Raw genomic sequence first — 57,671 nt, 5'->3', positions numbered from 1 at the left:
CGAAAGAGATCCCTTTTTCTCCCGCAAAAGGATTGCGACGTACACGTTTACTTCCATCAGACTTCTCCGTCTCTTCAGTACAACGAATAATAGTGAAATCTGCCGCTTGAAGCACATCAAATAAATTATAGAAATAAGTAATCGGAATGATTAATCCTAGGAGAATTAATAGTGGAACATTAATGTTCATCCCTATAGATGAAAAATATAATAAAGCCGAAATGTCCAGAATCAACACAAATATGAATGAGATACCCTTTCGGAACATCCCCAAATAAATATGTCCGAGCCCAGGTAAAAGTGCTGCTAACAATCCTGCAGTAAATTTGTATTTACGAGAGAATAATCTTCTTGACCGTTTATTCGTTAGTTGATACTGTTCCTTAGTTGTGGATGATTGCTGTTGTATAGAATTCATCTTAAGTATTCCACCTTTATTCAGGAGCTGCGGCTATGCATATATAGATCGTACCGCAATATGATGTCAGAGTAACTGGTAAATATCTACGTTCCCATTATTCCAACGATATCATTGTGACCCCTTTTAATCTACGGAGCTTCGAAGCTAGCCCAATTGAATCAAGGCTATTCTTACTCATGACATGTATGGATAGTTCGAGAAAATCCTGTTGAGAACCCAGTTCTCCGTAAGTATCCTTAGTATATTCATTCACTGTCACTTTTTTAATCGTAAAGTTCTCCTCTATGAGCAACTCGGATACGATATCAAGAAATCCTACAGAATCTTCGGCATGGATTGTCAACAGATGTAGTTTATTTCCTTTCATATATCTCAGCTCTATCTTATTAAAGACAACTAAGGTCATTAGAATTAAGAATGTTGTAGCAATCGCTGCGGTATAGAATCCTGCTCCAACACATAGTCCAACTGCAGCCACTACCCACACGGAAGCAGCTGTCGTTAACCCAGTTATTGATTTCCCCGTAAATAGAATCGTCCCAGCACCTAGGAAACCGATACCTGTAATGACGGATGCTGCCAGACGGGCCGGATCAATCCGGATATTCGCTTCATTCACAAAATCTGCGAAACCATAAATAGAAAGCATCATGATTAACGTTGATCCCAAGCATACGAGAATATGTGTCCGAAGTCCTGCTGCGCGATTAGACCTTTCACGCTCCAATCCGATGGCCCCGCCGAGGGTCATCGACAGCAATAAGCGAAGTAAAATTTGAACATCATCAATCATCCATGGATTAACCAATTCGTAACCCCCTTTCAAAGTAGTTATGATATTAGCTTATGTTGTGAATGTCTATGAAATGTAGTGAGCTCTATACCAGGGGCTACTTCATAAGTATCAAAGGGAATAAAGCCATACTTCAGATAGAGCGTATACGCAGGAATATTACGTGTACCTGTTGATACAATGAACAATGGGATTTCTGCATGAAGATCTAATACGTTTTGAATTAGTTTGCTTGCAATACCTTTACGAAAATGCGCTGGATAAACCATCATTCGAGTAATCGTCATCGTTCCAGTAGACTCACTACTTATCGCTAACGCACCCAACAGTTCGCCATCTTCATCCAATTCACCAAAGAATATCTCCCCACAATCACTCAGAGTTTCAATCGTATCCAACAGCGGGGGAATTTCACGAAATCCAATTCTTTCGGCTTCAAGCCGATAAGCAACCTGCTGTAGACGCCATATCTGATGAACCGTATCTTCATAATCCATTGAAAGTCTCATGATCATATTATATCCCCCTGCCCCTCTCACCTGATAGTCCACCATATATCTTCAAGACAAAAGGGCTTGTCAACGTTGACAAGCCCTTTTACGCAGTTGGTTCCTTAGCGACTCAGAACCTCCACAAGCAATTTATTAACCAAAGCTGGGTTAGCTTTTCCTTTGCTTTCTTTCATAACTTGACCCACTAGGAATCCAATTGCCTTCTGCTTACCAGCATTATAATCTTCGATGGATTGTGGATTGGCTGATACGACTTGCTCAACGATACTAAGGATAGCTCCTTCATCGCTAATTTGCACGAGCCCTTGTTCCTCTACGATCTGCTGTGGTAGCTTGCCACTTTCCAACATCTCTTTAAATACGGTTTTGGCAATTTTATTACTAATCGTTCCTTTCTCAATCAGGCCGATCATCTCACCAAGTCCTTGCCCAGTTAGTTTAACCTCGGACAATTCTAAGTTACTGCTATTTAGATACCCTAATAGATCACCCATGATCCAGTTCGATACAGACTTGGCATCTTCAGTATACTTCAAGCTTTCCTCGAAGAAATCTGCTAAAGGTTTCGATGCCGTAATCACTGCAGCATCATAGCTCGGCAGACCATACTCCGTCGAATATCGTTCTTTACGTGCGTCCGGCAATTCTGGAATAGTTTCACGTATACGTTGCTTCCATTCACCATCAATATGCAGCGTCACTAGATCCGGATCTGGGAAATAGCGATAATCATGTGCTTGTTCTTTACCGCGCATGCTGATTGTCTTCCCTTGTCCTTCATCCCAACGTCTTGTTTCCTGCACGACCACGCCACCATCGTCTAGAATTTCAGCTTGACGAAACTCTTCATATTCCATACCCTTCTGTACACCACGGAAAGAGTTCATGTTCTTCAGCTCTGCCCTTGTGCCGAATTCCTTCTGTCCATAAGGACGAAGACTAATATTGGCATCACAACGCAATGAGCCCTCTTCCATTTTGACATCAGACACTTCGCAATATTGCATAATCGCTCTGATTTTCTCAAGATATATACGAGCTTCTTCAGGTGAAGAAAGTTCAGGTTCAGAAACAATCTCGACAAGTGGTGTTCCTACACGATTAAAGTCGACCAATGAAGCATAACCACCGTCGATATGAGTCAGTTTACCTGCATCTTCTTCTAAGTGAAGACGCGTTATACCAATTCGCTTGGTCTCCCCGTTCACTTCAATATCAATCCAGCCATGCTCACCAATTGGTTGGTCATACTGAGATATTTGATAAGCTTTAGGTGAATCGGGATAAAAGTAATTCTTCCGATCGAATTTACTTCTATCAGCAATTGTGCAATTGAGTGCCATCGCTGCTTTCATAGCATAGTCCACCGCTTGGCGATTCAACACCGGTAATACACCAGGATGACCAAGACAGATAGGACAAGTATGTGTGTTCGGTGGTGCTCCGAATTCGGTAGAGCAGCCACAGAAAATTTTGGAATTCGTATGCAACTCTACGTGGACTTCCAGTCCGATCACTGTTTCGTATTTGGATGTAGACACGTCTTATTCCCTCCTTCTCTATCTGATTCGTTAAATACTAGGACGCTTTGTATGGTGATCTGTATGCTGTTCGAAAGCGTGAGCCACACGCAAAACTGTAGACTCATCAAACGCTTTTCCTATAATTTGCAACCCAACAGGTAAACCATCAGCGAAACCACAAGGAATGCTCACAGCAGGTACACCCGCGAGGCTTACTGGTATTGTTAAAATATCATTCAGGTACATCGTCAGTGGATTATCTACCTGTGCCCCTAACTTAAAGGCTGTCGTTGGCGCAGTTGGCCCAATAATAATGTCATACTTCTCAAATACCTGATCGAAATCTCGCTTAATCAATGTACGAACTTTCTGTGCTTTTAAATAATACGCATCATAATAACCAGAACTTAACGCATACGTACCAAGCATAATACGTCGTTTAACTTCAGGTCCAAATCCTTGGCTACGAGACTCATGATACAGATCGAGAAGGTCCGCAGGGTTCTCCGCACGAACACCATAACGAACGCCATCAAAACGCGCCAGGTTGGAGGATGCCTCAGAAGATGCCAATAAATAATAAGTAGCTACAGCATATTCTGTATGTGGTAAAGAAACTTCATCCCATGTCGCACCTAATCCCTCAAGTACCTTCAACGCTTCCATAACTTTCTCTTTAACGACAGGGTCAACACCCTCACCTACATATTCCTTCGGTACAGCAATACGAAGCCCCTTAATATCTCCTGTTAGAGCATTTAGATAATCGGGAATCTCAACATTAGCTGATGTTGAATCCATGGAATCATAACCCGCAATAGCCTGTAACACATACGCAGAATCCTCTACGTTCTTTGTGATAGGACCAATCTGATCCAATGAGGATGCAAAAGCTACTAATCCAAAGCGTGATACTAAACCGTAAGTCGGTTTCAACCCGACCACACCACAGTAAGAGGCTGGTTGACGAATAGATCCGCCAGTATCTGAGCCAAGCGTGAAAAAGGCTTCCCCAGCTGCCACAGATGCTGCCGATCCACCACTAGAACCACCTGGAACATGTTCCAAATTCCATGGATTCCGGACAGGATGGAAGCTAGAGTTCTCATTCGATCCGCCCATAGCAAATTCATCCATATTCAATTTACCAAGGATAACAGAATCCGCCTGACGTAATTTCTTAGTTACCGTAGCATCATATACAGGATTAAAGTTACTAAGGAATTGACTGGCGCAAGTCGTACGTAGACCTTCGGTTACAATATTGTCCTTAACGCCTACAGGCAATCCGAACAATAACCCCCGCTCTCCACCTGCCTTCAGTTGGTCATCCAGTCTCCGCGCTGTCGCTCTAGCCTGCTCTTCATCAAGTGTAAGAAAGGCTCCTACACGAGTGTCACGCTCATGAATCGTCTTAAATGCCTGATCCACCAGATCCGTAGGAGTTAATTCCCCGGAACTCATCTTGTTATGTATTTCAGACAATGTATAATCAAATAGGCTCAACTATGACTCCTCCTTTCAATATTAAAACACTTATTCCAGAATTGCCGGAACTTTAAATTGCCCATCCTCAACTTCTGGGGCATTTGCGAATACTTTCTCAATGGATAGGCTTTCTCGTTCTTCATCTTCACGCATAACGTTGCTAAGATGGAGCACATGTGTCGTTGGCTCAACACCCTCCGTATCCAATCCATCCAATTTCTCTGCATATTGTAAAATGGCATTCAACTGCTCGGTAAATACCAATTCTTCCTCTGAGCTCAGATTAAGTCTAGCTAGCTTCGCAACATGTTGAACATCTTCGGTTGTTATATTCATGTGATTTATGTTCCTCCTATTCTTTCTCAAGTCGTTCAGGATTAATGCCTTAAACTGCATTATAATCATAATCTTTATAATTATAGGATAGAACCTTTCACAATTCAATCACAAGCAGCCATCACCCTTATTCTTCTCATCTTTACCAAATAGAAACGGCTATGCCGTCCTTTTTCAAAGACGGCATCTGTTTCAGTGGGAATATAAGGATTAGAGTATCAAGAATCAATTTCATAATTACGCAACTCAATTTAGCTGCATCGGCGATTATGAAATTGATTCATGTGAAACTTATACGTTCTTATATTAACAAAAAAAGTCGGCATAGGCCGACTCCTCTATATCCAGGCGCGAAGATTAACCTGTTTTATAAATTCTGCCTGGGATAATACTTCTGCCGAGATCATCTCGCCTTCCTCAACCATCTCAGGACTACCATTCATCACATGGTGAAAAAGTTCTTCATTATATGTCGCCAGTGCATAGTCGATTAGCGCTTCTTGCGTTGTACGCTCTACTTCCTGTTGCATGAGACTCTCTTCAAGCTCAACGTCATCATCTGGCACGAAAAAATTACGATTAACTTTCGGTACACGGATGACATAATCAAATGCATTATCTGGGTTACGGTCATAAGCTATAATGTAACCATATTCCCCGATTGGAAGATTCTGCTCAAAGGCGTCCTCGACGATTACAATTTTTTCCCCTATATGCAGCATCGTCTACCTCCTAGATGTCGATAAGATAATCTTTAGTCTACTAAAAAAAGATAGTGATGTCTACGGTAAGCTACTAGGGGATATTCAAAAAGTCATCTTTTGATCACGAAGGTTATCGAGGGGATGTTCAAAAGATTACTAATTCGGAAGTACTCGTCTTTTAAGTAAATGGGATGAACTAAGTAGAGTTAGAATAATGATAGCTACAGCAACCAAGCAACACACAACTACTGAAGAAACCGGAAGGCCATTTCCAATCAGTGCTTCTGCAGCAAGAGAGGTTAAACGAGCTGGACTCCAAGTAAACCAAGTAGGCAGCATTCCATATAAGAGAGAAAGAATCCCTAGAATTGCTAATGTGACAAAGGCCGCTCCTGCTCCGCGCATAACGGTACTAAATAGAAGTGTCAGCGTAATTCCTAACATAAGCCACAGACCATACAAACCAAATGATGCTAAAGCATTTGTCCAAGATAATGCTCCGATCATTAGATACGTATAATAGGACGCTGCTATGTACCCAAAACCAAAGGCGATCACCAGCTGCGTGCATTGAGCAAACCATTTGGCAGCAATGATAGCAACTGATGAGATTGGTCTCACCATAATTAACTCCGCCGTACCCCCGTAGCGTTCTCCAGATACACTATTCATACATGAAAGCACAAGGACCAGTACGCCCATTGTACTATATTGACTTAACACTTGAACCATAACCTCTGCTGATGAAGGGATCACGTACAACGAGAACATCTCTGGCGGTACCCCTCCCGACATCTTCAATATTTCCGGCATATATAGACTAACGATCGGCTGCATGATTCCTAATATTGCAAAGACAATGGGGATCCAGATCAATTTGAAACTCCGAGACATTTCCAGCATTTCTTTTTGATAAAATATCCATGTTCCCTTCATTGCTCACTCACCACTTTCACGAACATATCTTCTAAGGAAGAGCTTCCGGCTTCTAACTTCATTAGGGGAATTCGTTTCTCAGCAGCATCTCTTATTAGCTCATCTCTTGCTGATCCAAGTTCATGAACCGTTAATTCCGCAATGTCGGTTTTAATATCTGCTTGTATCACATAAGTTTTACTCTTTAATGAATTAAGCCACGTTAATGCGGCTTGTTCCCTCTCCACTTGTACAATCACGAGAGGCTGGCGATACTTTTCCCTTAAAGAGGTAAGTGATCCCTGCTCAGCTAGGCGTCCCTTCGCCATCACAAGAATATCATCGCAGATTTCCTCTGCATCGTGTAAAACATGTGTAGAGAAAAGAACCGTAGTCTCTTCTCTTATCTCACGTAGCAGATTAATCACTTCTCTACGGCCGATTGGATCGAGGGCTGAGACTGGTTCGTCTAGTATTAACAGCTTCGGCTCATGAACAAGGGCTTGTGCTAGACCAAGACGTTGTTTCATCCCCCCCGAATACCCAGATATCCGACGTTTAGCTGCCTCTTGTAAGCCTACCTTCGCAAGGACAATTTCTGTTCGTTCACCAATTTCCTTCTGTGCTATTCCACTAAGTCCAGCTGCAAAACGAATATATTCTCGGCCTGACATCCAGCCATAAAACGTAGGATTTTGAGGCAAATAACCAAGCCACTTCCGATAATCTGAAGCACTATGATGTTCACCATCACCAAAGATAATCTTACCTGATGAGGATTCTAGAAGCCCTGCAAGCATACGTAACGTCGTTGTTTTACCTGCACCATTAGGACCTAACAGAGCAACACACTTCCCTTGCTCAAGTTGAAATGTTAATCCTTTAACGGCACTTGCCTTACCGAAGTTTTTGGTCAGTTCAGTCACTTGTAGTAAACTCATCACACATCTTTCCTTCCAATAACGAAGTAGAGAACGCTTCCTACCATATTTACCAATAAAATAATCAATACCCACATCCACTTGGAGCCACGTACCTCATGAGCTTTAGATAGCGATATCAGAGCAATGACAGCAAGAACGAGCTGTAGAATCAATAACGGTAAAATTAAGGGTAAGTATGCTGTAATTCCCTCCATATGAAACATCCTTTCATCTTTTAGAATTTCTTACGCTTACGATTATCGGGAAACCGAACGAAAAAGAGATAAATCACTAGGGGTGTGGGTGTACTAGTCAACCCCCATAATCCCCATAACCAACGCCACTTTCCCCATTTACCTGCATCTAGAAACATCCATGTGCTTTGAGCTAGAAGAATCGGTACCAGCGTTACGATGATCCATATGGGAATTTCCTTAAGTTCACTCATTATTTCACTCATCCGATCTCCTCTTTTCTTCGATGAATGATAAAATATATCATCAGAACGAAAGCCGTAACGAAACTGATCCCCTGAATAACCCAAATCATCCAAGGTGCCGAATAAGCCAATAACATTCCGCTACCAACGACGAATAATGAGACTAACCAGAATATGAGCAATTCAATCATCATAGACAACCTACGCTTTTTCCAACGTTCATGAATGTGTACTTTCAATTGGTCCTTGGATGGTATCGAGGGTTGATCAAGCACATGGTCCATTCTGTCTAAACTTTGTCGTAATTTCATTAGCATTATTTCTTCTGTTCCTTCTTGATCCTTCCGATCCATAGTTAACTCATCTCCTTTCTTAGTTGACCCACGGCACTTGCAACTCTTGATTTAGCCGTACCTGAAGGAATAGAGAGCATTTCTCCCATTTCCTCGTATGTATATCCATAATAGTGCTTAAGCAACACAGCCACTCTATGCTCTGTAGACAACTTGGCTAAGGATTCTAGTACATCATTCCACTCCTCGTTCCTACTCTCAAACTGCCAGCGGATCTGACGAATGCCTTGTTCCTTAATAAGCCAAGTCTTCTCCCTCTTCTTGCGGCGCATTTGATCCATATAAATACGAGTCCCTATCGTCATGAGCCAAGAAGAGAATGAGGAGGTGCCGTCGTATAGACTTATCTTCTCAATACAACGAAGCATTGTATCTTGGGCTAGGTCCTCAGCCATACTAGGGTCCATCGTGATTTTGACTAAATATTTATATAGAAAAGCGTAATGTTCATGTACCAAATCCGCTAGAACGTCAGCATCTCCTCGCTGCGCAAGCTTCACTCTATTCCGTTCCTCTGCCTTCATCTTCAACCCCTCTTCCATCAGCGACATCTATAATACGAATAGGTTGATCATTTCGTTCATTTATCTTTCAAAGAAATACTAAAAAAGCTCAACACCACTTAAAAAGTCCAGACACATTGTTGTAGGATGCCGCTACGATAACGGAATTGTCCTGGAGAAGCGTAGCGGTCGCCTACAAGCTTTCCGTAGGAAAGCTACTTCGGAAGCATATGCTTTGCCATCGGATTTCTACCGCTATCAGCGGTACACAATCAAGAAATCCGATGGCAACAGCGATTGGAAGGACAATCCGACATCGTAGCGGTCATCCTACTCCACTATTTTTCAAGCAATGATTCTAGTATTGAGCACAAAATTTACAACAAAATAAAACACGCAAACCGGGATTGATCCTCAGCTTGCGTGCTTCCTCATTGTGGTTCTAATATTCTACTAATGATATTGTAACTATTTTGTCATCTATTGTACAGGTATTTATTAGAGGTTGTTCAAAAAGTCATCTTTTGATCACGATGGTTAACAAGAAGCGTCTTCGACATCGAATATTGAATTCAGCCGGTCCTTCCGGTGCTCACGTAGGTACTGCCTACGCTCCGCTCCTCACTCCCTACCTTCATCCAATCTTCTGAGGCGTTTCGTAGAAACGCAGCATCGTAAGCATACACTTTAGTGCTGAAAAGCTAACTTTTTGAACTCGAACTATTAATTACACATACGGGTTATTCGCACGCTCATATCCGATCGTTGTTCGTTGTCCATGACCAGGATATACTTTCACTTCATCATTTAGTGTGAACAATGTATTGTGTATCGAATCTAACAGGTCCCGCTCTCTTCCGCCATGAAGATCGGTACGTCCAACCCCAAGTCGAAATAATACATCTCCTGAAAACAGATCATTTCCACAAAGGAAACTAACACTTCCTGGGGAATGTCCTGGTGTATGATACACTCTGAATTGGTGTCCGATGAGATCCAATTTCTGGCCTCCCACCAAATCGAATTCAGCAGGATCAGTTGATAGTGGTGTAGTAACCTGTGGCCAATTCGTAGAGCCATTCAACTTGGGATTAGTTAGCCAATCGCTTTCCAAATCATGCAAATAGACAGGGCATCCTTTAAGTTTGCGGATCTGATCCACTCCACCCATATGATCGAAATGTGCGTGGGTTAGAAGAATAGCCTCAATCTCCAAATGTTCAATCTTCTTAATCAGGGCTCCAGGATTCATACCCGGATCAACAATAATAGCTTTACCCTCTTCTTCATTAATTAACAAATAAGCATTCGTCTGTAGGGGGCCTAGGGAGTAACTTTCAATTTTCAACATAGGATCTTATATTCCCGATATCAATTCGCGCAGTTCTGTAAGAATAGCTGTACGGATATCGACTCCTTCTCCATAAGCTTCGGTCATTTGTGAGCGTACAATAGCCATGTTCTCAGCATAATCTGACGCTTCACGATCTGGATTCTCTTGTTTAAAGGCAACCATATACTTCTGAACATGCTTCGGACGCGGACCCCATTGGCCAAGAACATGCCCTCCTGTATCTACAAAGATGACCACAGGAACTGATCTTCCACCCATCGTTAGGAATTGATCCATAACATCAAGGTTCTCTTCAAGAATCAATACTTCCGTAGGAATGCCTGCAGTATCTAGCGCATGGAATACGACAGGTACATTACGTACCGCATCACCACACCAATCTGCAGCAAGAATAAGAACTCGTAAGTCGTCGCGATGATTCAAACTCCCGAAAAATTCACGATCTTCTTGCTTATCCCACGTGAATTCCTCATAGTTGGATTGAAATTTTTCTTTATTCTTTTGCATACCGTCCATAAACTGTTGGGGAGAAATCCCTGTTCTTAATTTGTTCGCTAAATTAGTTGTCATGATTTGATTCCTCTCTTATTGGATTTGACCCATTTCACTAGGAAGTACACAATTAATAAAGCAAGTGCTACTAAGAGAATTGGAGTAATATTAGGTAATTAAGGATCCTATCTTTCATTTCTATTCTAACATAGGAAAGGTCATACCTTCTACTTACGCCCAATTAGAACAACCTCTGTGTCTTCCGTCTAACTTCAAGCATACGTTGTGATGAGAGGAGTGAGGTTGTTGCCCCCTAATCACACGTCGAAGAACGATATGCCCTTTCCAACGCCACGAGGAATACGGAGAGCTTGTAGTAAAGAGCTATACCGTACCATCAAAAGGATGAAGACACATATTCCAGACCCGTTACTTAAAGAAGGGGAAGAATTATATTACCGCAAAGTCATCGGAAATCTGATCTGGATTCACGAAAATCACAGCAATCGAAAGTTGCTCTACCAATGGTGGGAGCGCGAAGTAGCCGAAGAGTTAGCTTCATTATGGCAGGTCGAACAAGATAAGCTTTGTCATGCTTTTCGCGATGCCTTTGGAGGTTAAAGTTCGCTAGCTTAATCAGAAGGCAGGAGATCTCCGCAAACCTTTTCTAAATACGGTGATATATGAAGGAAATCTCGAAATTCCGTATACTCCTTCCACAGCTGAGCACGATCTCCGCTTTCCCCCTTTACCGCACGAATCAGAATATTCTTAGGTGTATGCTCCATATCAATAAACTCTAACAATTGCGTTCGATACCCCATTAAATCCAACAATTTCGCACGCACTGCATCTGTTGCCAGTGCAGAGAAGCGTTCCTTCAATATCCCATGCGACAAAAGAGGACCTAACACAGGATTCTTCACTTGTGAGAATAGTTCATGCTGACAGCAAGGTACGGATAGAATAACAGATGCATCCCAGCGAATGGCCTTTTCTAGCGCCGCATCTGTTGCCGTATCACAAGCATGAAGGGTCACTACCATATCCACTTTATCTAATTCGTTGTAGTCCACAATATCCCCAACGAGAAACTTCAAATTGCTGTACTCAAGCTTGTTAGCTAGATTATTACAATGTTCTATGACATCCGATTTTAAATCGAGTCCAACCACATTCAACGCTCTCTTTTCCTGAATAGCTAAATAATGATACAAGGCAAATGTTAAATATGATTTCCCACAACCGAAATCTAAAATCGTTAGCGGACGCCCTTCAGGCAAATTGGGAAGTACGTCCTCAACCATCTCTAGAAAGCGATTGATTTGTTTGAACTTATCGTATTTACGCGCTAACACCTTACCATGATCATTCATAATCCCAAGTTCTACAAGAAACGGAATAGGCTGTCCTTCCTCAAGTACGTACTGCTTTTTACGATTATGAGATAAATCAACTTCACTTTTGGTTGGTGACTTCGTTAAGATCGATACTTTATATTTCTTGCTGATTAAGATCTGGTAGTCAGCATCAGGGGTATAAATGCTTCCTTGACGAAAGGTCTGCTCGAGTAGTCCCTCCATAACCTGTGCCGCTTCTTCTGCAAGTACATTCTTGTGGACAACCTTATTGCTTTCATAATAAGAAAACTGATAATAAAGTTCTTTCTTTAGTTCTACTGGCTTAATCTGAACTTTCGTATATGGAATGCCCTCTTTCTTACGCAGTTGGCTCAAGGTTGCCATAATAATAGTCGAGTTATTCATAAGTTGGTGTATTAGTTTGTGTAATGATTCCAAGAGGGTACATCTCACTTTCATTGAGTTATCTTTTTACGTTACCATACCATATTGTCCTGGCTCATCCAAATGTCTTTCTTTGTTTTATTTCAGTAAGCCCTTCAACAACCTCACTCCGTGGCAGTCTCCCTTGCTCCAGTCTTTCATCGTCCTTGCCCTTAAGACGTTCATAGAATAAGAGTCCCTCCTGTGGATCTAACCCACCTTGTTCCAAGAGGCGAAATAACCCATTCTCGGCTGCGGCATAATTACCCACTTTCTCTTGGTACGCGTACAATAAAAGTTCGATTTTTAGCGGAAGCCGGTAGCCCTCAACCGCTGTAAGAGTATTCTGAATCCGATGAGGAAGATCGATTAACTCGTTGTTTGCGCCATGATGGTCTGCGACCAAAAAAAGATGTAATGCTTTCATATACCTAGTCAAACCTTCATCTATTTGCCCTTGCTCCGAGTAGATCTTTCCCTCCTCAAATAGAAGGTAAGCCACACCTTGCAGCTTATCCGATTCAACAGCGTCCCCAAAGGTACACATATTTGTAATTTCTTCCGTTGGTAATGAATTTAGCAAGCGTGAGTTCATGAAGAACCGCGTACTAAGTAGCTCATCAATTTCCCACAGAGCCTCTGTAAACTTCCTTTCTTTTTTTAAATCGAATACTTTGGCGATCATTTGGGTCATTTCATCAATCATTCTAAGAATATAATCATTACGGAACATATCGCCCCTCCTTATAAACCTTCGTATTTCCCATGACTTTTTGAACAACTCCTATAATAACCTAGTTATAGTTCACCTTATTTAAAAAAGTTATGATATGCTTAGCCAACTGATCAGGTGCTTCCATCATACTCATATGTCCCGCTCCTACAATCGTTGCTAGGGTTGCATTAGGCTGGTCTATCGTAAATGTCCGTTCAGGAGGTATAATACCATCCTTTTCTCCTGCGATAAGTAATACTGGAAGGATTGATTCAGAAAGAACATCCCTTCGATCTGGTCGTTGACGCATAGCCATAGCGACTCCAATTGCTCCGTGTGGAGGGGTTCTGTAACCGATCTCTCTAGCATCATTTAACCATTCTGGGTGCGTATTCACATGATCCGGAGCAAAAAGCGATGGGATCATATTATCGACTAGAGAAGTAATCCCTTCTGTTTGAATGGTACTTACTGCATATAATCGCTTCTCCTTAGCCTCTTCACTGTCAGGATATGCTGTAGAGTGAATGAGTCCAAAGCCGTTCAGACGAGACTCATAACGTTCAGCAAACGAAAGTGTAATATATCCTCCTAGCGAGTGACCCAAGAGTACCACTTTGGGTAGTTCCAATTTATCCATCAAAGCAACAACATCATCCGCCATTTGCTCAATCGTATACGCCCCCATTGGAGCATCTGAACGTCCATGACCTCGCAGATCCGGTACAATACAGCGATAATAATCTGATAACAACGGTATCACTTTATCCCAATATTCCGAACTTCCACAAAATCCATGGAGTAGTACTAGAGGTTCTCCCTGACCCTGCTCCCTATAACAAATTGTATTTCCATTACATAATGCCTTCTCCATAACTAACCCTTCTTTCTGTATATTTCCTTAATCGCTATTAAACCAAGAACTCATTCTTAAACAGATATAACTTTTTGAGAAATGGTGATGAGTAGGTATACATGATACAATACAGGAAGCATATTCTTATTAAGAGAGGATGGTTCTATCATATGGATTTATCAAAAAAAACACCAGAAAACATCGGATTTATGATTGAAGAGATTAAAACAAAGTTACGAATGGCAAGTGGAGCAGCAATGCAAGCTTCCGGGTTCTCAGTAGAACAATACGAGGATATTCATGATGTTTACGACCTAGTCATGAGAAAGAATAACCTAAGTATCTCGGAAGTTGAAGCTCTTGTATCTGAACTCGGACGGTTACGCCGTCAATTGTAATGATACGCATATTATTAAATATTCTCCTATCTCTGTCCACTTATGAAGTGGATCAGGGATTAGGAGAATATGGCCTTTATGGTATATCCACCAGAATGAATTCTGATTACCCTTCACTACCATTTCCTTTAATATGCAAATCACAGGATTTATGAATTCTTGCTGCATCCCCTGGTTCTAAATGAAAGGTTCTGTTGCTGATGGATTAAACTCAGAATGGCTTACACCCGTCCCAGCACTTATCACCTGAACAGCACCCGCTTCAATTAAATGGATATTCCCTATGAATCCACCCTTTTTCCGAATTATGGCGTTCTGCTGAAGTTACTATTTTAATCATTACCTACACCTCCGTTTTTTGCATTAGTTGATCCTCTAATGTTTAGATAACTATTACATACCCGCCACCATGATACTTCAATCATCCCTATGATCATCCAATGCGTCTCTTCCTATAAATATATTCATTTTACTGTCTAAGTATAGGTTCGTTATTTTATGAATCATGTTTCATCTTTCCTTCTTTAGTTTAAATACTAACTAAGCGAGACAGTAACACCATAACATTAAATACGAGGAGTGAATTAAGATGAATCAAGAAGAAAAAGACTGTCCAGTTCAAAGCAGTAGCACGTTCTTAAAAGGAGTATTAATTGGTGGATTAATTGGTGCGGCAGCAGCATTATTATTTGCCCCTAAGCCAGGTAACGAACTACGTGAAGACTTAACTGACAAACTATCTCTTGTAACAGACAAAACAAAGGAGGTTGCCTCCGTTGTGGGTGATAAGGCGTCCGAGTTCGCTAAGAATGTCTCTACTAAGTCTACTGATGTAACTAAAAGTGTTGTTGAAGGTACGCAAAGCATTGTAGAAACTGTACGAAGTTCAGCCGCCGATGTATCAGAAGATGAAGCGGCTATATAATCCTTCTTATTGAACATCCTTTCGAGCTCAGGCATGAAGTTAAACATCTTTAATTACGATTGGACCAAAAAGGACACGCCCCTTATTCCTCTTAAAAGAATATGGTCGTGTCCTGACGAAGGTGAATTTAATTGCGATCGTATATCGTTGCTTCATTCGTCCACCCTCATAGTGATGAGTGAGACATAATTTCTTTTAGCCTCTCCGTTGCTTTCTTCTGAATTCTCGATACACTCATTTGCGAAACCCCTAATTTCTGAGCAATAGAGCGTTGTGATTCACCGTCCTGAAATGCAAGTAACAATACATCTCGTTCCTGCTCCTTAAGATGACTAAGGGCTTGTTGTAGATCCATTTTTTTCTCAAGTAAATCGTAATCATTTACGTCAGAACTTAATATTTCACCTAAGGTTACCCCAGTCTCTTCCTGTGAGAGTGGGGCATCCAATGAAACATAATGATAGCATTCTCTCCCTGCTAACACTTCAATGGTCTCCTCATCTGTGAGTTCCAAATATTCAGCAATTTCTCGAACATTAGGGGATCTTTCGAACTGTACAGTTAATTCATCAATAGCCTGCTGAACCAGTACACCCTTTTCCTTAATTCTTCGTGGCACTTGGATATACCATGATTTATCTCGTAAATAGTTCTTCATATGTCCAATCATACTCTTCATAGCATACGGCTCAAATGGAATTCCCAAACTAATGTCATATTGTCTAAATAGGCGAATCAAAGCCATCTGCCCTACTTGGAATAAATCTTCATATAAGTCAGGACGATTAAGAGAGATTTTACCTGAAGCCATCTTCACCATCGGTTTATATTTCTTGATAAGCACGGTCGCTATTTCATTATCTTGTGTCTGTTGATATTCCCAGATCAGACTTATTGCTTCGTTCATGGACTCGGGGGGAGTCACATTCTCACTCATACAGCTTCCTCACTTCTCAAAATACGTTTAGTAAGGATAACCTGGGTACCCTTCCCCTCACGGTTTTCTACACTGACATCATCCATAAGCGCCTGCATTAGATAAAAACCAAGACCCCCAATTTGAACGTCATCAAGTTCTTTATCATGCAACGTCTTACCTTCAGTTTGTGCGGCTATATTCTCAAATTTCTCCCCATCATCCTTGACAATAATAGATAAAATATCGCCATTTATTTCAAAGGTTACTTCTACAATCCCGCCTTCCTGTCCATAGGCATGCAGAACAGAATTATTACAAGCTTCGGACACAGCTACCTTCATGTCTTCAATTTCCTCATAGGAAAATCCTATCTTTGAGGCAATTCCATACAAATTCAATCTTACAATATCCACATACTCAGCAGTAGCTGGTAACGTTATTACCACTTTCTGAACTTCACCATTCATTTGTATTTCGATCCTTTCCAATTAGGAATTCTCTTTTTAATTCAAAGATTTGGTTCAATGATTTGGTTCAATGATTTGGTTCAAAAAATTTAGAACTCATACTATATCTTACCTTTAGAATAGACGATTTGGTAGTTTATCTTCTGCTTGAATATAAACTACGCCATAATGGGCTCGTATGAGAGCTCAGCCAAGTCTGATCCATCTGAGCCTGTAAATAGCTTCTTTCAATTTCTTGCTTTTCCTCTAGGTTCTCTGCCTTCAGTTGATAGTAACGAAATAACAAAGTTACTTAGATCGTTTAACAAGTCATTTCATTCTCGTCTGACCATTCGTCATAGTTATTTACATACTCACTTACTATATACTAAAACTGAGATTGATTTTAGAGGAAACCTTTTTGTCTATGATGAATGAAGCACCATCATACTTAGATTGACAATCCGTCTTTGTAGTTATGTATCTGCTGCTTCGCTGATTCCCCATTTAAACACAGATAAGGAGTGGGTAGTATTCCCACTCCTTATCTGTGTTTAAAGTGCATATACATTATCAATAACAACGTCTATGTTGTCTAATTTACCTTCAACGAAATTTCCGCCATACTTCGGCTGCAACATCAACATACTTCACCCAACTTGGATCTTTGGAATCCTTAGTCCCATTTACTGATGCATTAGATTGAATTGTCTGTTGTTCTGCGGTATTGAGTGGTATATCCGATGGTTTAGAAGACTTTGTCTTGGGCTTTTTAATTTTATCCATCACCGTACTGGATAGTTGCTTCGCTGCAAATGTAACCTCACTTAATACTTCACCGAGATTGTGAACAGATTCCATCACCGGATCAATTTGCTTCATCTTCAACTGTAAGTCTGTTGTAATATCATTAGCCTGTCTGACCGTTTGTTTTACTTCATAACCCAATTCTTCAATGGTCTTCTGAACTTCTTGTAGAGTCTGAGTTGTTTTCTCCAATGAGTTTGTAGCTGCCTTTAATGTTTTGATAAGAAATACAACAAGTACAGCAAATGCAACAGCTATAATCAGTACACTCATTTCGATCATAGGGATATATCTCCTTCTGTATTTATATTGTTTGATACTGGTAATTACCCAAACCGCAAATAGGCGAAACAGGATGCGACGAGCACAACAATCGCAGTAACAATTCTCTTAATCCTTATGAAGCAAATAAGCAAAATATCCTACGCTAAACAAATAATGAAGAAAGATAAGAGCCATGCTGCCAGTTTTAAATTCAATGTGATCCACTTCTACAAGATCAGGGATATGTTCTTTTAGAGAAATAGAGATTGGTTATTTATTTCCCCGCTTGTTAATTCAATTTGAGGTTCATAATTCCTCCTTCTCATCCATAAATTTATTTTTAGTAAAGGCCTTGAACACCTTCCCCCTTGTGGGGATAATGGAAAACGATTAGAATGAATACACAAGCCCAAAGGGAGGATATTACATGAGCGATAATACCGAAGTAAAAAAAGTCAGTCTGGCTGATGCCATTCGAAAAAAACTTGAACAGAAGAAACAGCAAGCTTCCTCAGGCCAACAAGGAGTCTTTCAGGCGGGTTCTGCCAAAACATTAAAAAATCAGAACAATAAAAAGGCACCTAACCAACGTCGTCGTACGGGTGGCTCATAACTCTCCCGCTATAAATAGACATAATGTGGAATTAGATGACTCCTTAACTCATAAGGAGTCATCTTTTTTCAATAGCAATACATACACAATCGAGTTAAGTTATATTTGGACGTCTCCCCAAGCTTTAAGAGGTCTTCTCAGGAAGGTGAGCCGGAATTATGATTTGTACTGTCGACCCCATACCTGGCCTACTTCCAATCGTGACTCCATACTGTGAACCAAAGTGAAGCTGAATCCGGCTATTCACATTGCGGATACCATAACCCGTGTTCAATCCCTCAACAGGATCAAATATTTCTTTTATTAATTTCGGTGACATCCCAATCCCATCATCAATAATTTTAAATATAATATTATTGCCTTCCTTCTTCCCCACAATCCGAATATGAATCGCATCCCCAAACCATGCATGCTCAAATGCATTCTCTATAAATGGCTGTAATATTAATTTAATGGTTATATATTTAATAATCTCAGGATCAATATCATAGTAGATGGACACCGAGTCCCCAAACTTGGTGGTCTGTATGTCAACGTAAGCCTGCGCTTGTTCTAATTCACTACGAACAGGAATGACGGTCCGTCCCTCATTCAGTGAAAGCCGATAAAACTTAGCCAGATCTAGAACCATACGCTGTAACTTGTCAATCTGACCGAATTTAGCTAACCTGCTAATCGAGGAAAGTGTATTATACAGGAAATGCGGATTGATCTGCGCTTGGAGTGACTCCAACTCGGCCTCCCTTTTCTCAATTTGTGTCACATACACTTGTTCGATTAACTGATCAATATTATGGCCCATTTCATTAAGGGCAAGAGCAATTTGCGAGAATTCATCTTTGCCCTTATAACCCATACGCTTATGTAAATCACCTTCTCGAAACGCGTTGAGCACCGATACAATTTTGGTCACTCTAATAGAGAAGTAGCGTGAGACAAACATCCCTGCAATAGTAAACACAATCAAGCACAGGAAGCAAATCAGCATAATGAACAAACGTACTTTCGCCGAATCCCTCTCCATGATGGTCATGGGAACGTATGCTACCAACTCCCATGACGGTCCCCTCATCGTTTCCTTAATACTCATATACCCCTTGTCCTCAATCGTCTCATATGAGAAGTCACTCGATAGTGTACCTGACTGATACATCACTTTCCCATTCTCATCCTTAATGGCCAAGACGCTCCCCTCGCCAATCTTGCGATAATCAAGCGATTGGAAAAGTTCCTCGATGCTGACACTGAGTCTCATAAAGCCAATTTCTTTCAAACTCAAAGGAGTTACGCTATCTACTAGTCGGCGAAGTAGTGAAATGCGATTGAAGTCATTATCGCGCTCCACCTGTTCCCATAACATCGTTCCCCCATACTCCTCCTTCGGAAAATTGCGATACCACGACTTGTCCTTGATCCGCTTTAAATGATATAAATTATAGTTGCGTTCTAGCTTATCTGGAGTTTCTTTGTTAAATGAACCCATATACACTTCCGGAAGACTATCGTTAGCCAAAAATAAGTACATCGCTATATTGACACCTGTTGCATCGATCGCAATATCAAACTTTGGCATAATGATCTTCGTCGTCCGTTCATAGCTTTCCCAGCCCTCATCATAGTTGCGAAGCTGCGTAATTAAAGAATAATCCTGGTACAACAACGATGATACTCTTTCTACATCCCCCATCTTGTATTCGATATTGTCCCTGATTTGTAATAAAGTTCCCTGGATATTGCTACTAGTCTGCTTTCGAATAGAATCCTGATACAGAGTATGTGAGAAAAAGCCAATGGCGATAACGGGTATAATAACAAATACAAGATAAGTAAGCATTAATTTGTATCCGAAAGGAATATACTTCGGCTTCTTCTGCTGAATTGGTATTCGCATCTCATGTCCTCCGTAGTTATTCTCTTTTGCGGAAATCCATTGGGGTCATACCAAAAGCTTCTTTAAATTGTTTGCTGAAATAAGGAATATATCGATATCCTACCTTATTAGCAACTTCATATATTTTCACAGTCGGAACTTTAAGCATCTCACGAGCCCGTTCCATTCTCATACCCGTCAGTATTTCACTAAAGCTTTTACCAACCTCTTCTTTAAATAAATGTCCTAGATAATTAGGAGAAAATAAAAATTGCTGAGCAATAACTTTTAAAGTAATGTTCTCGTGCATTCGTTCCGTTAAAACACTCATAATTTCACGAATTAACTTGCTATTCTTTGAATTTTCCCTGTGCCGCATCTTCTCAGAAATTTCAAACACTTTACGAACAAGCCATGAACGGATATTGTCCATAACCTCAAATTTCAACACGATATCAAGACTATGGAGCTCCAGCCCCAACATTTCGAATAAATCCTCATCCAAGGTATGTAAATATTGATCCAGCTTAAATATAATATACGTTGCCAGATTATACATGGTAAATCTAGAGCGGAACGTTGATACGGTTTGAAATAAATTCTCAATCTCATCATGAATACCTACTAGATCATAGTCAGACATCGCTTTAAACAATGCATCCAAACGAATATCTAGTGTTCTAGCATCACTTAACTCTGGTGCCCGGCTGACGTCCTCATAGTTAATTAAATTACCTTTCCCAAAAAAAATTGTACCATCCAAGGCTTCAAGAGCCTGCTTATATGAATTCGGGAGCTGTGAAACATCATCAACTGATTCTCCAAGCCCAATCGTCACAGAAAAGGATAATTTAGAGGTCACTTCTTCAAATAATTGATGGAGACTATCATTTATCGCTTGGCCTTGCATCACAACTGCTGCACGTTGTCTCGATAGCCTGAAGCAATGTCCACCTTCTTGACCAAGAATCACTTCACTTATTTCTTGCAACAGCATTTCAAGCTTCTGCCCTGTGACAGATTGTGCCGCGCCCAACGGCAGCTCTTCCAGACCACCCATTTCCAACACAGCTACACGAAGCGGTCCCGTAAGCTTATCCAAACCATAGGATACGGCGATCTTTGCCATACCATCAGGTCGTTCCCAAGTCATCTCCCCTTGAAGCAAACGAACCAAAAGATCATTCTTCGCCATCGGCTTCATTTGAATATATTGTTCTTCCTCTTCCTTGCGTCTCTCCTCTGTTTCAAGGTCCTGCACAATTTGTTGTAGCGATGAAATGAGCTCATCATCGTCCATAGGCTTCAGTACGTAACTGCATGCCTTCATAGACAACGCTTGTTTAACATAATGGAAGTCCTGATAACCGCTTACAAATACAACTCGCATATCCGGTTTTTTATCAATAGCGATCCTTGCAAGCTCCAACCCAGACATATTAGGCATATTCACATCGGTAACAAGGATATCGACAGACTGCTTCTCCATGAGTTCACAAGCTGCAAATCCATTGTTTACAGCTCCCACTACTACCAGTCCCAATTCAGACCAAGGAATAAACTGCTTCATTCCTTCTAAATCAAGATGCTCGTCATCAGCCAATAACACTTTATACATGATTTCATATCCCCCTAAAAGGCTTATCACGTTCTAAAACTAAGTATACCTGCTCTGGTATTATTTAGAACGACAAGTTTCCAAACTTTTTATATCTAAAGAGGGGACCCAGAACAAGGGCCCCCTCTTTAGAAAAAATCTACTTATTACTGACCTTTAATTTTAGCTTGATTCTCATGCCATCTTGTTCCATAGTAATTAAGTACTTTTTGGAATCCAACATTCATTGAATCATCATGTGCTTTATCAAGTATAGCTAACGCTTCTTCGTCTGTCTTCGCATACAACGTCTGTGCTCTTACTTTCAGCCAGATATCTTTGGCACTTTGGAAAGCTATACCTTCTTCACTTTCTGGAAGTGGGAATAAGTTGATGTATTCTGTTGCATCTCCTTGCGTTTTCCACGTAATTTCAAACTGCCAGTAAGTTGACCAGTTACGTTCATTTTCTTCTAATGTAGCTTCGAATTTACCTTTAATATCATCAACAAACACTGTATTACCTACCCACATTAATGGGTCCATTTTAGTCTGGTATTCAGCTAAATCATTCTTTTCCGTTCTATACTTGTCTGTGAATTTCGGAGTTATACCATCAGCTTCCACTCCATCCCAGAATCCACCTTCAAGTCCCCACATTTGTAAAGACATTCCTTCATTTCCTGTCCACCAATCCAAGAAAGCGAATACTGCTTCTGGATCTTTAGCGCTTTTCGTAATAACGGCTGCGTTCCATCCAAGTTTATTATACGTACCTGGATAAATCTTGTTCTTATCTAGACCAGCCTTGTGGATTGGCCAAACCATAAAGTAACCTGCTTCAGGATCTTCATTCGTCAGTACAGAATGCGCTTCCATCGCAAAAGTAGTCGGGTTACTAGAAGCATATACTGCCACGCTTCCGTTGTTAAGTTTCTCTTGAACTTGATCACGCGTTTGCGTCATCGCATCTTGCGTCATCAACTTCTCACGGAACAACTTCGCCGCATAAACAACGGACTCTCTGAAACTTTCATCTTTATAAATAGATACCATCTTATCACCATCTGGTACTGCAAAATATCTTGTGAAGCTAAAGTTATCTTCTTTGAAAGCCGAGTAAATCTGATCGATACCTTGTCCTTCTTTTGCTAAGTCACTCTCAAATGGAATGATCTTCGGATATTTCTCTTTAACTAATTTTAAATATGCATACAGATCATCTGTCGTTTCTAATTTCGGTGAACCTAACTCATTGTAAATCTTCTTATTTACAACCCAACCGGCATTTCCGTTTGGACGGTTCGTGTACCAGTTAGGGAATTGATAAATCTTTCCATCCGGTGAACGTAGCATGTCAAGCGCCATCGGATCTAGCCATTTCTTCAAATTGGGATATTTGTCGATGTAGTCATCAAATGGTACGAGCATACCCGCTTCACGCAAACGTTCCACATCGGATCCACGCTCACCCCAAATGATATCTGGAAGTTCGCCGGAAGCAATCATCGTGTTCAGCTTCTGAACGGCATTCCCTCCGTTTGGAATTTCTGTAATAGTAACCTTCTTTTCATTTTGAACCCAAGCCGTTACTTCGTCATTTCCCCACTTAGGCATTGTGTACCAGTCATAGTTACCGTACAACGTAATTTCTAGTGGTTCTGTTCCTAATTCATACACCTTAGCTTGAGGTTCCTCCACTTTGGTCTCTGGCTGGTTGCTCGCTTTGTTCGTTTCCTTAGGTGCTTGAGCATTTCCACCATTACCGGAACATCCGATAATTAAAGACAAGACCATTGCGACTGACAAGACGCTACCAAACAACTTTCCTCTTTTCATCATCCTCTTCATATCCCCTTTCAATGTTATTATTTATGTTTAAAGCGCATGGCTCCAAACGATAATTCAATCAATTCTCATCGTAGCCGTACTTATGACTGCTACTCCTTCAGAGAACCGACAAGCACCCCTTTAACGAAATACTTTTGTACGAAAGGGTATACCATAACAATTGGCAGCGTAGCTACCATCATTGTCGCCATAGATAAAGACTTACTCGTAATCGTCCTAGCCTTCTGCATATGTGCTAGTGCTGCCGCATCCATACCGGACGTCTGTTCAGATACGATATTAGACGCTAAGATCTGCTTCAAGATCGTTTGAATCGGCATTAATTCATCTTTAGAAATGTAGATACTGGCTAGGAACCATTCATTCCAATGCGACACGGCTGTAAATAGCGCCAATGTAGCAATGACGGGACCCGACAACGGTAATACGATTCGAAATAATGTTCCCCAGTTCCCGCATCCATCCATCTTTGCGGATTCTTCAAGTCCAGATGGTAATCCCTGAAAGAAGGTACGAAATATAATCATGTTCCATACACCGATAAGCGAAGGAATAATGAATATCCAGAATGAGTTCATCAATCCAAGATTACGCATCAACAGGAACGATGGAATAAGACCGCCTGAGAAATACATTGTGATGATACATAGAATCATATAATATTTACGGCCTACCAATTCTTTCTTTGACATGCCATAAGAGAAAATAGCTGTTGCTAATATAGCCGTTAAAGTACCAACTACTGTACGTAAAACAGATATGAAAAAACCTTGCATTAAACGTTCATCCTTAAAGACGATGGCATAGTTCTCCAACGTAAACTCTCTTGGCCAGAGTGTGATACCACCTTGTGCGGTATCTAACCCCTGATTGAATGAAACCACCAGCGAATTCAGGAATGGATAAAGTGTTGAAATCGCCAACAAAGTGAGAAATGTATATATGAAGATAACCATCAGACGATCGCCTATACTGTCACGCATCCACATGCACCCCTTTTACTTGTGTCATATTTACCATAAGCTGTTGCCAGATCTCTTAGCTACAAAGTTAGCGATCGTGAGAAGACCTACACTAATAATAGCTTTGAACAAGCCGACGGCAGTAGCATAGGAATACCGGTAATTGTTGATCCCGATACGTATGACATAAGTATCAATGACATCTGATACATCTCTAAGAGCCGGATTGGATGCTAGAACGAGAATGTCTTCAAACCCAGCACTCAACAGGTTCCCAATGGCTAGAATCATGAAGATTGAAACAACAGGCACAATGGATGGAAGCGTTATCAAATATATTTGTTTAAAACGACTTGCTCCGTCTATTGAAGCTGCTTCATATGTACTAGGGTCAATCCCCGCAATGGCTGCCAGATAAACGATAGAACCAAATCCTATTTCTTTCCATACGTTTGTTGTAATTAGAATCGTTTTGAAATATTCTGGCATCGATAGAAAGTTAATTGGTTCTTTAATTAGATTAAGCTTTTCTAGTAGTATATTGATACTACCGTTATCCGTAGCAAGCATGGATCCTACCAGTCCGCCCAAGATAACCCAGGACATAAAGTGTGGCAAGTAAGTAATCGTCTGCACAATTCGTTTGAATTTCGCTTTCCGAACTTCGTTAAGCATTAAAGCTAGAATGATCGGTGCAGGAAATCCAATACAGAACTTAAGTAAACTAATCACTATCGTGTTCTTCATAACCAACACAAAATCTGGTGAATTAAAGAAGTAGATAAAATGTTTGAACCCTACAAAAGGACTACTAGAGAAGCTGCTGCCTATTTTATAATCCTGAAACGCAATCATAACTCCGTACATGGGAACATAACTGAAGAGTATAATCAGAGCAAGAGCTGGAAGAACCATCAATTGTAAGTCAATCTGTCTAAAAAATGTACTAACTATATTTCTCTTTCTGGGTGGCCGTAAAGGTGGGTTCGATTCCACCACTTTATTTACGGAAATCTGTGCCATGTCATATCCTCCTCCGTGTTTTCCGACTACAGTAATCTTACAAAAGTACACTTTCTTTTACTATCTGACAGATCAACTAAATATGATACTAATCAACAACACTGATCGGCGCCCTTAGTTAAAGATTTCATATAGTGAGGATGTTTACGTTTCCTATGCCAGTGATACATTGTATCTCTAACAGGTAGGAGCTACAATACAACACCAATAATCGCCTTCACCATTCACTATTAGGTACATTAAATACATCTAAATTCAAGCCAATCCCTCTGAAGCTAACTTTAGTTGCATGGAGTACATCTAGATTACTAGAATCCTCACTTTTCACCGTTATCGCCATTTTTAACTGTAGTTTTACAACTAATTTCTCCATTACCTACTTTTACATCTAATTAAATGCAGTTTATGCATCTATTCTTGTCTCACCTTTACTACCTTCATCACGAAGCATTGTTCGTCACTCTAACATCGCCACTCTCTGCAAAAATAGATAAATCTTTAGATATCATAAAGGTTAGAGTAGACAGTCCTCCAAATAACTTATACTTTCTTATATTATTAAAAAAGGCGACTTATCATTCAGATTTGAATGATAAGTCGCCTTTATCAATTTAAATTAAAATCACAAGCTTTCAGTGCCCACATAGATAATCAAAGTTCCTCTTGACTATTCTTCTACTGGATACATCTGACTACGTAGTGCTTTTATTTCTTCACTTTCCAAATATTCATCATAGCTCATTGAGCGATCGATAATTCCAGTTGGTGTAATCTCTATGATCCGATTCGCAATCGTTTGTATGAACTGATGGTCATGGGATGTGAACAGGATCGTTCCATCAAAATCAGTAAGTCCATTGTTGAGTGCTGTAATGGATTCCAAGTCCAAGTGGTTCGTTGGTTCATCGAATATAAGAACGTTAGCACCATTTAACATCATCTTAGCTAACATACAACGCACTTTCTCTCCACCCGAGAGGACGCTTGCTTTCTTCAAAGCCTCTTCCCCGGCAAACAACATACGTCCCAAAAATCCACGTAGAAACGTTTCATCTTGATCAGCAGAATACTGACGTAGCCAATCTACCAAATTCATATCAATGCCATCGAAATAACGTGAGTTGTCTATAGGGAAATAGGCTTGCGTTGTCGTAATTCCCCATGTGTATTCACCAGAATCCGCAGGTTGTTCATTCATCAGAATGTCAAACAGCATTGATTTAGGAAAACTGTTCGGACCAACCAGTGCAATCTTATCTCCCTTGTTGACTACAAAATTCACATTATCAAGCACTAATTCTTCATTAACTGATTTGCTTAGGCCTTCAACTGTAAGAAGTTGCTTACCTGCCTCACGTTCTGGTTTGAAATGTAAGAACGGGTATTTACGGCTAGATGGACGAATATCATCTAATGTAATTTTCTCAAGCTGTTTCTTACGTGAAGTTGCCTGTTTAGACTTCGAGGCATTCGCTGAGAAGCGTTGAATAAACGCTTGTAGTTCTTTCACCTTTTCTTCTTTCTTCTTGTTCGAGTCCCGTGACAAACGTAATGCAAGCTGGCTTGATTCGTACCAGAAGTCATAGTTACCTACGTACATCTGAATTTTACCGAAATCAATATCCGCTATATGCGTACATACTTTATTCAAGAAGTGACGGTCATGGGATACTACGATAACAGTACCTTCATAATCCATCAAGAAGTTCTCTAGCCAGCCGATCGATTCAAGATCCAAATGGTTGGTAGGCTCATCGAGTAGCAAGTTATTTGGACGACCAAACAATGCTTGCGCCAACAATACGCGAACCTTCTCGTTACCACTGAGTTCAATCATCTTCTTATCGTGAAGTTCACGTGGAATACCAAGACCGATTAAGAGTGCTCCCGCATCTGGTTCTGCATCCCAACCGTTCAGCTCTGCGAATTCGCCTTCTAACTCACCAGCACGAAGGCCATCCTCTTCCGAGAAGTCAGATTTAGCATATAAAGCATCCTTCTCTTTCATTATTTCGTACAGACGAATATGCCCCATAATAACAACCTCGAGGACAGGGAATTCATCATATTCATAATGGTTCTGCTTGAGTACTGCCATACGTTCTCCTGGTGTCATATGAACATCACCAGAGTTCGCTTCAATCTCTCCTGATAAAATCTTCAAAAATGTGGACTTACCAGCACCGTTCGCTCCAATAAGACCATAACAATTACCTGGTGTGAATTTTATGTTTACATCTTCAAAAAGTGCGCGCTTTCCATAACGAAGAGTCACGCCGCTTGTACTGATCATGAAATAATCCATTCCCTTCAAATTTAGCTATTTACATTATAGCACAAATGTGTTGCCTAATCTAAGCCTAATCCAGACCCTCTATTTTTTATTAAGGAGAAAATGAGGTAGACTATAATAGATATAGAAAGGATGTGCTTATTTTGAAAATAACCTTTATAGAACCAACTCCAAGTCCCAATACGATGAAGCTCCATTTGGATGAAACTATAGAGACGGGGTTACGAAAAACATATACGCTGGATAATGAACGCTCTGCCCCAGCATGGATACGGGAAATGCTCCATATCCCAGGTGTCAAAAGCGTATTCCACACCACTGATTTCGCTGCACTTGAACGTAAAGGTAACGCTGATTGGTCAACTATCTTAGGCGAGCTACAAGAACGACTTGGACAGGATGGTCCAACTACGACATGGTCAGAAGTTGATACCGAATCGGGACAACACTACGGTGATGCTGAAGTTCTTGTACAATATTTCCGTGGTATTCCTATGCAGATTCGTGTAAAGGCTGCCGGTCGTGAAGAACGGATTGCGCTTTCCGAGAGATTCACTCAGGCGGTAACGGCTGTTGCTATAGCAACGATGATTAAGGAACGTAAGCTTTCTGATTATGGTGTTCGTTATGGTGAATTAGAGGATATTGCACGTGAAGTAGAGCAAGAACTTGAGGCAGCTTATCCTCCCGAACGTCTTGAAAAAGTCATTCAGCAGGCTATTGCACATGGAGCTAGTGACGAAGAATTCATGGAAAAACGTATAGAACTAAGTAATCAAGAGCTTGAAGAAGCTCTTCAGAACAGTGATTGGCGTATTCGTTATGCAGCACTTGACGGGATGACACCTTCAGATGAACGAATTCATTTCATTAGAACTGTACTTCAAGATGCTAAAGTTGCTATTCGTCGCCTTGCGATCATCTACCTTGGTGATCTTGCCTCTCCCGAAGCAATGGAGCTATTATACGTTGCCCTTAAGGATAAATCCGCAGCTATTCGTCGTGCTGCCGGTGACACATTATCCGACATCGGAGATGCTAATGCCACTCCAGCAATGACGGAATCACTGAAGGATAGTAGCAAAATTGTTCGTTGGCGTGCAGCTCGTTTCCTATATGAAGTAGGAACTGAATCAGCGCGTACAGCTCTAGAGGCAGCAGTGGATGATCCAGAATTCGAAGTCAGTCTACAAGCGAGAATGGCTCTTGAACGGATCGAGTCTGGTGAAGAAGCAGCTGGGACAATATGGCAACAGATGGCCAAACGAACTCGTTCATAAAAACTAGCAGGCCAAGGATAACCTTGACCTGCTAGTTAGTTTGCATCCGTCCTTCACCCTCGTACTTATCTCCAAGTAATATACACCCTTAGATCACCCGTATCTTCAAAGGGACTATGTAGATAGGAGATCCCCTTAATATCTAACGAATATAAGTATTGAAGCTCATCAATCAATGCAGCCTCACTACCTTGAAAGCGAAATAATAGTGAATGGTTACCTTGTTGTATCATTTCCTTTGCCTTAGCTATCAATTGCTCCGTTGAGGTTACAATCTCACTTTTCTCATATAACTGATATTGAAGATCCTTTTCTAGTTTTTTATAAAAGGACAACTTACTTCCACCCTGTTTAACGACTGCCGACAACGTTTCCCTGTATAATATTTCTGCCGCTGGATAAGGTTTGGTCCAACTGTGGTCCTTACGCATTTGCTTATCATTACGTAAATAATATCCTGTACCTACAATATTCTTCTGGTCAGGTACAGGATCATCCCAAGTCGTATCCATATGATACCAATTACCCGATACTAACACCAAATTCCACGCATGCAACTGGCTTTTTTTACTTCCTTCAGGTGTTGCAGTACCCTCAACAATTCTATTCTGGATTCCCGCTTCCTTCAACATTTTATAGGTCAATAGCGAGTATCCCTGACAAACTGTACTCCCGGTACTTAGACCATCATAGGCGGTATATTTCTGCAATGTCGTATCGTATTTCAAATGGGTAACAATCCAGTCATGGATTACTTTCACTTTCTCATGATCATTCATACCAGGAATAATAATCTCCTTCAGCACATTCTTCACTGTACTCTCTACATATGCCGTTTCCTGAGCTGTCTCACGATAACTCAATTTCACACTTACATCTGCTGCATTAGAGTTACCCCGGTATGAGTAACCATAACTTGCAATCGTATAATTAATATAAGGATCGCTCTCCATCGCCTGATCCAACGCCTGTTTCAATTGTGTCTTTAGGGAACTCGTCTTACCTTTATATGTAAACTTCACATCCACTTGATGTCCATTCATTGCTGTTAGTAGAACTTGTTGAATATCACTTACCGATCTCACGACCGTCGATTTAGAAGCCGCATATGCTAGTTCAAAGTCAACAGTTGACGGAACAGCTACAGCCATCAGGGTGCCTATGATCAGTGCTTTAACAAGCCGTTTGCCGACTATTCTCATGAATACCCTGCCCTTCTGTACTTATTTCACACACACATATTGTAACATAATATGCTAACTAGAACGTCATGAGTACCATCCAATGATATATATGCTTTATATAGTTGAACATTCCACTTTAACTATGCTAATTCTCGTTCCTTGCACCATAGCAAAAAGCGCCGTTGTTCTCCTGTATACAAGAGAACAACGGCGCTTCTATCAATATAGGTGTTGTAATTACTGACGAAATGCAGCTAATTTATCATTCAAATCACGAGTTTGTCCGTAAACTTCTTGGTAAAGACTGAATAATTTCTCATATACAGCCACCGTTTCTGGATTCGGTACATATGACTTAGCAGTCCGCAAGAAATGAGATGCACATTCTTGAAGAGATGGGAACCAACCGCTTCCGTAAGCAGCTAACATAGCTGCTCCCATAGCAGGTCCTTGCTCACTCTCTAACTTCAGAATCGTCGCATTGAAGATGTCCGCCTGCATTTGTAGCCAATTCTCATTCTTCGTTCCCCCACCGATCGAGATCACTTCAGATATCGTCTTCCCAGACGCACGTAGAATATCAATAGATTCCTTCAATGAGAACGTAATTCCCTCCATCACAGAGCGTGCGAAATGCGCACGTTTATGTCCTGCGTCCATTCCGATAAAGCTACCACGAATGTTCGCATCTGGATGCGGTGTACGTTCACCAACGATATATGGCGTGAAGAGCAAACCACCACTACCTGCTGGAATACTGTCAATTCCCTCAAGCATTTGATCGAAAGTAAGATCTGCTGCGAATGTTTCTTTGAACCACTGCAGACTATAACCAGCAGCCAAAGTAACACCCATAATGTAGAATGCATCTTTCTCTCCGTGGTTAAAGAAGTGAACTTTCCCTTCGAAATCCAAATTCTTACGTTCTTCATAAGAAAGGATAACTCCGGATGTACCGATGCTACACATCGTTTGACCTTCACTTAGAATACCTGCTCCAATGGCACCACAAGCATTATCCGCTCCACCTGCAAACACTTTGGTTTCTGGGAGTAATCCAGACTTCTCAGCAATCTCAGGAAGTAATGTGCCCACCAGATCGAAGGATTCAACTAACCGAGGACAAATGGATACAGGCAGGTCGAATGCAGTTGCAATCTCCTCGCTCCACTTCTTACCAGCTACATCAAGTAATAAAGTTCCTGCGGCATCAGAGTAATCCATAGCATAGTCACCTGTTAAACGGAATCTTACATAGTCTTTAGGTAGTAGGAATAATGCTGCTTTCTTAAGAACTTCTGGTTCATGCTCTTGCACCCACAAAATTTTAGGTAAGGTGAATCCTTCTAATGCCCGATTGCGTGCAATTTGCAGAAGATCAGCACCTAATACCTTCTCAATCTTACGACACTGTGGAGTTGTACGTGTATCATTCCATAGAATAGCATTACGAAGCACTTGTCCAGCATCATCAACTAATACTAACCCATGCATCTGACCTGAGAAGCTTAGTCCTTCCACTTCCGACGGCTTCACACCCGATTCCTTCATCATTCTATGAAGAGAAATCAGAGTCTTGTCTACCCATTCTTCAGGATCTTGCTCACTATAACCAGGCTTTGGTTGAAGTAACGGATACGCTTCCGAAACTTCGTAGACCACACGACCTTCGCGATCTACAAGTACTGTCTTCACAGCACTTGTACCCAGATCAACCCCAATAACATAACTCATAATACCCCTCCTATATGAAAATTAGTGGATGAACAATAAAAGAAGACCGCCGCCTTCCCATGGGAAAGGAGCGGCGGCCCTTAGAACTATTTTTTATGCGTAGATATATTGGTTCAATGTTGCTTTCAGGTGTTCTTGACGTCCTGAAACGTTCTTACGAGGATTCTCATTGTTAAGAGCATACTCAGCAAGTGATGATAAAGTAGCTTTACCAGACACAACATCTGCACCGACACCTTCGCTAAAGCTGCTATAACGAGTCTCAATAACGTTCTCGAATACGCGATCTTCGATCAACTTAGCGGCAACTCTCAATCCCTTAGCATAAGTATCCATACCTGCAATATGAGATAGGAACAAGTCTTCTGGCTCGAAGGAAGCACGACGTACTTTAGCATCAAAGTTTACGCCACCACGACCAATTCCGCCATTCTTAAGAACTTCATACATTGTAAGTGTTGCATCGTAGATATCTGTAGGGAATTCATCTGTATCCCATCCAAGAAGCATATCTCCTTGGTTAGCATCCAATGAACCCAACATACCGTTAATACGAGCTACACGAATTTCATGATCAAATGTATGCCCAGCTAGTGTCGCATGGTTAGCTTCAAGGTTTAGTTTGAAGTGCTTATCCAAGCCATACTTTTGCAAGAATGCAATAGAAGTAGCTGCATCATAGTCATATTGGTGTTTCGTAGGCTCTTTCGGTTTAGGCTCGATTAGGAATTGAGCATCAAATCCAATTTCCTTAGCATAATTTACAGCCATGTGGAACATACGAGCTAAGTTGTCTTGTTCCAATTGCATATCCGTGTTAAGAAGAGTTTCGTAACCTTCACGGCCGCCCCAGAACACATAGTTCTCAGCGCCTAGACGTTTACCAACTTCAAGACCCTTCTTAATTTGTGCTGCCGCATGTGCGTAAACATCAGCGTTGTTCGTTGATGCTGCACCATGCATGAAACGAGGATTCGTGAACATATTTGCTGTATTCCAGAGCAATTTCTTGCCGGTTGCTTTCATTTGATCTTCAATCAATCCAACGATAACATCAATGTTACTTTGGAATTCACGAAGGTTGTTTCCTTCTGGAGCGATATCAATATCATGGAAACAGAAGAATGGTAGGCTCATTTTATCCATAAATTCAAATCCCGCTTCAACGCGAGCTTTAGCAAGATCCATACCCGTATATTTATCCCACGAACGAACAGCAGTGTTAGCACCGAACGGATCGGAACCTCCCGCAGTCAATGTATGCCAATATGCCATACCGAAACGGAAATGCTCTTCCATCGTTTTACCAGCAATCACTTCTTCTGGGTTATAATTTTTAAATGCAAAAGGATTAGTAGAATCGTTTCCTTCGTAAGCAATTTTTCCAACTTGATCAAAATAGGCCATGAATAATGTCCTCCTCATATTTGAACTAATATTGTAATACCGCTATCCTATCATATCTGTTATACTTTGTCTATCGGATAAACTAAGTCTTGTTTTTCAATTGTTTTCTGCAAAGGATGTGTACTTTTCACATGAAAATCACTGGTGATCAAACGCTGGTTAAAAAAATAAATATGTCTATCGTACTCGATACAATCCGCCGATATGGACCACTGTCGCGCATTCGGGTATCTGAAATGACAGGTCTCAACAAAGCCACTGTTTCCAATCTTGTACTTGAAATGCTTGATAACTATCTCCTTGAGGAAATTGGGCCCGGCAAATCTAGTGGTGGACGTAAGCCAACTATGCTTGTCTTTCATCGAACTGCCGGACATGCCATTGGTATAGAGCTTAGCGTCACTCATTTAACGGGCATATTAACTGATCTAGAAGATCAAATCATCGCTGAGTATAGCATACGATTACTTCATCGAGATTTTCCTTTTGTCCTAGAAGAAATGAATAAGGCTATTCGCTCACTTATGTTGCAAGCTCCCTCGTCTCCACATGGTATTGTTGGCATTGGCGTTGGTGTACCAGGTATGGTCGATGAATGCGGAACTATACTATTTGCACCCAATCTAAGTTGGGAGAAGATCCCGTTAAAAGCGATCCTTGAAGAAACATTCAGTATCCCAGTCACGATAGATAATGAAGCTAATGCAGGTGCCGAAGGTGAACTTCATTATGGAGCTGGCATCGATGTTCGTCATCTCATCTACATCAGTGCGGGTATGGGGATTGGCTCAGGCATTATCATCGATGGAGAACTTTACAAAGGTGCTCGAGGCTATGCTGGAGAGACCGGTCACATGACTATTGAATCTGATGGCCGTAAATGCTCTTGCGGGAACCGAGGTTGTTGGGAATTATATGCTTCTGAGATCGCTTATGATGATCAATCGAGGCATTTACCTGCCCGTTCAACTCGTGAGCTTATTCCATATGCTCTTCGACAAGAAGCGGACATTGTTAATTTATACACTGAGATTGGACACTATCTCGGAATTGGAATTACCAATATAGTCAATAGCTTCAATCCGGAACTTATCATTATTGGTGGTCCTCTTGCCGATGCTAAGGATTGGCTAGAAACATCATTACAGAATGTTGTTGCAGAACGTACTTTACCTTACCATCGAAATCAATTACAGATTCAATTCTCCGCACTGGGTAGTCGTTCAGCCATGCTTGGAGCATCATATGCTGCAGTGTCCTTATTCCTTGGTCACGTTCGAGTGTCATTGTAAGAGGAAATTCAAAAAATTAACTTTTTGAACTCGTACTACAACTTTTAAATTCGTCGCATTTTCGCCTTTTTTTATACCCCCGTTGGACGTAGGTTTCGCTATAATAGAAATAACGATTGTGATGTTTGTCATATTATTATAGAAATGAGGGGGAGCCTCCTTGACCTACGTTGATACTTCCAACATCTCGGCACAAATGTTCATTACTGTATTACTATTTCTACTCGTGATTGCACCATTATTCAGCCTAGCTATTTTGCGTTTTTTCGAAGGTAAACGTAAAACCGGTTTCATGCTTATCCTTTCAGGTATAACGACGTATGTCGTATTCCAAATCATCATGTGGATATTCTTCTAACACCAAAAAGACTTCACCCTCCTCTAGATAGAAGGTGAAGCCTTCTTTAAGTTATAGTACGTGATCAAAGGATGACTTTTTGAACTTCCTCTTACCGATTAAGCTTCTGGGTTCAATGCATTATTGAACTGAGTTGTATTCATACCCACAATCTGATGCTCACCAATGATTGTTACAGATCATTTCAGCAGTCGTAATCCATTCAGAATAACTAATATAGTGCTACCTTCATGCCCTATTACACCGAACGGAAGAGCGATCTCCCCGAGGAAGTTGCTTATAATTAATAACAGGATAACACTAATTGCGAATACCATATTCTGTTTAATTATCCTTTGCGCACGTCGTGCTAACTTGATGGTACTAGCAATCTCCTCGATATTATCGTTCATTAGAACAACATCCGCGACTTCTAAAGCTGTTCCGCTTCCGTTCATTCCCATACCTATTCCCACTGTTGCCGTAGCTAGCGCCGGCGCGTCATTTACCCCATCACCCACCATAACCACATGCCCAAATTTCTCTCTTAATTGTTTAATATGAGTTACCTTTGCCTCAGGTTGGAGGTCTGCATAAACAAAGTCCACACCGATTTGTTTGCCAATCACTTGTGCTGTATCCTCATGATCACCTGTAAGCATCGCAACCTGAACACCTAGAGCGTGCAATGACTTTACAGCAAGTACTGCCTTAGGACGAATCGTATCCTGAAAAGCAACCAAACCAACGACACGAGTACCATGCATAATAACTGAGACAGTCTTCCCTTGATTCATCAGGTTACTTCTGTGTTCCAGCCACATAGGTTCAATGGTAACCGTATCTAGCATGTTACTCTTTCCTATCTTCCACTGACTTCCTTCCACTTCAGCTGACATCCCCCATCCTGTGATGGATTGAACGGCTTCAACTTCTTTTAATGTTAAGTCCTTAATTTCTTCTTTCGCTTTGAGTAAAATAGCCTTTGCTAGTGGATGCTCTGATAACTGCTCTACAGAAGCACATATTGTGAGGAGCTCATGACGGTCATACGCTTCATCAACAATAAAATCTGTCACCTGCGGTGTACCAAGCGTAAGTGTGCCCGTCTTATCAAATGCAACTACGGACGTCAACGCCAAGTTCTCCACATGGGCCCCACCTTTAAATAGAATCCCTTTGCGCGCACGATTCGAAATGGCTGACAGCATCGCTGGCATAATAGACGAGACCAGCGCACATGGAGATGCAACGACTAGAAATACCATAGCTTTATAGAAGGAATTCCCCCAAGTCCATCCTAATACTAATGGTGAAATAACAATCACAGCCAAGGTTACCACGACCACTACGCGCGCATAGATCGATTCAAAGCGCTTAATGAAACGTTGAGAATGCGGCACTTCACTTTCCGCTTCTTCAACTAATTTAATTATTTTGGCAAATACCGTAGATTCAGCTGATTGTGTCACCTCAACATAAAGTACACCTTCCCCGTTAATCGTACCAGCGAATACGTCATCCCCTGCTGTTTTATCCACCGGAATCGGCTCTCCTGTTATAGAGGCTTGATTAACGGCCGAATAGCCACGTTCAACACAACCATCTGCCGGAATCAATTCACCTGGCTTAACGAGAAAGAGGTCCCCAATCTGAAGCTGATCAATGGCCACCTTCGTCATTTCTCCAATCTCAATACGCACCGCAGTCTCCGGCTTCAATGCTAATAATGATGAGATATCTTTCTTGCTTCGCTCCATCGTATAATTCTCTAACGCCCCACTGAAGGCGAATATAAAGATCAACAATGCCCCTTCATTCCAATATCCGATTGCTGCAGCACCCATAGCTGCAGCAATCATCAGAAGATTCACATCAAGATCGCGTTCTTCTATTAACGTCTTGATTCCTTCCTTAGCTGTGATCCACCCACCTAGCGCATAAGCTATGACATATATGAGTATGGATAGGTATTCATAGGATTGCCCCACTGACCAAGCTATAAGTGTAAGCACCCCACTCCCTAGCGCTGCAAGCATCTCTTTATTGCTAAGCATGCTCTGGAGATCGAATCTCCCTTTCCTATGAGGATTTGGATTATTTCCTTTGTTCTTAGTTTGAGCTAAGTCCATTCTTGATGAAGCTCTTTGAGTATTTTCCATTATGACTCACCTTCCCTATTGATAATGAATTGCATTATTACTTCCCTAAAAATGACACATGCTGCTCCGGATTATCCGGAGCAGCATGGTAAATGAGAATGAGAATCATTTCTTGTGCGTATGCAATTATTTTTACCTAACGCAACTTTATAAGTGTATTATATCCCTTCGTTAAGAACAAGTAAACAACAAAGCTCACATTTGGGCACACAAAAAAAAAGCGCTCAAAACTAAAACTAACGCTTGAAGGCGAACGCCCACGCCCACGCTTCTCCATGACAATTCCATCACCTGCGCTGATTTTAGTGTTGAGCTAAGAACAACCCCAATAATCGCCTTCACCATTCACTATTAGGTACATTAAGTACATTAAGTACATCTAAATTCAACCCAATCCCTCTGAAGCTAACTTTAGGTGCATGGAGTACATCTAATTTACTGGAAACTCTACTTTTCAGCATTTTCGCCATTTTTAACTGTAGTTTTGACAACTATTTCTCCCTTCCCCTACTTTTCCCGCTAATTAAATGCATCGAGTACATCTAAATTCAACACAATCCCTCTGAAGCTAACTTTAGGTGCATGGAGTACATCTAAATTCAACCCAATCCCTCTGAAGCTAACTTTAGGTGCATGGAGTACATCTAATTTACTGGAAACTCTACTTTTCAGCGTTTTCGCCATTTTTAACTGTAGTTTTGACAACTAATTCTCCTTTCCCCTACTTTTCCTGCTAATTAAATGCACTTTATGTATCTATTCTTGTCTCCCCTTCACTACCTTCATCACGAAGAATTGTTCGTCACTCCAACATCACTACTCTCTGATAAATGGGTATATTCCCCCGTTCCATAAAGGATAGAACGGACAGTCCTCCAAAAAAAGAGCATCCCTAGCCACATGGCTTGTGAGATGCTCCCTATAATATATTTATTATTTTTGGCTATTTTGAATGGCCTGTTCTAGATCATTCACAATATCACCAATAAATTCTGTTCCAACGGATAGCCGAATCATTTCCGGTTTGACACCTGCTGCAAGTTGTTCTTCTTCTGACAGCTGTGCATGCGTTGTGCTAGCGGGATGAATGATCAATGACTTCGAGTCACCGACATTCGCCAAGTGTGAGAATAGCTTCACACTTTCAATCAATTTACGACCCGCTTCCGTACCGCCCTTAATACCAAATGTCAGGATGGCACCTTGTCCCTTAGGCAAATATTTCTTAGCAAGTTCATATGATGGATGGCTTGGTAGACCTGCGTAACTAACCCATTCTACATCGGCATGATTCTCTAAATATTGAGCCACTTTAAGCGTATTCTCACTATGACGTTCCATGCGTAGATGTAATGTCTCCAGACCTTGTAAGAGCATCCAAGAGTTAAATGGTGATATGGAAGAACCCATATCTCTCAACAACTGAACACGAGCTTTGATAATATACGCTATAGGTCCTACAGCTTCAGTATAGACTACGCCATTGTAGCTTGGATCCGGTTCAGTAAGCCCAGGGAATCTACCGCTAGCTTTCCAATCGAACTTACCAGCATCAACAATAACACCACCAATGGAAGTACCGTGACCTCCAATAAACTTCGTAGCTGAATGAACAACAATGTCAGCACCATGTTCGATTGGACGAAGTAAGTAAGGGCTCGGAAATGTATTATCTACAATGAGAGGAAGACCATGTTCATGAGCAATCTTCGCAACCGCCTCTATATCAAGGATGCTTCCTTGAGGATTACCAATCGTCTCCGCAAATAAAGCCTTTGTCTTGTCTGTAATCGCTGCGCGGAAATTCTCAGGATCGTTTGAATCTACAAAATGCACCTTAATTCCCAACTTCGCTAGTGTGTTAGCAAACAAGTTGTAAGTTCCTCCATATAGACTGGCTGAAGATACAATCTCATCTCCTGCACCTGCAATATTAAGAATTGAGAATGTGATAGCAGCTTGTCCCGATGCAGTTGCTAATGCACCTGCACCACCTTCGAGTGCAGCAATCCGTTGCTCAAACACATCCGTAGTAGGGTTCATGATCCGAGTATAGATATTTCCGAACTCCTTAAGTGCGAACAAATTAGCCGCATGTTCACTATCCTGAAATCCATAAGATGTAGTCTGATACAAAGGAACTGCTCGTGATAATGTTGTAGGATCAATCTCCTGACCTGCATGAACGGCCAAGGTCTCAAACGAAAATTTCTTTTCTTCGGACATGGTGAAACCTCCCTTATCAATTATAAAAATGATGACCTCAATAGAGATAGTTCAAATATAGACCTTTCAATATCTTCTCATAAATCATGACATTTGAAAAGGCTTACTCATACTTAACATATCCGAATAATAACGTAGAACGGGGCTGTCTCAAAAATCATGACAATCGCTAGGTGTGCTCCATTTATGCATAATTAGTTTTTGAGAAAAGCACAAGGGTTAATCGACAATGTGGTCCATCAATGACACTATCGAAGTGTATCTGTTGATACAAGCCACAATGGATAAAAGGCAAAAAACAGCAGGTCAAGAATAAGCTGAAGGCTCCCTGTCAAGTGGACAGTAGAAAAAACAAAAACTTCTACTACTACAATGATGGGAGCACTTCAAGCCACCTTGACCTGCTGTTTTTTTAAAAAATAGGGCTACAACAAATGATTATATCCCCTATAGTTCTAAGTTGATTAATCTGTCGTTTAACGTGCCATCCATCCACCGTCTACACAAACGACGTGACCGTTCAAATAGTCTGATGCTTCGGATGCTAGGAATACAGCTGGACCTTTCAGATCAGCTGGTGTTCCCCAACGTGATGCAGGAATACGAGCTAGAATATCTCTCGAGCGATCCTCATCAGCACGAATAGCAGAAGTATTGTCTGTTGCCATATAACCCGGTGCAATCGCATTGATCTGAATGCCCTTAGATGCCCACTCATTCGCGAATGCCTTCGTAATTCCTGCAACTGCGTGCTTACTCGCTGTGTATCCTGGAACGTTAATTCCACCTTGGTACGTCAGCATAGAAGCTATATTGATAATTTTTCCACTACCGCGTTCAATCATATGACGACCCGCTAATTGACACAGGAAGAATACGCTGTTCAAGTTCAGGCTCATGACATCATGCCAATCTTTTGCTGGGTGATCTACTGCTGGTACGCGTCGAATAATCCCTGCATTATTAACCAATATATCTACTTTTCCGAAGATTCCCAACGCTTCATTAAACACACTTTCTAGCACTGTTTCATCACTAAGATCAACTTGAATTTGATGAGCTTTACGTCCCAGACTTTCAACAATTTTTATCGTCTCATCACATTCTGAAAAAGAAATCGAGATGATATCTGCACCAGCCTCTGCCAGCCCGATCGCTATTCCTTGACCAAGACCACTTCCGCCTCCTGTAACGACAGCTACTTTACCAGTTAAATCGAATAAACCCATGGTCTGTTCCTCCTATGATTTATAGTCTAATGTTATACCGGATTCCTTAAATCTCTCAGCCATCTGTTCCGAAATTCCATCATCTGTAATAATCGCGTCCAAATCCGAACATGTCGCAAAGGTTCGAAGTGCAAATTGGCCAAATTTAATATGATCAACAACGCAATACACCTGCTGAGCCGTTTCAATTAGCGCTTTTTTAAAAGGAACCAAATCCCCCGTATAAATCGACAAACCAAACTCAGGATCTACTGCTGTTGCCGAAACAAACGCTTTGTGAATATTCAGTTCTGAAATCATACGCGGAGCATCCTCACTCACTAATACGTTACGCACACGCGATCCACCAGGGACAACAAGCAGAATCTGATCTTTCCGAGTCAATTCATTAATAATGAATAGATCATTCGTAATCACCGTCAATGGTTGATTGTCCAGACGCTTAGCAATTTCTAACGTCGTACTCCCACCATCAAGAGCAATAATATCGCCAGGTACGATGTATTGAAGTGCCCGCTTAGCAATTTGGGCCTTCTGTGAACTATTTTTATCCGTTACACCTTTATTGGTTAAAATCCCATACTGATCATTCTGAGCTAATATCGCTCCACCATGGACTCTTGTCAGTAGACCCATACTCTCCAGCTTGGCGAGATCGTCACGCACCGTTTTGCCCGTCACCTGTAACATGTCACTCAATGCTACAACCGTAACTTCTTGGCCCGAAATTAGGACCTCCATAATTTTTTCATGTCGTTTCAAGGGACTCATAAAGTTTCATCGCTTTCTATATCAATTAACGCAGATCTTGCATAGCTACCGCATCCATATCATTGAAGGTTTGGTTCTCTCCAGCCATTCCCCAAATAAATGTATAGTTACATGTTCCTACACCGCTGTGAATAGACCAGCTTGGTGAGATAATAGCTTGCTCATTTCTAACGACCAAATGCCGCGTTTCATCTGGTTCACCCATCATATGGAATACTACCCCATCTTCAGGCAGATTGAAATACAAGTATATTTCAGAACGACGGTTATGTGTATGGCTTGGCATCGTATTCCACATATTCCCTGGATCTAATTCTGTCATTCCCATTACAAGCTGGCAACTTTGAATACCGTCTGGATGGATGTATTTGTAGATCGTCCGCTCGTTAGATGTACTAATGCTTCCCATATGAGCCGGAGTAGCTTCTGCCTGCGTTGATTTCTTCGTTGGATATGCCTTATGCGCAGGAGCTGAGTTGAAATAGAAGCGAGCTCCGCCATCCTTCTTAAATACAACTTCCTTTACACCAAGTCCAACGTATATACATTCTTTCGAATCAACTTCGTAGTCCTTACCGTCAAGCGTTACAGTACCTTTAGTCCCCACGTTAATGATACCAATCTCACGACGCTCTAGGAAATAATCTGTTCCGATATCCTTAAGATTCACTTCTAACTTAATATCCTTCGTAGCTGGTACTGCTGAACCTACAATAAAACGATCCACATGTGTGTATACAGTTACCAGTTCATCTGCTGTAAATAAATGATCAATCAAAAATTCCTCACGTAAGCGATCTGTATTAAATACCTTCACATCGTTGGGATGAGATACATAGCGATTTTCCATAATTGTAAAGTCCTCACTTTCAATTTATCATTTTTTTAAAATATTAAACGTTCATATGGGTTCATTATAGTTCATTTGTTACCAATTGTGTACCCCTATTTTCAAATCACCTTAATATCGGCATATTTAAAGACGGATAGTCCAGCCTATCGTCCTTGGCTTGACCATCCGTCTCTCTTTTACAAAACTATTCTTGAAACAAGGGTGCTGTGCTTAATAGCTTTCTTGAGATTGCTCCCCAGCCGCTATAGCCACTCCACCGCTCGTACCAATTCGAGATGCACCAGCATCAATCATGATCTTCGCATCTTCCGCACTCCGTACCCCACCTGAAGCTTTAACCCCTATATCTGCTCCAACTGTTGCACGCATCAATGCAATGTCTTCTTTCGTTGCTCCACCGGTAGAAAATCCTGTTGATGTCTTCACATAATCAGCACCCGCTTCAACGGCTAACTTACAAGCGCGTACCTTCTCTTCTTCTGTAAGTAGGCATGTCTCGATGATCACCTTCGTGAGCGCCTTTCCACGAGCCGCTTGGACAACAGCTGCAATATCACGTATTACCAGAGCATCATCACGCCCTTTTAATGCACCGATATTGATCACCATATCTAATTCACCTGCTCCGTTTGCGATCGCATTGGACGCTTCAAATGCCTTAACTTCAGGGGTTGATGCTCCAAGTGGAAAGCCAATCACCGTACACACCTTCACTTCTGGAGTGTCCCTCAACACTTCATAAGCTACTGCAACCCATGCAGGATTCACACATACCGATGCAAACAGATACGTCTTCGCTTCTTCTGCCAACTTCTGAATATCTTCCCTCTTCGCATCAGCCTTCAGAAGCGTATGATCTATCAATCTGGATATGGACTTTTCCGTCATTACTGATTCTCCTTAGGTCTCGTTTCTAACCAATTATTCTTCACCACATTCTGATACCAATAATAACTCTCTTTCGGTGTACGTACCAGGCTACGATAGTCTACATGAACGAGTCCAAATCGCATACGATATCCCTCTGCCCATTCGAAATTATCCATGAGGGACCAAGCCATGTAGCCTTTCAGATTAATTCCATCTTGAATCGCACGATGTACTTGCACAATATGCTGTTGCAAATAAGAAATACGGCGGTAGTCCAACACTTTACCATTTACGATATCATCGTTGATACATGCGCCATTCTCAGTAATATAGATATCATTATTTCCGTATTTCTGCAAGTAATGAAGAACTTCATATAGACCTCTAGATTCAACTGGCCAACCAATATCAGTCGTTACGAGCCCCATATCTATTTCTTCCGAATGTAATACGCCACCTTCAGAATTGTAACGGTTTACACTCATCGCATAATAGTTAATACCCATCAGATCAATCGGTTGTGAGATGATCTCCATATCTCCAGCTTGAATAGGTACAGTAACTCCTTGCTTCTCGAACCAATCTACCAAGAATTGCGGATAACTAGCTTTATAGATCGGTTCTAGGAACCAGTCACTATTCAATGCAATGATACGATCACATGTTTCTTGATCTTCTTGAGACGAGCTGTATGGAACAGCCCATGATACGTTCGGTGCAATTCCTATCTGTCCTTCAACCCCAAGTTCACGGAATTTCTTCACACTCTTTCCATGAGCAACAAGCAGTCCATGGGCAACATTAATCGCCGTCTGCAAATCTTTATTTCCTGGTGCATGCACACCGTATAAGTTCGATAAGAACGCAACACAATATGGTTCATTAAAAGTAAGCCAGAATTTGATCTTCCCCGAGAATTCACGGAACATGACTTCTGAATACTTCACAAAGCCCTCAACTGTTCTAGCACTTTCCCATCCACCATCGTCTTGCAACGTTTGGGGAAGATCCCAATGATAGAGTGTACAGAAAGGTTCGATATCGTTTTCGATCAATAGATCGACAATTTTGTGATAATATTCCAATCCCTTAACATTAACTTCCCCATCGCCATTTGGCATAATACGAGACCATGATACAGAGAATCGATACGTATTAATTCCAAGATCCTTAAGTAATTTCACATCTTCTTCGTACCGGTGGTAACTATCGCAAGCTGTATCGCCATTGTCTCCGTTAAATACGTTACCAGGTGTATGTGAGAAGGTATCCCATATGGATGGTCCTCTGCCATCTTCCTGAGAGGCACCCTCGATTTGGTAAGAAGCCGTTGCTGTACCCCATTTGAAATCTTGTGGAAATTGAAAAATAGTCATTACTTTAGTCCCCCATATTAGCTTTTAATATGATCTTATCTCCCGCCGACATCACAGTCTGCATTGTAAATTGTTGTGTATTTGAATTCCATTCACCAATATCAGTTCCATCGTCTAGTACCAATGAGGTATTACTACGTAGAGTACATGTCCCACCTCGATCAGAAGTTATACATACGTTTACCAATTTAGCGTCTTTCCATTCCATATCAATCAAGAATCCACCCCGAGCTTTAACTCCCCTAATATAACCAACTTCACTCCATTCCTTCGGAAGCGCTGGTAGTAGGTGAATCTCATCCAGATGACTCTGGAGCAACATCTCAATCATCCCTGCAGCTCCGCCGAAGTTACCATCAATCTGGAATGGTGGATGATCATCGAATAGATTCGGATGTGTAGAACGGGCGAGCAATGTATGAACAAAGTTATAGGCTGAGTCAGCGTCCAACAACCTCGCATAGAGATTAATCAACCAAGCGCAGCTCCAACCCGTATGTCCACCACCATTACTTATACGGCGCTCTAGAGAAGTAAATCCTGCCTGAAGCAGGTCTGGAGTCTCATAACGATTGATTTCCCGCCCTGGATAAATACCGTATAAATGCGATACATGTCTATGACCAGGTTCACTCTCTTCGAAATCATGAACCCATTCTTGAAGCTGTCCATGTTGACCGATCTTGAAAGGATATAATCGTTCATACGCTGTTGAAATCTCTTGACCTAATTCTTCATCCACTTCCAGTATAGATATCGCTTCGAGACAGTGTGAGAATAATTCACGAATTAACGTCATATCCATCGTGCTCGCCATAGCAACGCTGCTGGCCTCACCTTCTGCTGTCAGAAATTTATTCTCAGGTGATGTGGATGGATTCGTTACTAAATAGCCTTCATGTCCTTCAACCAACCAATCCAGACAGAATAACGCGGCTCCCTTCATTATCGGATATGCCCTATTCTTTAGAAATTCACCGTCACCTGTAAATAAATAATGCTCCCACAAATGAGCAGTCAACCATACTCCTCCCATCGGCCAGAATGCCCAACTGGCATCACCGCCTGTTGGAGAAGTTTGTCTCCATATATCCACATTATGATGTGCCGTCCAACCACGAGCTTGATAATTCACCTTGGCCGTACGACGGCCCGAAATGGATATATCTTCGATCAGATCGAACAGCGGCTCATGACACTCACTAAGATTTCCAATTTCAGCTAACCAGTAATTCATTTCTATATTAATATTCGTTGTATACTGACTACCCCATGGTGGCTCTATCCGGTCATTCCATATTCCTTGTAAGTTCGCTGGCTGTGTACCTGGCCGCGAACTAGCCATTAATAAATAACGTCCATATTGAAAATATAACGCTTCAAGTCCAGAATCCTGTGTCCCTTCCTGATATGACTTCAATCGAAGATCTGTTGGAAGTGTACTATTCTCATTGGTCCCCAAGTATATGTCCACACGCCCGAACAACTCCATATGATCCTTTATATGGCGATCGCGTATTACTTTATCGCCTACATGAACGGCATCACCTAGCGTATTTGAGCAGATACCGCCTACATCTTTACCCGTAGAACCTGGCATCACATCGAATTTCTCAAAGTCGCTAGCAGCTGTTAGATAGAACGTCACAGCCTCTGCATCACGAACATTCAATACGTTATTCTCAAAACTGATCGTCCCACCTTCAGTAACAGCGACCATGTGTAACTCGAAACTTATACCTAAGCCTTCCTCATACAAAACAGACTGAGGATGATCTCTGAAATAATTAGATTCAATATGACTTGGACAACGACCTGTAAGGACCATAGCCTGAGCTTCATTCACAGTCACTTGCGGTTGATGTGGGCTTTCGAGATGTGCGGTTGCATTTATTCTCGCAACCCCTTCTGCCTTCATGGTTACGACCATAACCTGATCCACCGCACTAATGAATGTCTCTCTTGTAAATGTCGTCTCTCCACTCTGGTAGGATGTACGTGCAATCCCTGTGCTGAGATCCAACTCGCGTCTGTAATCCTGAACATCTAACAGACCTTCCTGCTCAATAATGAGATGCCCCATCGGTTGATACGCTTCCGTATCTCTACCTAACATCTGTGTATTAATGAGCTCTTCTGCTTCCTTATACTTGCCTTCATTTACTAACTCTCTTGCCGCTTTTAAATAACGCAAACTATTATATTGCTCATTGTCTCGCGGGAAACCGGACCAGAGCGTATCTTCATTTAGTTGAAACTCTTCCCGTTCTATGCCTCCGAATACCATTGCGCCCATCCGTCCATTACCTAACGGAAGCGCTTCTTCCCATTTCGTAGCAGGCTCTAGATAAGACATTACCCACTGCTGCTTCCTACCTGTTGTCATAGAATTCACTCCTAACTATTCTGGTTGCATACAAACATTAATTATATCATTAAGCACCTTCAGCAACCACAAATAGAAACAGGCAGCTAAAGATACATCATTCTCTAGACTGCCTGTTTGTCTTAAAATATAATAAAGTATAAGTTTCACTTCATACTCTATACCTTATATTTCGGCAGAGACGGATACCGTCCTTTATAAGGACAGCGTAGCCGTTTCGGCTTGTTTATTCATTTCTCGCTACAAGAGGTCTTATTGACCCGTCCATAATTTGACTCTATCTTGCACATACTCAGTGTATTTTTGTTCCATCTGAACGGCTCCAACTTTATCAAGATCTGCAAGCATACCGTCGAAAACTTCGTCGAACTTCTCAGGTTTAGCAAGAATCGCTTCTGGAATACGTTTACGAATAATATCTTGCGTCTTTTGATAGGCTACAGTATAGACTGTGTCGCTAGGAGCTGGCATATTATACGCTGCACCCCATACTTTTACTGGGAATTCATCTTCACCTGGGAATAAGTCCTTCCAAGTTGTAGCGTTATAAGCTGCTAACGATTCCTTCTCAACATCAGAGTAACTAGCAATAATCTGTTCAGGGAAGTTCGTTGTATAATAGTTGCCAGTTGAATCCTTCACTCCATCTCCATAGTGTCCACTGAAGACAAAGTAGAGTCCAATACCACTCTCTTTAGTAAAAGCTATATTATCATTCATCTTTCTATCTTGAACATCTGCAGGAATGACGCGAACACCATCTTCTACAGTATAATGCTTCCCTTCAATCCCCCAGTTTCTAAGTACCTGACCTTCCTCAGATGCCATCCAGTCTAAGAATTTAATAGCCCGAACTGGATCTTTACAAGAGGTTGAGATACCCAATCCGTAACCATCAAACCCTGTAGATTGGAATGAATGATCAAGAATATCTTCAGACATTGTTACAGGGAAATGTCCGTAAGTATATTCATCTTTTCCTGCAGCTTTAAGGGCATTCTCAGCATTTCCATATTCCCACTCATGGCTAATTAATCCAAGTACTCTACCGCTAGCAATTTTAGCTTGGTATTGGTCATCCTTTTGTACAAATGTATCTTTATCTAGAAGTCCCTCATTATACATATGGTTCAACCAGCGGAAGTACTCTTTCTCTTCCGGACGTTTGTAGTGTAATTGGGCTTCATATGTTTCAGGATTAATATAAAACTCTCCATCATCCGCTAAGCCTGTTGCAGTAAATGCCGGATTTGTAACCGTAATCATTATTTTCCAGTCATCAGCATTTAGTAACAATGGGATCGTTTTAGCACCATCTGTTTCAGGGTGTAGCGCTACATAATCTTTTAAAGCTTTCTCAAAATCTGCTGTTGTTCGAATTTCAGGATAACCTAGTTCTTTCAACACTCTATGTTGAATTTCAAATCCGCCTGTTGCATCGAAACTTTGTTGATCGACAGATCCATTCGTAGGGATCGTATAAATGGCTGGATCAGCTGTACTATATTTAAGACGATTTAAATTCTCACTATATAACTTCTTCAAGTTAGGAGCATGTTCCTCAATTAAGTCTGTCATATCAATCATGGCTTCTGCATCAACCAATTTGGTTAAGTTACCTTTAGGGAAGATGATATCAGGATAATCCCCACTCGCCGCCATTAAAGCGATCTTATCGTCACCGCCATTATTCATGTCATACTCTGCATTAATAGTAACGCCTGTCTTTTCAGTGATTACTTGTCCAACATCGTCCTTCATATTATTCCAGTTCGGACTACCATCAGCTCCAAAGAATGTAAACGTTATTGGAGTAATATCATTTGTCTCTTCCTTGACCACATTAGCACTTGTTGAATTCCCCGTTGATTCTGCTGTTTTCCCGGAGTTATTACTGTTGGAGTTTCCACAAGCAGAAATCAGTAGTGCACTTGCGATCAGTAGCATTGCAAATGTTTTTGGCGTTTTTCTTTTCATTTAATATAACCCTCCCGTATCTAATAATCATAAATCTTTAAAGCAGATATGTTATTCATGATGTTCGGAAAGCGTTTTCGAAAACTGTTAAAACCAAAGATGTAAGTGCTTTCATTAATAATATATATCATTTCCCCCATTTTGTATACTCTTATTTCAGGAATTTTTTTCTCAAAAAAAAGAGCTCTCAAAATGAGAGCCCCTCAAGTATTATTATCAAGTTATTTTACCTTTTTATTATTTACCAGACCAAAGATCTACTCTTGCTTTTACTAATTCTGTATATTCCGCTTCCATCTTCTCAGCACCAGCTTTGTCCAACTCTGCCAACATACCATCGTAGACAGCGTCAAATTTCTCAGGTGTAGTTAAGATAGCTTCTGGAATACGTTTACGAATAATATCCTGCGTTTTTTGGAACATTACAGTATATTGTGAACCTTCTTCAACAGCTAAATCCCAAGCTGCTCCCCAAGGTTTAACAGGCATATCCTTTTCTGAAGGCCATAGATCCTTCCAAGTTGTAGCATTGTATGCTGCCAAGCTTTCCTTTTCAGCCTCAGTATACATAGCTACGATTTGTTCAGGAAAGTTCGTAGTGTAGTAGCTACCCGTTGGATCTAGTACTCCATCACCATAACGAGGAGAGAATGTAGAATACAAATCAATACCTGTTGTCTTAATAAAGTTACTATTATCATTAATCTTCTTATCTAGTACATCTGCAGGAATAACACGTGTACCATCTTCTACAACATAGTGTACTCCTTCAATACCCCAATTCCTAAGAACTTGACCTTCATCAGAAGCTAAGTAATCCAAAAATTTAATAGCACGAATTGGATCTTCACAAGCTGTAGTAATCCCTATACCCCAACCAGCCAGGTATCCTGTATCTTGGAAGGTATGGTCTAAAATATCCGATGAGAGTGTTACAGGGAAGTGAGCATATGTTCTTTCATCCTTACCTGCTGCCTTCAGAGCATTCTCAGCATCTGCGTAACCCCATTCTTGGTCGATTAAACCTAACACACGACCACTAGCGATTTTAGCTTTATATTCGTCACTCTTTTGTACGAATGTGTTCTTGTCAAGAAGACCAATATTATACATATGATTCAACCAACGGAAGTATTCTTTTTCCTCTGGACGTTTGTAGTGAAGTTGTGCTTCAAATGTATTGATATCAATATAATATTCCCCATCATCTGGTGCTCCTGTTGTAAAGAATGCAGGATTCGTAACCGTAATCATGATTCTCCAATCATCTGCATCTAATGTCAAGGGAATCGTTGGTTGTCCATCAATCGTTGGATGTTTATCATAGTAAGCTTGTAATACATTTTCGTAATCTTGCAGCGTTTTCACTTCTGGATATCCTAGTTCCTTTAGCACCTCATGCTGAATTTCAAATCCACCGGTAGCATCAAAATAAGTCTGACCTACTAGAGCATTACTCGGAAGAACATATATGCTTCTATCTTCACTGCTATATGGTAGGCGATCCATGTAATCACCATAGACCTTCTTTAGGTTAGGAGCATGCTCTTCAATTAAGTCTGTCAAATCGATCATTGCTTCAGCATCTACCATCTTACTAATATCGCCTTTAGCAAAGATCATATCTGGATAGTCACCGCTGGCAGCCATAAGAGAAATCTTATCTTGTCCACCACCTTGCACAGCAAATTCAGCATTAATCGTAACACCTGTTTTCTCTGTAATTGCTTTACCAACTTCATCTTGCATCTTATTCCAGTTAGGGCTTGCATCTGCTCCAAAGAACTTAAATGTAATTGGACTAGTATCTAATGCTGTCTCTGTATTTGTAGATTTGGCTGGTTCTTTCGTGTCACCTGAATTAGTACTAGCACTATTATTGTTACCACATGCCGATACAAGTAGTGCACTAGCTAACAACAACATCGCAAACGTTTTCGGTGTTCTCCCCTTCATACCGTAAATCCCCCTTTAGAATGTCTAAACTCTGGTTGTATCCTGTTGTATCCTTACCAATCCTTGCACATGACTTGATGATATTCATCATTAGTTATACTCACAAGAAATATAACTGAAACGTTTTCGAAAAGCGCTTTCAAAATGCATTGTTTGATTGGAAGTGCTTTCATAAACTTAGTATATATGATGCCTTCTAGCCTGTCAACATCATTTTGTTTATTACATAAAGCACTATAAATCCCCTCTCGTTCTATCACTTCACCCCGTCTCTTCGCGAAATTCCGATGGTGTTTTCCCCGTTGCCTTCTTAAATACTTGCGTAAAATATTTAGGATCCTGATATCCGACAAGCGGTGCAATTTGATATACCTTCACACTTGTATTCTTTAGTATATATTTCGCCTTATCCATTCGACATTTCGTTAGATACTCCAAAAAGGTATATCCTGATACTTGTTTAAATATCATACAAAAGTGACTTGCGCTCAAATCTACTAACTCAGACAACTCTTCAATCGTTAGCTCCTTATGATAATTGTCCGAAATATACCTCTGTGCTTTATCAATATTCATTTGAATATCCTCTTTGGATTTACTTTCTCTGTTCTCTCTCAATCGCTTCTCAAAAGTTGCCTTTACTTCTAGTATCATCTCATGAAGTGTTGTCATCCCGTGGATTCTCTGGATTAATCCACCCAAAGAACCATCCACTAAGAAATTTGAATATTCAAATTGTCTGTATAGTACAACTATCATTTCTACTATCATTCGCTCTGCAATATCCTTACTCAACGAATGCTCCTCTATATATTCCTTCATCGTATCAAACAAGGAAAGCATTCTCTCCAAATCAAGTGTACGGATACATTGTAGGATAGCCGTCTCCAGATGCTTCGGATATTTAACCTCTAGATTCTGCACAAGCTGCTCTTCCGAAGTTGAATCAATAAAGACCCCTTGATCCTTAGCATAAAAGCGTTGATACAATGCTCTAGTTGCACTTTGATAAGAAGAGCTTAACTGATCAACTCCCTTTGTACTTGTGCTAATTCCTACAAAGCAAGTTAATTTGGAGTACTTCTTAATGTGCAGAATGATATCCTCACCTAGCTCAATTAAGTTATCATTACAAGTGCCAGCAAATAGGATAACCCACTCCCCACTATGAAATGGGAATACCGTCATTCCTTCATTCTGTTGCGACCATTCCTCCAGAATATTGCGAATGGCAAACAGCCACAATCGTTTCTCTTCCTTCGTCCAAAGACCATTTAATAACAAGAACTGATCAAGCTGCACGACAGCCATATAGTATTCCTCTTCCAATTCATCACTTTCCATCCAATTCATATGGTGGAGTGTTCTTTGATTCCCTTCAATAAGCTCTGAGAACATTCGTTCCCGAGCCATTAACGATAGCGCTTGGACAGAATCCATTAGCTGATCATTCACAATTTGCGAATCCAACTTTTCACTTGCCCGTATGAGCATCTCTGTCAGCTCATCATGATCAATCGGCTTCAATAAATAATCAAAAGCTCCTTGTCTAAGTGCTTCTCGTGCATATTCAAATTCACCGTATCCACTAATTATAATGAAAATCATCTTTGGATTGCTGGAGGATACTTCCTTCATTAAGGATATCCCATCAATACCAGGCATCCGAATATCACTAATAATCATATCTGGAGAAGTCTCTTCGATTAAACGAAGTGCCCCTTCTCCATTACGCGCTTCACCAACGACTTCTAGGTTCAGCTCATCCCACGGTATGGCTGCCTTTAGGCTACGTAAAATCAGAGGTTCATCATCAACCAGAATGACCTTATACTTATTCCCGATTGCAACCATTGTATCCGCCCCCCAATTTTAATTTCCAATATAACTTTGTCTTAATCTCCAATATTGCATAGAGGATGCATCAAGTTGCTCTAAAGCTTCCTTGGCATTTATTTTACCATCAATAATTTCTTCAACTACACGCAAGAAGGATCTTTTCACTTCTGGTGATAAAATATTATCATAGGGCACAAAGCTTGTTTGGCTTTCCTCCATCACTTCAATCATTTCGGTGAATATAGGCCCTGTCTTCTCCGAATCGAACTTGATCCATCTCGACGGTATCCTTAATCCCTCATATACAATTCTTTCCTGAACTTCCTCCGTATAGAATGCTTGCATTAATCCAAGCGCAGCTTCTTTCTTGGCATCTGTTAAGTTTGAGGATAGTCCGACTCCAATCGTATATCCCCCAGCCATGGATTGCTTCCCTTCTGCATATATAGATGGAAATGGAATAACACTTACCTTGTTCTGAAAATCCAGTGGGGCATCTTCATTCTGAAACAACGTAATATCCCAGTTTCCATTCAAATACATGGCCGCCTTACCGTGGGTAAAAAGATTGACTGCCTCTTCCGTAGATAGTTTATTAGGTGAAGGACCAAATGCTTCCTCAGCGGCCCATGACTCCAACTGCTCAAAGGCTCGCAAATAACCTTCATTCTGAAATCCGATACCCTCTTCACCTTGAGCGATCCTATTAATTAGATCCGAGTCAGAGAACCGATCCATGAGATAATGAGCATATATTGCAGCAGGCCAGCGTTCCGTGTTCCCGAGTGCAAAAGGAATGTACCCATGCTGTTTCAATACTAGAATTGCTTGATTAAATTGTGAAAGCGTTCGTGGCATTTGAAGCCCAAGCTCCTCGAATATCTCTGCATTCACATATAACGGCTCTGCATTTCCCTCAATGGGTAAACCGTAGACATGCCCATCCGACATCCATAAACTAAGATCTTTAAACTGATTCTTCAGATTATGATCCATCACGAAATCCGTTAAATCCATCAAGCGATTAGCTCGGATATACGGTTCGATTTCAGCCCCCCCAAACAACACAAACATATCGGGTGGCGTACCTATTACCATTTCCCTCTTTAATTTCTGTTCCCTATGAATAGTCTGATCCATTCCATCAAAGTTGACCTTTACATTCGGATGTGACTCTTGATAATCATGCACGATCTCTTCAAAGAGGGCAAGGATTGGCCGATCATGCTCCTTAAGCCAGAAATGGCGAAATGTCAGTGTAACTTTCTCCGCTGAGTCTGCTACAATTGGATCTTCCGCTTCTTTAACAGTAATGAACATAACCGTCACGACTAATAAAATGATATAAAGTATTATCCAGCCCCAATTCATAAATCTCCTCATATTGATCAATCCTCCTCTCCTTATATATCAGGCAAGTATCTTCGGTATTCGAATTCTAATCGTCGAACCGTAGCCCGGAGAAGAGCAAATCAGAATTCCATAAGAGCTACCGAATCGAATAACCAAACGTTCATGAACATTTTTAAGCCCCACACCATTATCATGATATTTCTTCTTACCTGATGTATTCGTATCCCATAAATCCAACAATGTATCTTGATCGAAGCCCGGTCCATTATCAATCACATCAATAAGTACATCTTTTTCCGTCTCATGAGCACGGATTATGATATACCCCTTATCTTCCATAGGCTCAATCGCATGGTACAATGCATTTTCAACAATCGGCTGTACAATCAATTTCTGGGTCATCACATATTTCATAGAATTAGGGTAGTCAATTTCATACTCAAATTTATCCTCAAAACGGAATTTTTGAATATTTAAGTAATGGCGGACATGCTCAAATTCCATATGAATTGGAATCAATTCTTGATTGTCGTTAATGCTAATCCTTAGCAGCTTACCTAAGGATATAACCATCTTACTTATGTCCTTATTACCTTGCAAGACTGCCATAGAATTAATAGATTCCAATGAATTATATATAAAATGCGGATTAATCTGAGATACTAATGCCTTCAGTTCAGCTTCCTTTTTCCTACCTTGTTCCATTTCTACTTGTAAAATCAATTCATTGATCTGTGTACTCATTCTATTAAATCCATCTATCAGTAAATCCGTTTCATCATCTTGCTTCGTATGCGAATGAATCGGTATGAATATCCCTTGTTGTACCCGTTTCATTCCATTTACCGCACTTATAATACTCCGAACTAGCTTACTTATGAAGAATTGATCAAACCAAAAGGCCGATAACAATGAAAATAGACCTAATATGATCGCAATATTACGAATCGAATCTGACTCTGCTCGGATCAGTTTCATTGGGGTAATAGCTACCAAATACCACTCCTCTTTATAGGATGGCAAAAAAGTGATCAGAGACTTCTCATTCCTAAAGTTATCTATGTAATAGCCTTTCTCTTTCGCATATCCACTAGCCAAAAAGGGAAGCTCCACCTGCTCTCCAACATGATGACCTGATTTGTCAAAGACGATATTCCCTTGCTTATTCACAAGCAAAATATCCCCGCTTTTCAGCGTGGCTGTTTCCCAAAAAACTTGATCTAGTATATCTGGTTTAACATAAATAACGAGCGATCCTATATTCTCCAACGAATAACTGTCTTTAATCACTCGTGCCTGAATAAGAACGGAGTGTCCTTGTTCAGACTTGCCATTCTCACCCGGCCCAACCCAAATAGGCCTTCCATCTGCTTCTAACATAGGTTCATACCAGACTTTATTTTTCATGGTCTCGAAAGACATCGGTTCATTATACTGATAGATTAAACTGTCATTGGTATAAAGACTAAATGAGGAAATCATAGGATGGTCGATCAGAATATTATTAATTTCCTGTTTACGATCATAGGCCAAGATCATGTCAGATTGCTTCAGCGATTGCTGAATTGGAAGTTGTGTAATAGCTGCATTAGAGATGGCTGTAATTTCACTTAAGGCGAACTTCAGCTTGCGATCTGTCTCTAGCAAAGATACCCAATAGAAATGACTTGATTTCTTCTCCATAGCACTCGAGAAATTATAATACGATATCGCACCCATTACAATAACTGGAATGAACACAAGAAGAATAATAGCTAGTAAAATTTTACGACGAAGTTTCATTCTTTCACTTCCTCCTGCTGTCTCTTACGTCTATTATTCTTCATTGTGCTTCTAAATCCCTGTAACAGAAAGGAAAATAAATATTTAACTCTTGATTGCACCTGATGTTAGCCCTGCAATGAAATATCTGCTAAAGAAAAGGAAAACAATTAATAGAGGTATTGTTGCCGTAAAAGTTGCTGACATAATCATGCCATAATCCAGACCATCACGGTTCGAGAATAACTGTTGCAATGCAATCTGTATCGTATAATTCTCTTTATTCTTCAGAACAACTAGTGGCCAGAAGAAGTCATTCCATACGTTCATGAAATTAAGTATAGCAAGTGTTGCCATTGCCGGTGTGATCACTGGAATCGCAATATTCCAAAAAATCCGAAAATGTCCGCCACCATCGATACGACCCGCTTCAATTAACTCGGAGTGCACGGCAGTAGAAATATACTGTCTCATCCAGAATATCCCGAATGCGTTAACCATAGCAGGCACAATGAGCGCTTTATAGCTATCAATCCAATGTAGCTTCGCCATAATAATATATGTCGGAAGAACACTCAATTGAGTGGGAACGAACAAAGTACCAATAACACAAAAGAACAGAACCTTTTTGAAAGGAAATTCGTATTTCGCGAAGGCATATCCTGCAAGTGTACAAAAGAATACGACAGAAATCGTAACCATGGAAGAGACGAACAACGAATTGCCCAGCGCCCTAAAGAAGTCCGACTTCTCTAATACACGTTCAAAGTTATGAAAGAATTGATCTCCAACCGTTAACAAAGGTGGAATGTGGAACACCGCTCCACGATCATTCGTAGCAATAACGAACATCCAATAGAATGGAAAGATAGACACTAAAGCCCCAACAATAAGCATTAGATAGTATAGTGTTTTACTAAAAACACCTGAATTGCTTCGTTTCGATGCTACTGTATTTACAGAACTCATGCTGAATCCCCTCCTGTATTACCACCTAACCGGCTGGATATCACCATATTCAGAACGGAGAAAACAATGGTGATTAAGAACAACATAACTGCCGTAGCAGCGGCGGTACCAAAGAATCCATTACGGAATGCTTCACTGTACAGATATGTAACCATCGTGACACCTTCCTCACGAGTAGAACCCGTTCCTGATTGTCCAAGGAATACATACGGTTCAGTAAATAACTGAAGCGCTCCAATGGTTGATAATAAAGTTACGAACACAATAAATGGCTTCAATAGAGGTAACGTTATAAATAATAACTTTTGACTTTTATTGGCTCCATCGATCTCAGCCGCCTCATACAAGTCTGTCGGAATACTCTGTAGACCTGATAAGAAGATGATGGCATTGTATCCTGTCCAGCGCCACATCACCATCGTGGATATTGCAATCTTAACGCCCCACCATCCGGAGTTAAATGCTACATTCTCAATTCCCAAACCATTGAGAAGCCAATTGATCATCCCATTGTTACCGAACATCGTACTGAATACGAGCGCTACAGCAACGATCGATGTAATATTCGGCATGAAATATAGAATACGGAATGACTTCTTAAATTTAGTTAGGGACGAATTTAGGATAACTG

Annotated in this window: 56 protein-coding genes (2 of these 56 cut by a window edge); 7 read left to right on the top strand and 49 right to left on the bottom strand. The window is 40.9% G+C overall.

Features of this window, described 5'->3' with window-relative positions:
• The 15 genes from AC1TO8_RS19565 to AC1TO8_RS19495 form a co-directional block, all read right to left on the bottom strand.
• A protein-coding gene (locus AC1TO8_RS19565; RefSeq protein WP_482057302.1) for a DUF4097 family beta strand repeat-containing protein crosses the window boundary here: on the bottom strand, positions 1-418 show its 5' portion. It extends 1,424 nt beyond the left edge of the window; the window shows 418 of its 1,842 coding nt (coding positions 1-418); its start codon is at positions 416-418; its stop codon lies off the left edge, out of view.
• 97 nt (positions 419-515) lie between these two features.
• Positions 516-1,229, bottom strand: coding sequence for an MgtC/SapB family protein (locus AC1TO8_RS19560; protein ID WP_482057301.1), 714 nt, complete (start codon positions 1,227-1,229; stop codon positions 516-518).
• Positions 1,230-1,252: 23 nt separating this feature from the next.
• Complete coding sequence (locus tag AC1TO8_RS19555; protein WP_482057300.1) at positions 1,253-1,729, bottom strand: GNAT family N-acetyltransferase; 477 nt, start codon at positions 1,727-1,729, stop codon at positions 1,253-1,255.
• A 98-nt stretch (positions 1,730-1,827) separates the two neighbouring features.
• Complete coding sequence (gene gatB, locus AC1TO8_RS19550; RefSeq protein ID WP_482057299.1) at positions 1,828-3,267, bottom strand: Asp-tRNA(Asn)/Glu-tRNA(Gln) amidotransferase subunit GatB; 1,440 nt, start codon at positions 3,265-3,267, stop codon at positions 1,828-1,830.
• 30 nt (positions 3,268-3,297) lie between these two features.
• Positions 3,298-4,755: an Asp-tRNA(Asn)/Glu-tRNA(Gln) amidotransferase subunit GatA gene (gatA, locus tag AC1TO8_RS19545; protein ID WP_482057298.1), complete on the bottom strand. Its 1,458-nt coding sequence runs from the start codon at positions 4,753-4,755 to the stop codon at positions 3,298-3,300.
• A gap of 30 nt (positions 4,756-4,785) precedes the next feature.
• Positions 4,786-5,073, bottom strand: a complete 288-nt coding sequence (gene gatC / locus AC1TO8_RS19540) for an Asp-tRNA(Asn)/Glu-tRNA(Gln) amidotransferase subunit GatC (RefSeq protein WP_482057297.1) — start codon at positions 5,071-5,073, stop codon at positions 4,786-4,788.
• 338 nt (positions 5,074-5,411) lie between these two features.
• Entirely contained in the window at positions 5,412-5,795 is a 384-nt protein-coding gene (locus tag AC1TO8_RS19535) for an ATPase (RefSeq protein WP_482057296.1), read from the bottom strand.
• 138 nt (positions 5,796-5,933) lie between these two features.
• Positions 5,934-6,713 carry an ABC transporter permease gene (locus tag AC1TO8_RS19530; protein WP_482057295.1) on the bottom strand — a complete coding sequence of 260 codons (780 nt, stop codon included), beginning with the start codon at positions 6,711-6,713 and terminating at the stop codon, positions 5,934-5,936.
• Positions 6,710-7,633, bottom strand: a complete 924-nt coding sequence (locus AC1TO8_RS19525) for an ABC transporter ATP-binding protein (RefSeq protein ID WP_482057294.1) — start codon at positions 7,631-7,633, stop codon at positions 6,710-6,712. The genes AC1TO8_RS19530 and AC1TO8_RS19525 overlap by 4 nt, the downstream gene beginning before the upstream one ends.
• Positions 7,633-7,830, bottom strand: coding sequence for a PLD nuclease N-terminal domain-containing protein (locus AC1TO8_RS19520; RefSeq protein WP_482057293.1), 198 nt, complete (start codon positions 7,828-7,830; stop codon positions 7,633-7,635). Before AC1TO8_RS19520 ends, AC1TO8_RS19525 begins: the two co-directional genes overlap by 1 nt.
• A 20-nt stretch (positions 7,831-7,850) precedes the next feature.
• Complete coding sequence (locus tag AC1TO8_RS19515; protein WP_482057292.1) at positions 7,851-8,075, bottom strand: hypothetical protein; 225 nt, start codon at positions 8,073-8,075, stop codon at positions 7,851-7,853.
• Positions 8,072-8,407: a YxlC family protein gene (locus AC1TO8_RS19510; RefSeq protein WP_482057291.1), complete on the bottom strand. Its 336-nt coding sequence runs from the start codon at positions 8,405-8,407 to the stop codon at positions 8,072-8,074. The genes AC1TO8_RS19515 and AC1TO8_RS19510 overlap by 4 nt, the downstream gene beginning before the upstream one ends.
• Positions 8,408-8,409: 2 nt before the next feature.
• Positions 8,410-8,949 carry an RNA polymerase sigma factor SigY gene (sigY, locus tag AC1TO8_RS19505; protein WP_482057290.1) on the bottom strand — a complete coding sequence of 180 codons (540 nt, stop codon included), beginning with the start codon at positions 8,947-8,949 and terminating at the stop codon, positions 8,410-8,412.
• 688 nt (positions 8,950-9,637) lie between these two features.
• Positions 9,638-10,261, bottom strand: coding sequence for an MBL fold metallo-hydrolase (locus AC1TO8_RS19500; protein ID WP_482057289.1), 624 nt, complete (start codon positions 10,259-10,261; stop codon positions 9,638-9,640).
• Between the two features lie 6 nt (positions 10,262-10,267).
• Positions 10,268-10,834: a thioredoxin family protein gene (locus AC1TO8_RS19495; RefSeq protein ID WP_482057288.1), complete on the bottom strand. Its 567-nt coding sequence runs from the start codon at positions 10,832-10,834 to the stop codon at positions 10,268-10,270.
• A 228-nt stretch (positions 10,835-11,062) separates the two neighbouring features.
• Between AC1TO8_RS19495 and AC1TO8_RS19490 the strand changes: the two genes are divergently transcribed.
• Positions 11,063-11,377 carry a hypothetical protein gene (locus tag AC1TO8_RS19490; protein ID WP_482057287.1) on the top strand — a complete coding sequence of 105 codons (315 nt, stop codon included), beginning with the start codon at positions 11,063-11,065 and terminating at the stop codon, positions 11,375-11,377.
• An 11-nt stretch (positions 11,378-11,388) separates the two neighbouring features.
• Here AC1TO8_RS19490 and AC1TO8_RS19485 read toward each other — a convergent pair whose 3' ends face one another.
• The 3 genes from AC1TO8_RS19485 to AC1TO8_RS19475 form a co-directional block, all read right to left on the bottom strand.
• A complete protein-coding gene (locus tag AC1TO8_RS19485) occupies positions 11,389-12,555 on the bottom strand; it encodes a class I SAM-dependent methyltransferase (RefSeq protein WP_482057286.1) in 1,167 nt (388 codons plus the stop codon).
• 61 nt (positions 12,556-12,616) lie between these two features.
• Complete coding sequence (locus AC1TO8_RS19480; protein ID WP_482057285.1) at positions 12,617-13,273, bottom strand: DUF6483 family protein; 657 nt, start codon at positions 13,271-13,273, stop codon at positions 12,617-12,619.
• A 61-nt stretch (positions 13,274-13,334) separates the two neighbouring features.
• Positions 13,335-14,129: an alpha/beta fold hydrolase gene (locus AC1TO8_RS19475; RefSeq protein WP_482057284.1), complete on the bottom strand. Its 795-nt coding sequence runs from the start codon at positions 14,127-14,129 to the stop codon at positions 13,335-13,337.
• A 152-nt stretch (positions 14,130-14,281) separates the two neighbouring features.
• Here AC1TO8_RS19475 and AC1TO8_RS19470 point away from each other — a divergent pair, with 152 nt between their 5' ends.
• A complete protein-coding gene (locus AC1TO8_RS19470; protein ID WP_482057283.1) occupies positions 14,282-14,509 on the top strand; it encodes a DUF1128 domain-containing protein in 228 nt (75 codons plus the stop codon).
• Between the two features lie 177 nt (positions 14,510-14,686).
• Here the strand turns inward: AC1TO8_RS19470 and AC1TO8_RS19465 are convergent, their stop codons facing one another.
• Positions 14,687-14,785, bottom strand: a complete 99-nt coding sequence (locus AC1TO8_RS19465) for a pirin family protein (RefSeq protein ID WP_482057310.1) — start codon at positions 14,783-14,785, stop codon at positions 14,687-14,689.
• 313 nt (positions 14,786-15,098) lie between these two features.
• Here AC1TO8_RS19465 and AC1TO8_RS19460 point away from each other — a divergent pair, with 313 nt between their 5' ends.
• Entirely contained in the window at positions 15,099-15,434 is a 336-nt protein-coding gene (locus tag AC1TO8_RS19460; protein ID WP_482057282.1) for a YtxH domain-containing protein, read from the top strand.
• Between the two features lie 166 nt (positions 15,435-15,600).
• Here AC1TO8_RS19460 and AC1TO8_RS19455 read toward each other — a convergent pair whose 3' ends face one another.
• The 3 genes from AC1TO8_RS19455 to AC1TO8_RS19445 all read right to left on the bottom strand — a co-directional run bounded on the left by AC1TO8_RS19455 (position 15,601) and on the right by AC1TO8_RS19445 (position 17,888).
• Positions 15,601-16,371, bottom strand: a complete 771-nt coding sequence (locus AC1TO8_RS19455; RefSeq protein ID WP_482057281.1) for a sigma-70 family RNA polymerase sigma factor — start codon at positions 16,369-16,371, stop codon at positions 15,601-15,603.
• Positions 16,368-16,820: an anti-sigma B factor RsbW gene (gene rsbW, locus AC1TO8_RS19450; RefSeq protein WP_482057309.1), complete on the bottom strand. Its 453-nt coding sequence runs from the start codon at positions 16,818-16,820 to the stop codon at positions 16,368-16,370. Before rsbW ends, AC1TO8_RS19455 begins: the two co-directional genes overlap by 4 nt.
• Before the next feature lie 585 nt (positions 16,821-17,405).
• The gene (locus tag AC1TO8_RS19445) at positions 17,406-17,888 is read right to left on the bottom strand and encodes a DUF948 domain-containing protein (protein ID WP_482057280.1); all 483 of its coding nucleotides are present in this window, start codon (positions 17,886-17,888) and stop codon (positions 17,406-17,408) included.
• A gap of 409 nt (positions 17,889-18,297) precedes the next feature.
• Between AC1TO8_RS19445 and AC1TO8_RS19440 the strand changes: the two genes are divergently transcribed.
• Positions 18,298-18,483 (top strand): hypothetical protein, encoded by a 186-nt coding sequence (locus AC1TO8_RS19440; protein ID WP_482057279.1) that lies wholly within the window; start codon positions 18,298-18,300, stop codon positions 18,481-18,483.
• A 124-nt stretch (positions 18,484-18,607) separates the two neighbouring features.
• On the opposite strand, the gene AC1TO8_RS19435 is transcribed toward AC1TO8_RS19440, so the two are convergent.
• The 7 genes from AC1TO8_RS19435 to AC1TO8_RS19405 all read right to left on the bottom strand — a co-directional run bounded on the left by AC1TO8_RS19435 (position 18,608) and on the right by AC1TO8_RS19405 (position 28,078).
• On the bottom strand, positions 18,608-20,374 hold the full coding sequence (locus AC1TO8_RS19435; protein WP_482057278.1) for a sensor histidine kinase: 1,767 nt from the start codon (positions 20,372-20,374) through the stop codon (positions 18,608-18,610).
• Between the two features lie 16 nt (positions 20,375-20,390).
• On the bottom strand, positions 20,391-21,971 hold the full coding sequence (locus AC1TO8_RS19430) for a response regulator (protein ID WP_482057277.1): 1,581 nt from the start codon (positions 21,969-21,971) through the stop codon (positions 20,391-20,393).
• A gap of 146 nt (positions 21,972-22,117) precedes the next feature.
• The gene (locus AC1TO8_RS19425) at positions 22,118-23,791 is read right to left on the bottom strand and encodes an extracellular solute-binding protein (RefSeq protein WP_482057276.1); all 1,674 of its coding nucleotides are present in this window, start codon (positions 23,789-23,791) and stop codon (positions 22,118-22,120) included.
• A 98-nt stretch (positions 23,792-23,889) separates the two neighbouring features.
• Positions 23,890-24,783, bottom strand: a complete 894-nt coding sequence (locus AC1TO8_RS19420; RefSeq protein ID WP_482057275.1) for a carbohydrate ABC transporter permease — start codon at positions 24,781-24,783, stop codon at positions 23,890-23,892.
• A 30-nt stretch (positions 24,784-24,813) separates the two neighbouring features.
• Positions 24,814-25,785, bottom strand: coding sequence for an ABC transporter permease (locus AC1TO8_RS19415; RefSeq protein WP_482057274.1), 972 nt, complete (start codon positions 25,783-25,785; stop codon positions 24,814-24,816).
• 217 nt (positions 25,786-26,002) lie between these two features.
• The gene (locus tag AC1TO8_RS19410; RefSeq protein WP_482057273.1) at positions 26,003-26,158 is read right to left on the bottom strand and encodes a hypothetical protein; all 156 of its coding nucleotides are present in this window, start codon (positions 26,156-26,158) and stop codon (positions 26,003-26,005) included.
• A 294-nt stretch (positions 26,159-26,452) separates the two neighbouring features.
• Positions 26,453-28,078, bottom strand: coding sequence for an ABC-F family ATP-binding cassette domain-containing protein (locus tag AC1TO8_RS19405; RefSeq protein ID WP_482057272.1), 1,626 nt, complete (start codon positions 28,076-28,078; stop codon positions 26,453-26,455).
• Positions 28,079-28,221: 143 nt separating this feature from the next.
• On the opposite strand from AC1TO8_RS19405, the gene AC1TO8_RS19400 reads away from it, so the two are divergent.
• Positions 28,222-29,358 (top strand): virulence factor, encoded by a 1,137-nt coding sequence (locus AC1TO8_RS19400; RefSeq protein WP_482057308.1) that lies wholly within the window; start codon positions 28,222-28,224, stop codon positions 29,356-29,358.
• A gap of 65 nt (positions 29,359-29,423) precedes the next feature.
• Here the strand turns inward: AC1TO8_RS19400 and AC1TO8_RS19395 are convergent, their stop codons facing one another.
• The 3 genes from AC1TO8_RS19395 to xylA form a co-directional block, all read right to left on the bottom strand.
• Positions 29,424-30,560, bottom strand: coding sequence for a transglutaminase domain-containing protein (locus tag AC1TO8_RS19395; protein ID WP_482057271.1), 1,137 nt, complete (start codon positions 30,558-30,560; stop codon positions 29,424-29,426).
• Positions 30,561-30,779: 219 nt separating this feature from the next.
• Positions 30,780-32,276, bottom strand: coding sequence for a xylulokinase (gene xylB, locus AC1TO8_RS19390; protein ID WP_482057270.1), 1,497 nt, complete (start codon positions 32,274-32,276; stop codon positions 30,780-30,782).
• Positions 32,277-32,369: 93 nt separating this feature from the next.
• Positions 32,370-33,683, bottom strand: coding sequence for a xylose isomerase (gene xylA / locus AC1TO8_RS19385; RefSeq protein ID WP_482057269.1), 1,314 nt, complete (start codon positions 33,681-33,683; stop codon positions 32,370-32,372).
• 131 nt (positions 33,684-33,814) lie between these two features.
• Between xylA and AC1TO8_RS19380 the strand changes: the two genes are divergently transcribed.
• A complete protein-coding gene (locus AC1TO8_RS19380; protein WP_482057268.1) occupies positions 33,815-34,975 on the top strand; it encodes an ROK family protein in 1,161 nt (386 codons plus the stop codon).
• Positions 34,976-35,135: 160 nt separating this feature from the next.
• Positions 35,136-35,333, top strand: a complete 198-nt coding sequence (locus AC1TO8_RS19375; RefSeq protein ID WP_482057267.1) for a hypothetical protein — start codon at positions 35,136-35,138, stop codon at positions 35,331-35,333.
• A 179-nt stretch (positions 35,334-35,512) separates the two neighbouring features.
• Here AC1TO8_RS19375 and AC1TO8_RS19370 read toward each other — a convergent pair whose 3' ends face one another.
• The 17 genes from AC1TO8_RS19370 to AC1TO8_RS19290 form a co-directional block, all read right to left on the bottom strand.
• Positions 35,513-37,474, bottom strand: coding sequence for a heavy metal translocating P-type ATPase (locus tag AC1TO8_RS19370; RefSeq protein WP_482057266.1), 1,962 nt, complete (start codon positions 37,472-37,474; stop codon positions 35,513-35,515).
• Positions 37,475-37,812: 338 nt separating this feature from the next.
• Positions 37,813-37,944 (bottom strand): hypothetical protein, encoded by a 132-nt coding sequence (locus AC1TO8_RS19365; RefSeq protein ID WP_482057265.1) that lies wholly within the window; start codon positions 37,942-37,944, stop codon positions 37,813-37,815.
• Between the two features lie 49 nt (positions 37,945-37,993).
• A complete protein-coding gene (locus tag AC1TO8_RS19360) occupies positions 37,994-38,158 on the bottom strand; it encodes a hypothetical protein (protein ID WP_482057264.1) in 165 nt (54 codons plus the stop codon).
• A gap of 249 nt (positions 38,159-38,407) precedes the next feature.
• Entirely contained in the window at positions 38,408-39,700 is a 1,293-nt protein-coding gene (locus AC1TO8_RS19355) for a homocysteine synthase (RefSeq protein WP_482057263.1), read from the bottom strand.
• Positions 39,701-40,176: 476 nt separating this feature from the next.
• Positions 40,177-40,929 (bottom strand): 2-dehydro-3-deoxy-D-gluconate 5-dehydrogenase KduD, encoded by a 753-nt coding sequence (gene kduD / locus AC1TO8_RS19350; protein WP_482057262.1) that lies wholly within the window; start codon positions 40,927-40,929, stop codon positions 40,177-40,179.
• 12 nt (positions 40,930-40,941) lie between these two features.
• Entirely contained in the window at positions 40,942-41,700 is a 759-nt protein-coding gene (locus tag AC1TO8_RS19345) for a DeoR/GlpR family DNA-binding transcription regulator (protein ID WP_482057261.1), read from the bottom strand.
• A gap of 25 nt (positions 41,701-41,725) precedes the next feature.
• Entirely contained in the window at positions 41,726-42,550 is an 825-nt protein-coding gene (kduI, locus tag AC1TO8_RS19340) for a 5-dehydro-4-deoxy-D-glucuronate isomerase (RefSeq protein ID WP_482057260.1), read from the bottom strand.
• A 213-nt stretch (positions 42,551-42,763) separates the two neighbouring features.
• Entirely contained in the window at positions 42,764-43,441 is a 678-nt protein-coding gene (deoC, locus tag AC1TO8_RS19335; RefSeq protein ID WP_482057259.1) for a deoxyribose-phosphate aldolase, read from the bottom strand.
• Positions 43,441-44,799 (bottom strand): GH1 family beta-glucosidase, encoded by a 1,359-nt coding sequence (locus AC1TO8_RS19330; RefSeq protein WP_482057258.1) that lies wholly within the window; start codon positions 44,797-44,799, stop codon positions 43,441-43,443. Before AC1TO8_RS19330 ends, deoC begins: the two co-directional genes overlap by 1 nt.
• A 4-nt stretch (positions 44,800-44,803) precedes the next feature.
• On the bottom strand, positions 44,804-47,185 hold the full coding sequence (locus AC1TO8_RS19325) for a glycoside hydrolase family 95 protein (RefSeq protein WP_482057257.1): 2,382 nt from the start codon (positions 47,183-47,185) through the stop codon (positions 44,804-44,806).
• 252 nt (positions 47,186-47,437) lie between these two features.
• Positions 47,438-49,162 carry an ABC transporter substrate-binding protein gene (locus AC1TO8_RS19320; protein WP_482057256.1) on the bottom strand — a complete coding sequence of 575 codons (1,725 nt, stop codon included), beginning with the start codon at positions 49,160-49,162 and terminating at the stop codon, positions 47,438-47,440.
• A 237-nt stretch (positions 49,163-49,399) separates the two neighbouring features.
• Positions 49,400-51,118, bottom strand: a complete 1,719-nt coding sequence (locus AC1TO8_RS19315; protein WP_482057255.1) for an ABC transporter substrate-binding protein — start codon at positions 51,116-51,118, stop codon at positions 49,400-49,402.
• Positions 51,119-51,379: 261 nt separating this feature from the next.
• Positions 51,380-52,972, bottom strand: a complete 1,593-nt coding sequence (locus tag AC1TO8_RS19310) for a response regulator (protein ID WP_482057254.1) — start codon at positions 52,970-52,972, stop codon at positions 51,380-51,382.
• 18 nt (positions 52,973-52,990) lie between these two features.
• A complete protein-coding gene (locus AC1TO8_RS19305; RefSeq protein ID WP_482057253.1) occupies positions 52,991-54,340 on the bottom strand; it encodes an ABC transporter substrate-binding protein in 1,350 nt (449 codons plus the stop codon).
• 27 nt (positions 54,341-54,367) lie between these two features.
• Positions 54,368-56,092: a cache domain-containing sensor histidine kinase gene (locus AC1TO8_RS19300; RefSeq protein ID WP_482057252.1), complete on the bottom strand. Its 1,725-nt coding sequence runs from the start codon at positions 56,090-56,092 to the stop codon at positions 54,368-54,370.
• Positions 56,093-56,176: 84 nt separating this feature from the next.
• A complete protein-coding gene (locus tag AC1TO8_RS19295; protein ID WP_482057251.1) occupies positions 56,177-57,040 on the bottom strand; it encodes a carbohydrate ABC transporter permease in 864 nt (287 codons plus the stop codon).
• Positions 57,037-57,671, bottom strand: the 3' portion of a protein-coding gene (locus AC1TO8_RS19290; RefSeq protein ID WP_482057250.1) for a carbohydrate ABC transporter permease. Its footprint extends 319 nt past the window's final position; the window shows 635 of its 954 coding nt (coding positions 320-954); the start codon falls outside the window, past its right edge — the gene reads right to left on this strand; the stop codon is at positions 57,037-57,039. Before AC1TO8_RS19290 ends, AC1TO8_RS19295 begins: the two co-directional genes overlap by 4 nt.

The organism is Paenibacillus sp. Y859 (genome assembly GCF_056786405.1).
Note: the sequence above shows the minus strand (reverse complement) of the source record. Positions and strands in the feature narration are given on the sequence as shown.

Excerpts from the sequence above, each read along its gene's own strand:
- AC1TO8_RS19445 (WP_482057280.1), bottom strand. The coding sequence starts at position 17,888 with ATGATCGAAATGAGTGTACTGATTATAGCTGTTGCATTTGCTGTACTT.
- AC1TO8_RS19410 (WP_482057273.1), bottom strand. The coding sequence starts at position 26,158 with ATGGAGAAATTAGTTGTAAAACTACAGTTAAAAATGGCGATAACGGTG.
- AC1TO8_RS19325 (WP_482057257.1), bottom strand. The coding sequence starts at position 47,185 with ATGACAACAGGTAGGAAGCAGCAGTGGGTAATGTCTTATCTAGAGCCT.
- AC1TO8_RS19305 (WP_482057253.1), bottom strand. The coding sequence starts at position 54,340 with ATGAGGAGATTTATGAATTGGGGCTGGATAATACTTTATATCATTTTA.
- AC1TO8_RS19530 (WP_482057295.1), bottom strand. The coding sequence starts at position 6,713 with ATGAAGGGAACATGGATATTTTATCAAAAAGAAATGCTGGAAATGTCT.
- AC1TO8_RS19480 (WP_482057285.1), bottom strand. The coding sequence starts at position 13,273 with ATGTTCCGTAATGATTATATTCTTAGAATGATTGATGAAATGACCCAA.
- AC1TO8_RS19425 (WP_482057276.1), bottom strand. The coding sequence starts at position 23,791 with ATGATGAAAAGAGGAAAGTTGTTTGGTAGCGTCTTGTCAGTCGCAATG.
- AC1TO8_RS19395 (WP_482057271.1), bottom strand. The coding sequence starts at position 30,560 with ATGAGAATAGTCGGCAAACGGCTTGTTAAAGCACTGATCATAGGCACC.
- AC1TO8_RS19330 (WP_482057258.1), bottom strand. The coding sequence starts at position 44,799 with ATGACTATTTTTCAATTTCCACAAGATTTCAAATGGGGTACAGCAACG.
- AC1TO8_RS19345 (WP_482057261.1), bottom strand. The coding sequence starts at position 41,700 with ATGAGTCCCTTGAAACGACATGAAAAAATTATGGAGGTCCTAATTTCG.
- AC1TO8_RS19315 (WP_482057255.1), bottom strand. The coding sequence starts at position 51,118 with ATGAAGGGGAGAACACCGAAAACGTTTGCGATGTTGTTGTTAGCTAGT.
- AC1TO8_RS19535 (WP_482057296.1), bottom strand. The coding sequence starts at position 5,795 with ATGCTGCATATAGGGGAAAAAATTGTAATCGTCGAGGACGCCTTTGAG.
- AC1TO8_RS19300 (WP_482057252.1), bottom strand. The coding sequence starts at position 56,092 with ATGAAACTTCGTCGTAAAATTTTACTAGCTATTATTCTTCTTGTGTTC.
- AC1TO8_RS19310 (WP_482057254.1), bottom strand. The coding sequence starts at position 52,972 with ATGGTTGCAATCGGGAATAAGTATAAGGTCATTCTGGTTGATGATGAA.
- AC1TO8_RS19360 (WP_482057264.1), bottom strand. The coding sequence starts at position 38,158 with ATGGCGAAAACGCTGAAAAGTAGAGTTTCCAGTAAATTAGATGTACTC.
- kduI (WP_482057260.1), bottom strand. The coding sequence starts at position 42,550 with ATGGAAAATCGCTATGTATCTCATCCCAACGATGTGAAGGTATTTAAT.
- AC1TO8_RS19355 (WP_482057263.1), bottom strand. The coding sequence starts at position 39,700 with ATGTCCGAAGAAAAGAAATTTTCGTTTGAGACCTTGGCCGTTCATGCA.
- AC1TO8_RS19515 (WP_482057292.1), bottom strand. The coding sequence starts at position 8,075 with ATGAGTGAAATAATGAGTGAACTTAAGGAAATTCCCATATGGATCATC.
- AC1TO8_RS19510 (WP_482057291.1), bottom strand. The coding sequence starts at position 8,407 with ATGGATCGGAAGGATCAAGAAGGAACAGAAGAAATAATGCTAATGAAA.
- rsbW (WP_482057309.1), bottom strand. The coding sequence starts at position 16,820 with ATGAATGGTGAAGTTCAGAAAGTGGTAATAACGTTACCAGCTACTGCT.
- AC1TO8_RS19555 (WP_482057300.1), bottom strand. The coding sequence starts at position 1,729 with ATGATCATGAGACTTTCAATGGATTATGAAGATACGGTTCATCAGATA.
- AC1TO8_RS19420 (WP_482057275.1), bottom strand. The coding sequence starts at position 24,783 with ATGCGTGACAGTATAGGCGATCGTCTGATGGTTATCTTCATATATACA.
- AC1TO8_RS19370 (WP_482057266.1), bottom strand. The coding sequence starts at position 37,474 with ATGGAAAATACTCAAAGAGCTTCATCAAGAATGGACTTAGCTCAAACT.
- AC1TO8_RS19495 (WP_482057288.1), bottom strand. The coding sequence starts at position 10,834 with ATGACAACTAATTTAGCGAACAAATTAAGAACAGGGATTTCTCCCCAA.
- AC1TO8_RS19520 (WP_482057293.1), bottom strand. The coding sequence starts at position 7,830 with ATGGAGGGAATTACAGCATACTTACCCTTAATTTTACCGTTATTGATT.
- AC1TO8_RS19320 (WP_482057256.1), bottom strand. The coding sequence starts at position 49,162 with ATGAAAAGAAAAACGCCAAAAACATTTGCAATGCTACTGATCGCAAGT.
- AC1TO8_RS19500 (WP_482057289.1), bottom strand. The coding sequence starts at position 10,261 with ATGTTGAAAATTGAAAGTTACTCCCTAGGCCCCCTACAGACGAATGCT.
- sigY (WP_482057290.1), bottom strand. The coding sequence starts at position 8,949 with ATGGAAGAGGGGTTGAAGATGAAGGCAGAGGAACGGAATAGAGTGAAG.
- AC1TO8_RS19435 (WP_482057278.1), bottom strand. The coding sequence starts at position 20,374 with ATGCGAATACCAATTCAGCAGAAGAAGCCGAAGTATATTCCTTTCGGA.
- AC1TO8_RS19460 (WP_482057282.1), top strand. The coding sequence starts at position 15,099 with ATGAATCAAGAAGAAAAAGACTGTCCAGTTCAAAGCAGTAGCACGTTC.
- AC1TO8_RS19430 (WP_482057277.1), bottom strand. The coding sequence starts at position 21,971 with ATGTATAAAGTGTTATTGGCTGATGACGAGCATCTTGATTTAGAAGGA.
- deoC (WP_482057259.1), bottom strand. The coding sequence starts at position 43,441 with ATGACGGAAAAGTCCATATCCAGATTGATAGATCATACGCTTCTGAAG.
- xylA (WP_482057269.1), bottom strand. The coding sequence starts at position 33,683 with ATGGCCTATTTTGATCAAGTTGGAAAAATTGCTTACGAAGGAAACGAT.
- AC1TO8_RS19380 (WP_482057268.1), top strand. The coding sequence starts at position 33,815 with ATGAAAATCACTGGTGATCAAACGCTGGTTAAAAAAATAAATATGTCT.
- AC1TO8_RS19365 (WP_482057265.1), bottom strand. The coding sequence starts at position 37,944 with ATGGCGAAAATGCTGAAAAGTAGAGTTTCCAGTAAATTAGATGTACTC.
- xylB (WP_482057270.1), bottom strand. The coding sequence starts at position 32,276 with ATGAGTTATGTTATTGGGGTTGATCTGGGTACAAGTGCTGTGAAGACA.
- AC1TO8_RS19525 (WP_482057294.1), bottom strand. The coding sequence starts at position 7,633 with ATGAGTTTACTACAAGTGACTGAACTGACCAAAAACTTCGGTAAGGCA.
- AC1TO8_RS19415 (WP_482057274.1), bottom strand. The coding sequence starts at position 25,785 with ATGGCACAGATTTCCGTAAATAAAGTGGTGGAATCGAACCCACCTTTA.
- AC1TO8_RS19295 (WP_482057251.1), bottom strand. The coding sequence starts at position 57,040 with ATGAGTTCTGTAAATACAGTAGCATCGAAACGAAGCAATTCAGGTGTT.
- gatC (WP_482057297.1), bottom strand. The coding sequence starts at position 5,073 with ATGAATATAACAACCGAAGATGTTCAACATGTTGCGAAGCTAGCTAGA.
- AC1TO8_RS19455 (WP_482057281.1), bottom strand. The coding sequence starts at position 16,371 with ATGAGTGAGAATGTGACTCCCCCCGAGTCCATGAACGAAGCAATAAGT.
- AC1TO8_RS19475 (WP_482057284.1), bottom strand. The coding sequence starts at position 14,129 with ATGGAGAAGGCATTATGTAATGGAAATACAATTTGTTATAGGGAGCAG.
- AC1TO8_RS19470 (WP_482057283.1), top strand. The coding sequence starts at position 14,282 with ATGGATTTATCAAAAAAAACACCAGAAAACATCGGATTTATGATTGAA.
- AC1TO8_RS19440 (WP_482057279.1), top strand. The coding sequence starts at position 18,298 with ATGAGCGATAATACCGAAGTAAAAAAAGTCAGTCTGGCTGATGCCATT.
- kduD (WP_482057262.1), bottom strand. The coding sequence starts at position 40,929 with ATGGGTTTATTCGATTTAACTGGTAAAGTAGCTGTCGTTACAGGAGGC.
- AC1TO8_RS19405 (WP_482057272.1), bottom strand. The coding sequence starts at position 28,078 with ATGATCAGTACAAGCGGCGTGACTCTTCGTTATGGAAAGCGCGCACTT.